The following is a 54,937-nucleotide window of genomic DNA, read 5'->3' on the forward strand; positions in this document are numbered from 1 at the left end:
TTTGGTGGTATCGGGGGGGGATCGTCTGGTACTTCAGAAGAGGCGTGGTGGGTCTGGTTTTATAAAAAAAACGAGTCTGGGACAAAACATTACCAAGGACAAAAAATCCGAACGATTTCTTCCATAAATCGTTCGGATTTTTGTGTATTGTTCTATCGCTGCGTCAAAATAGGTCGCTTTCCGCGGGCACGGCTCGAGCCTCCTCGGAAGAAAGCCACTTCCTGCGGGGTCTCGAGACTCGTGCTTTTCCCGCAGGAGTCGACCTATTTTGACTCCGCTGAATGGACGTTCTTGTTATATAAACCCTAAGATGTCCGTTTTACTAATTTTTCTTTCGTTTGGCCCAACCACCTTCTCTATTCAGCCGAGACCGGCCACGGAGACTCCAGATTCACTTGGTAATGCGATCTTCTTTACCAAGTGAGCTGAAGCCGTTCCCATGGAATGCGCAGGGACCGGGTGCAGCTTGTTTTGTTCGGGTTTTCGGCCAGCTCCTATCCTTCTGTCCCGGTCTCGCTGCTGTTATACGTCGACACCGAAAGTTGATTTGATTTTCGTTTTCATGGTTTTGGTGATTTCTTCGTCTCGAATATTTTCTCCGTGCCAGGCATAAAAGAAGCGTTCTATTAATTCGTCTTTCGGCATGATGAGAATAGCCTCGATTTCATCCTCAAGTTCTTCGTCATAGTTCCTCCTGGCTTCTTCTCTTGATTCGAACAGGTATTATTTGATCCCCTTCTGTCATCTGAGCCATGACATCCTCGGTTAGTTCGAACTCAAGGGTGACATACCCCTGTTTAGCGTAAGCAAACAGCCCGTTTTCTTTCTCGATGATATCCATGTCGACAATGAGCTCTTCGGGGTTATTGACGTTATAGGCACCACGGTCCAAAAAAAAAGATGGTGGATTTTTGTTTGATCGTTTCGATATCCATAGGAAAGGCCTCCTTTAATACTATTGTCTTTGTTTTATGTGCCGGCCCCGGAGCATAGCGACGGGGCATCATTGCAGTCACAATTAAACCTCCTTGTTCTGTTTCTGGTTTTTGAGAGGCACGGGGCGGGTCTGGTTTTATAAAAAAAAGAACCGACAGCTTTAGAAAAGCCGATCGGTTTAGGATTTTAAGGACGGTTTATTGGCAGCCGTCTCTCGATATAACTGGGGGATATCTTCTTTTGGAACACCCAATGCTCGAAAGATTTTTTCGTACGTCTGAACCCCCAGGTTGGAGGAGCCACCTTCGGCGCGATGGATCGTTTTCACGCCTACGCCAGCCATTGTTGCTAATTGTTTTTGGGTGAGATCACGATCCATTCGGTACGAAAAGATGGTGTTTCCATACGCAGCACTAATACCATAGAAAAACGATTCCGTTTCGGGTATCTCTTGGATGATATCATCGGTTCGAGTGAGGTCTCTCATGGTTTTCTCCTCCTTTATCGTTTTAACGTTATATTAGATAAAGCCTTGGATGCGCCCGTACTTTTTGAAAAACTCGGTACGTTTCATTTCTCATTGGGTTTGTGGGGTTAAATCTGGGTTGTCACTAAAGGCTTTGACAAAGCAGTAGTAAAGTTGATTATTGTAATGTATCGAGAAGAATGTGGCGCGAATCCATGAATGGTATTCCGGAAAGTCGAGACGCAGCTCGTAAATCGGTTGTTTACGAAGTTCTTTGTATAATGTGAACGTTTTGCTGTTTCTTTCCCATTATGAGAGATGGCGAGGGTCGTTTCGTGTTTATCTAACTGCACTTTTTTTATACTCTGGGTATAAATCAGCGCTCGTTCGAGAAATAATAATTTCACATAACCCGCGGAGCTGTGTTTTGCTTCTGATATTAAATCTTTGCGGAATTGTTCGACTTGTTCGTTTCCGTGTTCGTCTGCGATAGATACGACGTGTGCGATCTTTTCCATACAGTATATCATATATGGCGCAAATAGTGAAAAAATAAACGCTATATATGAAAGCCTCCCCCTTTATGCCTGATATTATACATACCCTGTTGATTGTACCAAAAAAGTCAAAAAAAGAACCGACAGCCTTTTAGAAAGACGGTCGGTTCAGGGTGTTAGACAGCCACGGTCTGTTGTTGTTTTGATTCTACACTCGGATTCGTTGTTCCAGGCCTTTTTTATTTATAGCGGACTTCCCATAAATACAGGGCGTGTCCGGGGGCTGTGTTACCGGCTGCCTGGCGCGACCGGGCCTGGATGATGCCGGGGACATCTTCGGCCTGCCGCAGCCCTTTTCCGACTTCCAGCAGGGTGCCTGTCATTATGCGAACCATGTTATAGAGAAAACCACTGCCTCTGAATGTGAAGTGAAGTTCATCCCCGTTTTCTTCCACTTTCACTTCGTGGACGGTCCTTACCATGTCCACAACATCCGTACGCGAGGCACAGAATGAAGAAAAATCATAGGTCCCCGTCATATAGGCGGCCGCTTTTTTTATTTCATTCCGGTCGATGGGATAAGGGTAAAAATAAACATAATTGCGTCGGAAAATATCTTTCTCCCTGGCAGCGTGCACCCGGTACCAATATGTTTTTTCCACAGCATCAAACCGGGCATGAAACGAAGAATCAGTATATACCGCCTGCTTCACCTGAACATCGGGAGCAAGAAGCTGATTGATTGCTTTTGGCCATTTTTCTTCTGGGACCGCAAGGGGTGTATCAAAATGAAGGACCTGCCCGATCGCGTGCACGGAAGAATCGGTTCTGCCGGAGGATACCACCGGCACATGGTCCCCTTTATGAATCTTTGTCAGCACTCGTTCCATTTCCTGCTGCACCGTTCGTTTTCCGGGCTGAACCTGCCATCCCGAAAAGTCCGTACCATCATAACTGATTATTGCTTTTACTCTCCGCATTGCCACCTCTCCTTATTTCCCGAAAAAAACCAATAGAGCACTCAGCGAGACAACAAGAAGACAGGCTGTGGTGTCCCGCCAGCCCCATATTAACTGTCTTAGTTTTGACCGTCCTTCCCCCCCATTGTATCCTCTCGCCTCCATCGCCAGGGCAAGGTCCTCTGCCCGTTTGAAGGCCCGCACAAACAAGGGCACCAGAAGTGCTGTGAAAGCCTGTGCACGCGTTTTGAAGGAGCCTTGATGAAAGGATGCTCCTCTCGCTGTCTGCGCCTTCACAATCTTCTCTGTTTCCTGCAGAAGGGTAGGGATAAACCGAATCGCAATCGACATCATTAAAGCAACCTCATGAGCCGGGATTCCAATACGTTTTAAAGGGGTAAGCAGCTGCTCCAGTGCATCCGTTAAATCAATCGGACTGGTGGTCAGTGTTAACAACGAGGTCACAAACACAAGCAGCAGAAGCCGCAGCCCAATGAAGGCCCCCTGTTCCACTCCGCCCGCGTATAAAGTGAAAACTCCCGCGGAAACAAGCGCTTCTCCCTCCTGTGTAAAAAGCGCATGCAGAAAAAATGTAAAAAGGATTAATAGAAATATCGGAACCATCCCTTTTCGCATATAACGAAATGACACGCCGGATAAAAAATAAGCGGACAGGGCCGCTGCCCAGAGCACTCCATATCCAAACCAGGTGTCCATCATAAAAATCGTGAAAACAAACACAAAAACGGTCCCCAGTTTGGCCCTGGCATCCATGTGGTGTAAAAAAGAACGGCCTGGAAGGTACTGTCCGATAATGACATGTTCAAACATCCACCTTCCTCCTTGTCCGTTGAAGTGTCCTGAACTGCCGGATTTCCTTCACAGCTTCTTCCGGAGATAAAGAATAAGACGAAAAAGAACAGCCTGTTTCCTCTTCGATTTGTTTTAATACGCGGACCCTCTCCGGAATATCTAAATCGAGAGCCTTCAGTTCTGATTCTCTTTCATATATTTCCTGCGGTCTTCCTTCCATGCTCACCTGTCCCTCTTCCATAACAATCACGTGTTCTGCGAGCCGCGCCGCTTCCTCCATCTGATGGGTAATCAGGATCACCGTGGTCCCATGCACATGATGCCATTCCTGAAATAGTGTCATCATATCTTCCTGTCCCTGAGGGTCGAGGCCTGCGGTCGGCTCATCCAATATGAGAAGCTCCGGTTCCATGGCCAGGACCCCTGCGATCGCTGTTCTTCTCATCTGGCCGCCGCTTAGATCAAAAGGAGAACGCGGCAGAAAAGATTCATCCAGGCCTACCTGTTCGAGCAGCTGAGGAAGCTTTTTCTTCATTTTTTCCATCGACAGACCAATATTTTTTGGGCCAAACAAAATATCTTTTTCTACCGTTTCTTCAAACAGTTGATGCTCTGGGTACTGAAAAACCATCCCAACTTTTCGCCGCAGGGTATTTAGTGTTTTTCGTTTTGTTTTAGGATGGATCACCTGTCCGCCAATTTCAAGTTTTCCTGCAGAAGGCTTCAGCAGTCCATTCATATGCTGCACCAAAGTTGATTTGCCAGAACCTGTTCGTCCGATAACCGCAGAAAAAGACCCTTCTGGAAAAGCAAGGGTCACCTCTTGAAGTGCTTTCGTTTCAAACGGTGTATTTGGCATGAAGACATGGCTTAACTGCTGGATGGTGACATTCATTTTCTTACCGCCTTTTGAATGATCTTCTCTATTCCCGGATTTGAAGGATTTATCTTTTTTAAGGCATGTATCAGACCAAGGGAATAAGGCAGCGGCATGTTCAACCGGGCAAGCTTTTCCGGGGCCTTCCATAGCTCTTCCGCAGGCCAGTCATGCACCAGTCTTCCTTCTTCCATATACCACACTCTATCTGCTTGTAAAGCTTCATGCAGATGATGAGTGACTGAAAGAATCGTCATTTCTTTTTCATCATGAAGATGACGGATCGTCTGCATGACGTCCTCTCTCCCCGTAGGATCCAGCATGGAAGTCGCCTCATCCAATACCAGGATATCAGGCTGCAACGCCAGCACGCCTGCCATCGCGGCCCTCTGCTTTTGCCCTCCAGATAACCGGTGGGGTTCGGAATCTAAAAGCTGGCTGATTCCGGTCTGACTCGCAGCATAGGCGATGCGCCTTTCCATTTCCAGACGTTCTATCCCCGCATTTTCCATGCCAAACGCGATATCATCCCGTACGGTGGGAGCAACAAATTGGTGGTCAGGGTTTTGAAAAACCATTCCTACCTGGCGTCGGATGAACGGAAGGGTTCCGCTTGCAGCGGTATTTTGTCCGTAAACAGCAACGGTTCCCTCGGATGGAAGCAGCAGTCCATTAACCAGGCGGGAGAGGGTTGATTTTCCGGAGCCATTCGCTCCAATGACCGCTGCCCATTCTCCTTGGTGAAGCGTAGCATGGACCCCTTTAATAACAGAGGGGGCCTTCTCCTCGTATTGATAGTATACATGATGAAAGGTTACTGCTTCCATGATTATCCCCCTACTGCTTCTAAATCATCAATGATTAAATGTTAACATATATTATAAAAGGTTAACAATTTAATTTTTAAAGGAGCATAAAAAAAGGGCACAGACGTCTGACCAACATAGGTACTGTCCTGCCCTTGCAATCATATTTATATAGGTAACTGTCCTCAAAAAGAAAGCATAAACGTCCTGCGTTTATACAAATTCAATGATAGCCAATTCGGCGGAGTCTCCACGGCGCGGACCTGCCTTCAATACGCGGGTATAACCGCCCTGACGCTCTTCATAGCGAGGTGCAATATCGTCAAACAGTTTTTGCACGGCATCCTGATTGTTTTCCTCATCCGCTATTTCTTTGCGGATCACCTGCGCCGCTTGTCGACGAGCATGCAGATCGCCGCGTTTTCCCAGTGTTACCATCTTCTCGATGATAGGACGGAGTTCCTTGGCTTTGGCTTCCGTCGTTTCAATGCGCTCATTAATAATGAGATCTGTTGCCAGATCACGGAAGAGTGCTTTACGGGCAGAACTGTCACGTCCTAGTTTTGCATATGCAGACATGTATATTTCCCTCCTTTTCCGGGACACTAAGGATACCTTGGATTAGTCTTCTTTGCGGAGACCGAGACCAAGTTCACCCAGTTTTTCCTGTACTTCTTCCAACGATTTACGTCCGAGATTACGGACTTTCATCATATCTTCTTCAGACTTTTGAGTAAGCTCCTGCACGGTATTAATACCGGCGCGTTTCAAACAGTTATAAGAACGGACAGATAGATCCAGTTCCTCAATGGTCATTTCCAGAACTTTTTCCTTCTGATCCTCTTCCTTCTCCACCATGATTTCCGCATTTTGAGCCTGATCTGTCAGTCCGATGAATATATTCAGGTGCTCGTTCATAATTTTAGCGCCCAGCGAAATCGCCTCTTCCGGGCGGATGCTTCCATCCGTCCATACATCAAGCGTTAGCTTATCATAGTTGGTGATCTGACCGACCCGGGTATTCTCCACTTGATAGTTGACACGATCCACCGGCGTATAGATGGAATCAACCGGGAGTACACCAATAGGCAGATCATCACTATTATTTCCATCAGCTGGAACATACCCGCGTCCCCGCTGTGCTGTAATACGCATATGGAAGTTAGCGCCTTTTGTCAGTGTTGCAATGTGCAAATCTGTATTAAGGATATCCACATCACTATCGTGTGTGATATCTTTAGCCGTCACTACACCTTCGCCCTGCGCGTCAATCTCAAGTACTTTCTCTTCATCGGAGTATATCTTCAGAGCCAGCTTTTTTAAGTTCAAGACGATCGTCGTAACGTCTTCCACGACACCCTCGATCGTCGAGAATTCATGAAGAACGCCGTCAATCTGAACTGTTGTCACAGCAGCCCCTGGAAGGGAGGATAAAAGGATTCGACGCAAGGAGTTTCCTAAAGTTGTGCCATAACCGCGCTCCAGCGGGTCCACGACAAATTTGCCGTACTTGGCATCTTCGCTTAATTCAACCGGCTCGATATTAGGCTTTTCGATTTCGATCATTCTAATTTATACCCTCCTTCAAAACGTCCACACCCCAGAGCTTTCCTTTCAGCCTCTCGGAATGTTGCAATAGGCAGTTCCCGACTATATGACCAGCCTTACTCGTCAACAATGCGTAAGGGGATCCGTCTTTTGCATAGCCTTACCCATTATTGACACTTCAGGAAAAACTATACTTCATTCGGGTTACACTCTGCGACGTTTCGGCGGACGGCAGCCATTATGAGGTACCGGAGTCACATCGCGAATGACACTTACATCAAGACCAGCTGCCTGCAGCGAACGGATGGCCGCTTCACGTCCTGCGCCCGGTCCTTTTACTGCAACTTCAACGGATTTTAGTCCATGCTCCATTCCTGTTTTAGCAGCCGATTCCGCTGCCATTTGAGCCGCAAAGGGGGTGGATTTCCGGGAACCTTTGAAACCAAGAGCTCCTGCGCTGGCCCAGGATAAAGCATTGCCCTGAACGTCTGTAATCGTCACAATCGTGTTGTTAAATGTGGAACGAATATGGGCGACGCCGGACTCTATATTCTTACGTTGACGGCGTTTACGGGTGTTTGTTTTTGCTTTAGCCATAATTCATGTACCTCCTTTGCTTTATTATTTCTTCTTATTTGCTACCGTGCGGCGCGGGCCTTTACGGGTACGGGAGTTGTTTTTGGTCTTCTGCCCTCTGGCAGGCAGCCCGCGGCGGTGGCGGATACCGCGATAACTTCCGATCTCAATCAAACGCTTGATATTAAGCGAATGCTCCCGGCGAAGGTCCCCTTCCACCGTAAAATTGTTATCCACAATTGTACGAATGCGGGCCAGTTCTTCTTCGGTCAGATCGCGGACGCGTGTACTTTCATCAATTCCTGCTTCCTGCACAATCTGCTGTCCTAATGACTTTCCAATGCCATACACATAGGTTAGGGAAATCGGAATTCTTTTGTCACGTGGAATGTCAACACCTGCTATACGTGCCATCTATATCAGCACCTCCTTTTTCTTATCCTTGTTTTTGCTTGTGCTTTGGATTTGAGCAGATAACCATTACCGTGCCTTTACGGCGAATGACTTTGCACTTTTCACATATTGGTTTGACGGATGGTCTCACCTTCATGTCTATTTACCTCCTTAACTGCGCGGAGTACATGCGAGAGTAAATACAATCAAACAAACTCAGTTTCCAGCCGGTCCGTCCGGCTGTATTTATTTATAGCGGTACGTAATTCGTCCGCGGGACAAATCATATGGCGAAATTTCAACAGTCACCTTATCTCCGGGAAGAATGCGGATAAAGTGCATCCGTATTTTACCAGAAACGTGCGCCAGGATCTTATGCCCGTTTTCCAGCTCTACCCGGAACATCGCATTCGGAAGTGGTTCAATTACGGTGCCTTCCATTTCGATTACGTCATCTTTGGCCATGCATTATTCTCCTTCCTTCAGTAATTCCGGCTGCTCTTGTGTAAAAAACATTAAAGCGAACCTTAATTTGGCGTTGGTAACACGGCCGGTTTCTTCAATACTCCGTTTGACTTCATTGGAAACATGCGAAAAGACTTCCACATGGGTGATGTTTTTCTTTTTAGCCCGGTCAAATTTTCGTTTTTCCCCGTCTGCCAACAAGAGAAAACGATCCTCTACCACTCCAATGACAACCGCAAAGTTGCCGGCTTCGCGTCCTTGTTTAATTCGAACGACCTGGCCGACTCCGGGCGGCGATTCAGCATCATTCATCCTGGCATCACCTTTTATTCAGGCTTTCGTTAAAATCTCATAGCCTGTATTGGTTATTGCAATGGTATGCTCAAAATGAGCACAGTTCTTGCCATCGGTCGTGACAACGGTCCAATTATCGGAAAGTGTATGAACATAACGCTCTCCGGCATTCACCATTGGTTCTACGGCCAATACCATTCCCGGTTTCAAACGCGGCCCTTTTCCCGGCGGGCCGAAATGCGGAATCTGCGGATCTTCGTGCAGATCCTGGCCTACTCCGTGCCCGACATATTCGCGAACGATGGAAAACCCATTTGGCTCCACATACGTTTGGACAGCATGAGAAATATTTGACAAGCGCTCTTTCGGCACAGCCTCTTTTAATCCTTTAAACAGAGAGGCTTCCGTAACATCCAGCAAGCGCTGATCTTCTGCTGAAATGGTACCAACCGGATACGTCCAGGCAGAATCTCCGTGATAACCATTATAATATGCCCCAATATCAATGGAAATGATGTCACCATCGTGCAGCTTTCGATCCCCCGGAATTCCATGTACCAACTCTTCGTTTACTGAAGCGCATATGCTGCCGGAAAAGCCGCCATAGCCTTTAAATGACGGGACTGCCCCATGTTCCCGAATTTTTTTATCAGCAATATCATTCAACTGCTGGGTCGTAACACCCGGTTGAATATGCTTTTTTAATTCCTGATGGGTCAGGGCTACAATTTTACCCGCTTCCCGCATTATATCGAGTTCGCGATCTGTTTTACAAATAATCATGCATGAAGTCCTTTCAATAGTTCTTCAATGTCCTGAAATACTTCATCTATATCCTGATCTCCATCGATATTGCGAAGATACCCTTTTTCTTCATAAAAATCAATCAAAGGCTGCTGTTGTTCAATATTTACGTCCAACCGTTTTTTCACGGTTTCCGGTTTATCATCGTCTCGTTGAATCAGTTCACTGCCGTCCACATCACAAATGCCCTCTTCTTTCGGGGGATTAAACTCAATATGGTACGTTTTTCCCGAGGTCGGGGACACCCGTCTTCCTGTAAGTCTTCTTTCCAGATTTTCTCGATCCACATCAATATTCAGGACGTAATCCAGAGATTTATTCATATCAGAAAGAATGTTCTCCAGGGCTTCCGCCTGAGGGACTGTCCGGGGAAAACCATCCAGAAGAAAGCCATGCTCGCAATCATCTTTGCCAAGTCGTTCCCGGACAATACCTACCGTGACTTCATCCGGCACCAATTCACCTGCATCCATGTAGGACTTTGCTTTTTTACCCAGCTCTGATTCCTCTTTGATCGCAGCGCGAAACATATCTCCTGTAGAAATATGAGGGATGCCGTACTTTTCTACAATGTTTTCGGCTTGAGTGCCCTTACCGGCACCGGGCAGCCCCATTAATATCAAATTCATGATATCTCCTCCATGCTCCGTAGTCAGCCGGGGACAAGGCAGCTTTAAAAAGACCCTTGTTCCCTGATTCTATCTTTATTTAATAAATCCTTTATAACTTCTTTTAATTAACTGGCTTTCTATCTGCTTCATCGTATCCAGGGCCACCCCGACCACGATAAGCAAACCAGTACCACCGATTTGGATGGTCTGCGGCAGATCCAGCTGCGTTATGAAAAACACAGGAATTATCGCAATAACAGCGAGGAACAAAGCCCCCACAAAGGTTAAACGATACAGGATTCTGCGTATATACATCTCTGTCGTTCGTCCCGGGCGGATGCCAGGGATGTAACCACCCTGCTTCTTCAGATTTTCGGCCATTTGTTCCGGATTAACCTGAACAAAGGTATAGAAATACGTGAAACCGATGATCAAAGCCGCGTAGATTACCATACCAACCGGCTGCGTATAGTCAAAGTTCTGGATAATCCAGCGTGACACCGCATTGTCTTCTCCAACAAAACCGGCAACGGTTGGAGGAAATATAAATAAAGATAGAGCAAAAATCACCGGAATAACGCCGGCTGAGTTAACTTTTAACGGAAGATGGGTGGACTGCCCACCTGCCTGACTCCGTCCTACCAAGCGTTTTGCATACTGAATCGGTACTTTACGGAGAGCTTGCTGGACATAAATCACACCAACAATAATAGCCAGTACTCCAATAGCAATAAAGAGCACCGTCACAATACCTGTGAAAAGCTGATCGGCCTCCTGAATCTGCGTCGCATAAAGCTGGTTAACCCCGCTGGGGATCCCCGCAGCGATACCGGCAAAGATCAGGATGGATATTCCGTTACCGACGCCTTTAGCTGTGATCTGTTCGCCAAGCCACATTAAAAAAGTGGTCCCAGCCGTCATAACAAGAGCAATGAATATATATTTTGGAATGCTCGGGTTGGGAATTAAGCCGCTGAAAATATTGTTAAATCCTATCGACATCCCCAGACCCTGCAAAAAAGCAAGAATCACGGTGAAATACCGCGTGAACTGCGCCAGTTTCTTCCGTCCGGCTTCTCCCTGCTTTGCCCATTCGGTAAATTTCGGCACCACGTCCATGCGCAGCAGCTGCACGACAATGGAAGCGGTGATATAGGGCATGACCCCCATGGCAAAAATGGAGAATTGAGAAAGGGCTCCTCCTCCAAACGTATTAAGAAACCCAAACGCATTGGCTTGATCCGCAAAATTTAATACGTCATTGTTAGATCCCGGTACCGGAATGAAGCTTCCGATCCGAAAAACAACTAACATCGTGAGCGTGAAAAAGATCTTGTTTCTTAAATCACTCACGCGAAATATATTGGAGATCGCGCGGAACATTAGATCACCTCTGTTTTTCCGCCGGCCGCTTCAATCGCTTGTGCTGCGGAAGCAGAGAACTTGTTCGCTTTAACGGTCAGTTCTTTATCCAAGCTGCCGTTACCCAGAATTTTAATGCCTTCTTTTCTTTTGCTGATGACGCCTTCCTGCAAAAGAAGCTCTGGTGTAACTTCCGTACCTGCTTCAAAACGGTTGAGTAATTCTACATTCACGATCGCGAACTCTTTGCGGGTCGGATTTGTGAAACCACGTTTAGGCAGTCGTTTATAAATAGGATTTTGACCGCCCTCAAAACCAGGCCGGACTCCGCCGCCGCTGCGGGCGTTTTGTCCTTTATGACCACGTCCTGACGTTTTGCCGTTACCAGACGCAGGTCCGCGCCCTACCCGGCTGCGGTCTTTATTGGATCCTTCTGCCGACTTCAACTCATGAAGTTTCATGATGACACCTCCCTATCACTTAAATGTAACGTTACGCGTCTAATTCTTTAACAGTCAACAGATGTGAGACTTTGTTAATCATTCCGCGAACCGCGGGATTATCTTCTTTCACAACTGTGTGATTCACCTTCCGGAGGCCAAGGGCACTGACTGTGTCACGCTGGTCTCCCGGCCGTCCGATTAAACTGCGGCTGAGGGTAATTTCCACTTTATTGGCCATCGTCTTTCCCTCCTTATCCTAACAATTCTTCAACGCTTTTACCACGTAGTCTGGCGACTTCTTCTGCTGTTTTCAATTCGGTCAGACCTGTAATCGTAGCGCGAACCATGTTAATAGGGTTATTGGAGCCAAGAGATTTGGAGAGAATATCGTTTACTCCTGCCAGTTCCAGTACAGCACGGACCGGTCCGCCCGCAATAATTCCTGTACCTTCCGAAGCCGGCTTAAGAAGCACATTTCCTGCTCCGAAATGACCTACAATCTCGTGTGGAATGGTTGTGCCGCTTCTTGGCACCTGGACCATATTCTTCTTCCCATTTTCCACTGCTTTACGTATCGCTTCCGGCACTTCAAGGGCTTTACCCATGCCAAATCCGACATGACCGTTACGATCTCCTACCACAACGATAGCTGCAAAACGAAAGCGGCGTCCACCCTTTACAACTTTGGCTACACGATTAATCGCGACTACTCTTTCTTCAACATCAAGTTTGCTGGCATCAATCTGCATTTATTTCCCTCCCATCATTTTAGAAATTCAGGCCGTTTTCGCGGGCTGCTTCAGCTAAAGCCTGCACACGTCCGTGGTATATAAACCCTCCGCGGTCAAATACAACGGTATCGCAGCCTTTTTCCGAGGCGCGCTTCGCCACGATTTCGCCAATTTTTTTAGCTGCTTCTTCATTGCCGCCGTTCTCCACATTAATATCATTTTCTAATGTAGAAGCAGATGTGAGTGTGATTCCTTTTACATCATCAATCACCTGCGCGTAAATGTGCTTGGAAGAACGGAATACGTTTAAACGCGGGCGTTCGGAAGTTCCTTTAATTTTCTGCCGGATGCTCACATGGCGCTTCTTCCGATTGGCGTACTTTTTCGATTTCGTTGTCATGCTGCGTTCCTCCTTTCGAAACGATTACCGGAAAACGTTACTTACCAGTCTTACCTACTTTTTGACGAACATATTCGTTCTCATAGCGGATTCCTTTTCCTTTATACGGCTCAGGAGTTCTCACGGAACGTATATTGGAAGCCGTTGCCCCAACACGTTCTTTATCAATGCCTTTTACAACTACTTTGGTATTGGATGGAACATCAAGTTCGATTCCTTCTTCCGGAGTAATTTCCACCGGGTGGGAATATCCTACGTTCAACACCAGTTTATTGCCGGATTTGCTGGCACGGTAACCTACCCCAACCAGCTCAAGGCTTTTTTCAAAACCATTTTTTACACCATCCACCATGTTGTTTACAATACTGCGGGTGGTACCGTGAAGGGAACGATGCTCTTTGTGATCGCTCGGGCGTTCAAAAGTAATCTGTTCTTCTCCGAGATTTACTTTGATCTCCGGATGAAGATCGCGGGAAAGCTCCCCTTTTGGACCCTTTACCGTGATCGTATTACCTTCCATCGATACAGAAACATCATTCGAAAGTTCAATAGGTTTTACACCAATACGGGACATTCATTACACCTCCGTTCTGACACTGAATTTATTACCAGACATAAGCAAGTACTTCGCCGCCGACCTGCTTTTTACGGGCTTCTTTATCACTCATCACTCCACTGGATGTAGAAATAACAGCAATGCCAAGGCCGCCAAGTACGCGCGGCAGTTCGTCAGCTTTTGCATACACACGGAGTCCTGGTTTACTGATTCTTTTTAGTCCAGTGATAACACGTTCATTCTCCGCACCATATTTCAAAAAGATACGGATGATTCCTTGTTTATTGTCTTCTACGGATTCTACATCACGAACGAAACCTTCCTGCTTCAAAATAGATGCAATTTCATTTTTAAGGTTCGACGCAGGCAGCTCCAATTTTTCGTGACGAACCGTATTCGCATTCCGGATGCGAGTCAGCATATCTGCTACTGGATCAGTCATGACCATATCGATTTACCTCCTTCCCTATCTCGGGCTTACCAGCTGGCTTTTTTCACGCCTGGAATTTGTCCTTTATACGCTAGTTCGCGGAAACAAATCCGGCAAAGTTTAAATTTACGAATGACGGAGTGAGGACGTCCGCAACGCTCGCACCGAGTATACTCACGCACTTTGAACTTTTGAGGACGTTGCTGTTTGGCGACCATAGATTTTTTAGCCAAGGTCCGTATTCCCTCCTTTAACGTTTTTCGTTTTATTTTTTAAACGGCATACCCATTTGATCGAGCAGTTCGTAAGCTTCTTCATCAGTTTCAGCCGTCGTAACAATTACAATATCCATACCGCGCACTTTGTCTACCTTATCATATTCAATTTCAGGAAAGATCAACTGTTCTTTGATTCCCATCGTGTAATTCCCGCGTCCGTCAAAAGCTTTATTGGAAACACCGCGGAAGTCACGTACACGAGGAAGGGAAACGTTAATTAACTTTTCCAGGAAATCATACATGCGCTCTCCGCGAAGGGTAACTTTCGCGCCGATAGGCATGCCTTCCCGGACTTTGAATCCCGCAATTGATTTTTTTGCTTTGGTAATAAGCGGTTTCTGTCCGGTGATCAAAGACAATTCTTCTACCGCTTTATCAAGGGCTTTCGGGTTTTGGACAGCGTCCCCTACCCCCATATTAATAACGATCTTTTCAATCTTTGGAACTCCCATAACGGAAGAGTATTCGTATTTGTTGTGCAAATGAGGCACAATATCATTTTTAAATCTTTCTTTCAGAGCGTTCATTGAAGTGACCTCCTTTCCTCAACTGACTTACTTATCAAGGGGTTCGCCGGATTTTTTGGCGATACGCACTTTTTTCCCATCTTCTACTTTAGAGCCGACACGTGTCGGTTCGTTCGTACTTGGATCGATCGGCATCACATTTGATACATGGATCGGCGCTTCCTGATTAAGAATACCGCCCTGTGGATTTTCCTGTGAAGGCTTTTCGTGTTTCTTAATCATATTAATTCCCTCTACCAAAACACGGGACTGGCTCGGGAACGCCTGAAGGATGACACCTTCTTTTCCTTTATCTTTTCCAGTAATTACTTTTACTTTGTCGCCTTTTTTTACGTGGAGTTTAGGTTGACTCATGATCGCACCTCCTTCGTCAGGCCATCTTAATTTAAATCTCGTGATTAAAGAACTTCCGGTGCCAGAGAAACAATCTTCATGTACTGGGAACTGCGCAGCTCTCTTGCTACCGGTCCGAAGATACGGGTTCCCCGCGGGCTTTTGTCGTCACGAATAACAACCGCTGCGTTCTCATCAAAACGGATATAGGAACCATCCGGGCGGCGGGCTCCACTTTTTGAACGTACGATCACAGCACGCACTACTTCGTTCTTCTTGACAACGCCTCCTGGTGTTGCTTCTTTCACAGAACAGACAATCATATCGCCGATGTTGGCAGATTTACGTCCTGATCCACCCAGCACTTTAATGCACTGCACTTCACGGGCGCCGGAATTGTCTGCTACTTTCAGCATGCTTTCCTCTTGAATCATAGACTTTCCAACCTCCCTTCTGCCAAGAAAGATAAATTAGATAATAACAGCTTCTTCTACTACTTCTACAAGGCGGAAGCGTTTATCTTTGGATAACGGACGGGTTTCCATGATTTTAACGATATCCCCTTGTTTTGCCTGGTTATTTTCGTCATGTGCCTTAAATTTCTTGGAATCTTTTACACGCTTGCCGTATAGCGAATCTTTTTTATACGTTTCAACATAAACCGAAATCGTTTTATCCATTTTATCGGAAACGACACGGCCGGTGTAGACTTTGCGCTGGTTACGTTCAGCCATTTTATGCGGAACCTCCCCTCTTGTTTATACTTTATTCAGACCAAGTTCACGTTCACGCAGTACTGTTTTAGCACGTGCGATATCCTTACGGACATTGCGAATGCGGGCAGGGTTATCAAGTTGACCGGTTGCCAGCTGAAATCGGAGGTTAAAGAGCTCTTCTTTAAGCGTCTTTGCCTGTTCTTCTATTTCAGTTGAGGTCAAGTCTCTGAATTCGTTAGCTTTCATTTGCCTCACCACCCACTTCTTCACGTTTTACAAACTTCGTTTTTACCGGAAGCTTGTGAGACGCAAGTCTAAGTGCTTCCCGAGCTACCTCTTCGGAAACACCTGCTATTTCAAACATAATCTTACCAGGTTTCACAACAGCCACCCAGCCTTCGGGGGAGCCTTTACCTGAACCCATCCGTACTTCAAGCGGCTTCTGAGTGTAAGGCTTATCTGGAAAAATCTTAATCCAAACCTTCCCTCCACGCTTCATATAACGGGTCATGGCAATACGGGCTGCTTCAATCTGGCGGTTGGAAATCCAAGTTGGTTCCAGGGCCTGCAGGCCGTATTCACCAAAAGAAACTTCCGTTCCACCTTTAGCACGGCCTTTCATTTTGCCGCGGTGTTCACGACGAAATTTCACACGCTTTGGCATCAACATAATTAGTTTCCTCCTTCCTCGTTATTCGAACCTTTCGATGGAAGGACTTCTCCACGATATATCCAGATCTTCACACCAAGCTTGCCGTAGGTAGTGTCAGCTTCTGCTGTACCATAGTCGATATCGGCACGCAATGTGTGGAGTGGAACAGTACCTTCATTATAACTTTCGTTACGTGCAATATCTGCACCGCCAAGACGACCGGATACTTCTGTTCTGATACCCTGGGCTCCGGCACGCAGTGTACGTTGAATCGATTGCTTCATCGCGCGGCGGAATGATACCCGGTTTTCCAATTGGCGTGCGATGTTATCAGCCACTAGTCTTGCGTCCAGATCTGCCTGTTTTACTTCAGCAATATTTATATGAACTCTTTTTCCCGTGATATCATTTAATGATTTACGGAGTGTTTCCACTTCAGAACCGCCTTTACCAATAACCATTCCCGGCTTGGCAGTGTGAATCGTGATATTTACACGGTTGGCCGCCCGTTCAATTTCCACCGTGGAAACCGCTGCATCTTTCAATCGACTTTCTATATACTCACGAATTTTAATGTCTTCGTGTAATAACGTCGCATAGTTATTTTCAGCGAACCATTTGGAATCCCAATCACGGATAACTCCAATTCTAAGACCTACTGGATTTACTTTTTGACCCACTCATTATCCCTCCTTCTTTTCTGATACCACAACTGTAATGTGGCTGGTGCGTTTGTTTATTCGCGTTGCACGTCCCATGGCACGCGGACGGAAGCGTTTCAGTGTAATGCCTTCATCTACAAAGATTTCACTGATATATAGATCTTCCGGTTCCATTTCATAGTTGTGCTCCGCATTAGCTACAGCGGAATTCAAAACCTTTTCGACAACAGGTGAAGCAGCTTTTGGCGTGTTTTTTAAAATCCCGACAGCTTCGCCGATGTCTTTGCCCCGAATGAGGTCAACGACTAACCGTGCTTTGCGAGGGGCAATGCGAATTTGTTTAGCAACTGCTTTGGCTTGCATTCTTAGAACCTCCCCTCTTTTTTACCGTTTCGTTTTCTTATCATCGTTTTTGTGGCCTTTAAACGTTCTTGTTGGTGCGAACTCACCAAGTTTGTGGCCAACCATGTCTTCAGAAACATATACCGGTACATGTTTTCTGCCGTCATAAACAGCGAAAGTGTGTCCTACGAACTCCGGGAATACTGTAGAACGGCGGGACCACGTTTTTATTACCTGCTTATCATTCTTTTCGTTAAGATTCTCGACCTTTTTCATCAGATGATCATCGACAAAAGGTCCCTTTTTTAAACTGCGACCCATAAGGAAACCTCCTTTCGCGAGTGACTCAGCGGTTCTGCCGAATCGCTGTGCTATTATTTTATTTCTTCTTCTTCTTGCGGCGACGGACAATATATTTATCGGTGTCTTTGTTTTTCTTACGTGTTTTATAACCAACAGTCGGCATACCCCAAGGGGATACAGGTGACTTCCGGCCGATTGGTGCGCGGCCTTCCCCGCCTCCGTGAGGATGGTCGCTCGGGTTCATAGCGGAACCGCGGACAACCGGACGTTTGTTGAGCCAGCGGCCACGGCCGGCTTTTCCGATAACAACCAGCTCATGTTCAATATTACCAACCTGCCCGACGGTAGCACGGCAAGTTGCGAGGATCAGTCTCGTTTCCCCTGAACGCAGGCGTACCAGCACATATTTTCCTTCTTTCCCGAGGATTTGTGCTTCTGCTCCGGCTGAACGAACTAATTGCGCTCCCCGTCCAGGTTTCAGTTCAATGTTATGAATGATGGTACCTACTGGAATATCGGCTAGGGGAAGGGCATTTCCGGTTTTAATATCTGCGTCCGATCCGGATACAATCTCTTGTCCTACCTTCAAACCTTTTGGCGCAAGAATGTAGCGCTTTTCCCCATCTTTATAATGAATCAGAGCGATATTAGCAGAACGGTTTGGATCGTATTCAATCGTTGCCACACGACCCGGCACATCATCCTTATCACGTTTAAAATCAATAACGCGGAACTGCCGTTTATGACCTCCGCCTTGATGACGCACCGTGATACGGCCCTGGTTATTCCGTCCGCCCTTTCTATGCTTCGGTTCAAGTAAAGTTCTTTCAGGTTTATCCGTAGTAACTTCACTATGCTGATTCACAGACATGAATCGCTGTCCATTCGTGGTTGGTTTTTGCTTTTTTATAGCCATGTTTATTTCCCTCCTTCACTCTCTGGTTTATACTCCTTCGAAGAATTCGATTTCTTCACTGTCTGGAGTAAGCGTTACAATTGCTTTTTTCCGCTTTGGTTTATAACCGGTATAACGGCCGAAACGACGGAATTTCCCTTTATAATTAAGCGTGTTGACTTTGTCTACTTTCACATCGAAAATTTCTTCGATCGCTTTTAGAATCTGTGTTTTGTTTGCTTTCACGTCAACTTCAAACGTATATTTTTTTTCATCCATTAAATCGGCGGAACGTTCCGTAATAACGGGGCGCTTAATCACATCACGTGCTTCCATTATGCCAGCACCTCCTCTACCTTCTCTACTGCGTCCTGGGTGATGACCAGTTTGTCATGCTTGAGCAATTCAAGCACATTTACATTATTAACAGCAGCAAAGGTCACTCCTTGAATATTCCGTGCAGAAAGAGCTACCTGCTCATTATAGTCAGCTGTCACGACGAGTGCCGTTTCTTCCACAGACAGACTTGATAAAATCTTCAACATATCCTTCGTCTTTGGTGCTTTAAGCTGAAGGTTATCAACAACAATAACCTCTCCCTCTTTCACCTTGCTGGAGTAGGCTGATTTAATAGCAAGTCTGCGTACTTTTTTCGGCAGTTTATAGCTATATTGCCTTGGGGTCGGACCAAAGACAATACCGCCTCCTACCCATTGAGGAGAGCGGATGGAGCCGTGACGTGCGCGTCCTGTGCCTTTTTGGCGCCATGGTTTGCGGCCGCCTCCTCTTCTTTCTGAACGGTTTTTCACTTTATGCGTCCCCTGACGCTGCGATGCCTGCTGCATCAACACCGCATCATGAAGAACGTGTTTATTTGGTTCAATCCCAAAAACAGTTTCAGAGAGTTCAATATCCCCTACTTTTGAGCCTGACTGGTTTAAAACATCTACTTTCGGCATGATGGAGCCTCCTTTCCTTCAGACGTTATTTTACCGCTTTAACTGCGGACTGGACCGTCACATAGCTTTTTCTAGCTCCAGGTACATTCCCTTTCACTAAAAGCAGGTTACGGTCTGTATCTACTTTTACAATCTCAAGATTTTGTACAGTAACATTGTTTCCACCCATACGTCCAGGAAGTTTCATCCCTTTAAGAACGTGGTTTGGGTCAATTGGACCCATCGTACCTGGGCTGCGGTGAAAACGGGAACCATGTGTCATCGGTCCGCGGGCCTGGTTATGACGTTTGATGGCGCCCTGAAAACCTTTCCCTTTGGACTTTCCGCTCACATCCACGATGTCCCCTTCTGCAAATGTATCAACTTTGACTTCCTGACCAACTTCGTATTCTCCTTCAACGTCGCGGAGTTCACGAGTGTAGCGCTTGGGTTCGGTGCCGGCCTTTTGAGCATGGCCTTTTTCCGGTTTATTTGCGCGGGATTCTTTCTTATCGGCAAACCCAAGTTGAATGGCTTCATATCCGTCTGATTCTGCAGTCTTCTTTTGAAGAACCACGTTAGGCTCCGCTTCAATAACAGTGACTGGAAGAAGTTCGCCATTATCATTAAACAACTGGGTCATGCCTATTTTCCTGCCCAAGATTCCTTTGGTCATTCGTCACACCTCCTATTTTTATCTGTAGATTTAGTTTCATGTTTTCCTATAATTTTATTTCGATATCGACACCAGATGGCAGATCTAAACGCATCAGCGCATCGACCGTCTGCGGCGTCGGATTGACAATATCGATAAGCCGTTTGTGGGTGCGCATCTCGAATTGTTCACGAGCATCCTTAAACTTATGTGTTGCCCGCAGGATGGTGTATACCGATTTTTCCGTCGGCAGCGGGATCGGTCCAGAAACACCCGCACCAGAACGCTTGGCTGTATCCACAATCTTTTCTGCGGACTGGTCCAGCACACGGTGATCATAAGCTTTCAAACGAATGCGTATCTTTTCATTTGCCATAATAAGCCCTCCTTTATCGCCCGATTTTTACAGACATACTCCGTGAAAATTTTCCGCCCACCCGTCATGGCAAAGGGGCCGGGTGTATCGGTAACCTTTCACATCATCGCCTGGACCACAGCTAATACCTGCTGCTACAGTGTTTATCAATGATGCTTCCAAATCAGCAGAATACATAGTCCATGGTCACACTTTATCTATTATAATGATTCTATAAGCTGAATGCAAGGAGTTTTTTAAAGAATTCCTTTTATTTTGCTGTTCTCTTTGCCAAATTGGAACACAGGTCCTGATATTTGCTCAGCCTTTTTTGTTTGGACGCCGTTATTACAGCAAAAAAACGAGTTGACGAGACGTTCTCGTTGTTCCCCTATGTATCCCAGCCAAAAGGGTATCGGTCACAGGACGTGACCGTTTCCAGCCAGAGCATAGCGGAATGCCCCGCCTACCACTCTATCGGCTTGATTTCTCTTTGTCATAGAAAAGGAGCTGTACCTTTTGATACAGCTCCCGTTTTATTCTATCCATTACTTTTCGATAACAGATACAACGCCGGCGCCAACCGTACGTCCACCTTCACGGATCGAGAACTTCGTACCTTCTTCGATCGCGATTGGCTGAATCAAGTCTACCGTCATTTCCACATTGTCTCCAGGCATAACCATTTCAACGCCTTCCGGCAGTTCGATAACGCCTGTAACGTCCGTGGTGCGGAAATAAAACTGCGGACGATAGTTCTGGAAAAATGGAGTATGACGTCCGCCTTCTTCTTTAGAAAGCACGTAAACTTCCGCCTGGAATTTAGTATGCGGAGTGATGGAGTTTGGCTTCGCCAGCACCTGACCGCGTTTAATGTCTTCACGATTAATCCCGCGGAGAAGTGCCCCAATGTTATCCCCTGCTTCTGCATAGTCAAGAAGCTTACGGAACATTTCTACTCCGGTAACGGTAGTCTTGCGCTTATCTTCATCGATACCGATAATTTCAACTTCATCACCGACGTTAAGCATTCCGCGCTCCACACGGCCGGTCGCAACAGTACCGCGTCCAGTGATAGAGAAGACGTCCTCTACCGGCATCATGAACGGCTTGTCTTTGTCACGGTCCGGAGTTGGAATGTAGCTGTCTACAGCTTCCATGAGGTCGAGAATAGCTTGCTCATGCTCTTCTGCACCTTCGATTGCCTGAAGGGCGGAGCCTTTAACAACCGGTGTTTCATCGCCGTCGAAGTCATATTCAGAAAGAAGGTCACGAACTTCCATTTCAACGAGTTCAAGCAGCTCTTCGTCATCCACCATGTCTGTTTTGTTCAGGAATACAACGATAGATGGTACGCCTACCTGACGGGAAAGCAGGATATGTTCACGAGTCTGCGGCATTGGGCCGTCAGCTGCGGAGACAACGAGGATAGCTCCGTCCATTTGCGCGGCACCTGTGATCATGTTCTTCACATAGTCCGCATGTCCCGGGCAGTCCACGTGTGCATAGTGCCGAGTTTCTGTCTCATACTCTACGTGTGCAGTAGAGATTGTAATGCCACGTTCGCGCTCTTCCGGAGCGTTGTCGATGGTATCGTAAGCTCTAGCTTCACCAGTACCGGACTGCTTGTTGAGTACCGTAGTGATAGCTGCTGTAAGTGTTGTTTTACCATGGTCTACGTGGCCGATAGTGCCAATGTTCGCATGCGTTTTGGAACGATCAAACTTTTCTTTTGCCATTGTAAGTTTCCTCCCTTAATACAGGTTAATTATATTGAAGCCGAAAAAGGTGTTTCGTACAAGGGAATCACCTTCCTCAGCTTACATTAAAACAATGTCCGAGACAATCTTTCAAGAAAAATTTATTCACCGCTGTTTTTCTTGATGATTTCTTCTGAAATGCTCTTCGGTACTTCTTCATAGTGGTCAAAGAACATGGTATAGTTGCCGCGTCCCTGAGTGATGGAACGAAGGTTTGTCGCATAGCCAAACATTTCAGCAAGCGGAACAAATGCCTTAATTGCCTGGGAGTTACCCCGTGCTTCCATTCCGTCTACACGTCCGCGCCGGGAGGTGACATCTCCCATAACGTCGCCCATATATTCTTCCGGCACGACGACTTCCACTTTCATCAATGGTTCCAGCAGAACCGGTTTACAATGGTTTTTCGCTTCTTTAAGAGCCATCGAAGCAGCTACTTTAAATGCCATTTCGTTCGAGTCTACATCGTGGTAGGAACCATCAAACAAAGTAGCCTTTACGTCAACCATTGGATATCCTGCCAGCAGACCGTTGTCCAGGGCTTCTTCTATACCCTGCTGTACGGAAGGTACATATTCGCGCGGAACAACACCACCGACGATTTTATTGACAAATTCAAAGCCGCCGCCTTCTTCGTTCGGTTCAAAGGTAACCCAGACGTGGCCGTATTGTCCGCGTCCACCGGACTGACGCACGAATTTACCTTCGCAGTTCGCAGATTCTCTGATCGTTTCACGATAGGAAACCTGCGGAGCACCGACCGTAGCATCGACTTTAAATTCTCTTTTCAGACGGTCCACGATGATGTCCAAATGAAGTTCACCCATCCCTTTGATAATGGTTTGGCCGGTTTCTTCATCTGTTTCCGTCTGGAATGTCGGATCTTCTTCAGCTAGCTTGCCGAGCGCAATCCCCATTTTGTCGTGGTCTGCCTTTGATTTTGGCTCCACCGACAAACGGATAACGGGATCCGGAAAGTCCATCGACTCCAGAATGACACGGCTTTTGTCATCACATAAAGTGTCTCCCGTACCGGTGTCTTTTAAACCAATGCCGGCAGCGATATCACCGGAATAAACGGTAGAAATCTCTTCCCGGGAGTTGGCGTGCATCTGCAGAATACGTCCAACTCTTTCTCTTTTTTCTTTCGTCGTATTCCGGACATAAGAACCTGCATCCAGTTTTCCGGAATACACACGGAAGAAAGTCAGCTTCCCGACATAAGGGTCGGTTGCCACTTTAAAAGCAAGGGCAGCAAACGGCCCCTCATCATCGGCTGTTCTTTCCACCTCTTCCTCACTGTCAGGAAGAATACCTTTAATCGCAGGTACATCGAGCGGGGAAGGCAGGTAGTCAATAACAGCGTCAATCATGAGCTGAACCCCTTTGTTTTTAAAAGCAGATCCGCATAGAACAGGATAAAATTCAACATTTAATGTGCCTTTACGGATGGCGGCTTTTAATTCGTCCGTGCTGATTTCTTCTCCCTCAAGATACTTCATCATGAGGTCTTCATCAAGTTCAGCAACAGCTTCTACAAGGGACTCGCGGTATTCGTTTGCCTGCTCCTTGTATTCATCCGGAATTTCGCGGGCTTCTGCCCGTGTGCCCAGGTCATCCATATAGTAGAATGCCTGCATGTTAATCAAGTCGATAATTCCTTCAAAGCTGTCCTCAGCCCCGATCGGGAGCTGTACAGGATGAGCATTCGCATCCAGACGATCCTTTAAGGTTGAGCATGAATATAGAAAATCAGCTCCGACCTTATCCATCTTATTAACGAAAACAATACGCGGAACATGGTACGTCGTAGCCTGGCGCCACACCGTTTCCGTCTGCGGCTCCACGCCGGACTGCGCATCCAGCACTGCCACTGATCCATCCAGCACACGCAGCGAACGTTCTACCTCTACGGTGAAGTCGACGTGCCCCGGAGTATCTATAATGTTGATTCTGTGACCTTTCCACTGCGCAGTAGTAGCAGCAGATGTGATCGTGATTCCCCGTTCCTGTTCCTGGGACATCCAGTCCATCTGGGAGGCGCCTTCATGCGTTTCCCCGATCTTATGGATACGTCCCGTATAATAAAGAACGCGTTCTGTAGCAGTGGTTTTACCGGCATCGATGTGAGCCATGATCCCGATATTACGAGTTTTTTCTAAGGAGAATTCTCGTGCCATGAACTTTCATTTTCTCCTTTCCATAACTATTTAGTTAATAGGGTATTTGGATTGAATAAAAACTACCAACGATAGTGGGCGAATGCTTTGTTCGCTTCAGCCATGCGGTGTGTATCTTCGCGTTTCTTCACGGCTGATCCTGTATTATTGGCAGCATCAAGGATTTCATTTGCCAGGCGTTCTTCCATGGATTTTTCTCCACGGAGACGAGCATAGCTTACAATCCAGCGAAGCCCGAGTGTCGTGCGGCGGTCGGGTTTCACTTCGATCGGCACCTGATAGTTCGCCCCGCCTACACGGCGTGCTTTTACTTCCAGGACGGGCATTACGTTCTTCAACGCTTGATCAAATACTTCCATAGGATCGTTTCCCGATCTCTCTTTCACAAGATTAAATGCTTTATATAGAATGTTCTGGGCCTTCCCCTTTTTTCCATCGATCATAATGCGATTAATCAATCGCGTTACCAGTTTGGAATTATAAAGCGGATCCGGCAGCACATCCCTGCGTGGTACTGGTCCCTTACGCGGCATCAGTTGATTCCTCCTTTCATTGATTCATGAACCTTTATTTTTTGGCACGTTTTGTACCGTATTTTGAACGGCTTTGCTTACGGTTCTGTACACCAGCAGTATCCAGAGCTCCACGTACGATATGATACCGCACACCCGGAAGGTCCTTCACACGGCCTCCACGGATCAGCACAACACTGTGTTCCTGAAGATTGTGTCCGATTCCGGGAATGTAAGCAGTAACTTCAATTTGGTTGGTCAAACGTACACGGGCGTATTTACGCAATGCGGAGTTCGGTTTTTTTGGTGTCATCGTTCCTACCCGGGTGCAGACCCCGCGTTTTTGAGGAGAATCCTGATCCGTTGGTACTTTTCTATAACTATTATATCCTTTATTCAAAGCTGGTGAATCAGATCCTTTGGTTTTTACCTGACGCCCTTTCCGTACCAATTGGTTAATGGTTGGCATCGTGTTTCCTCCTTTCTTTATGCTGTTTCTTAAGACCACCGTTCCAGGTGGTTCATTGTAAAGCAAAAGTAAAGTTTTTGCCAGCAGGAGGCCCTGCCAGCAAAAACATCATTGCTTTTTTAATGCGACTGCAGCTGCCCCAACATCAATGCCGCAGACTTTACCAAGTCTCCGCATGGAATCGACCGTATATACCGGGACTCCTTTTGATTCAGCTGCGAGAAGTACCTTGCTGACAACCCTGTTTTCAGCGTCGCCTGCTACAATTACTTCTTTAACGAAGTTTGCTTCCAGCGCTTTCAGCGTTTGCTTCGTTCCAATTAAAACCTCATCCGCCTGTGAAACTTTTTCATAAGACATTCTACATCCTCCAAAGCACAGGGTGTTAGGCGCACTTTGACAGCATATCACCGCGGCGGGAAGATGTCAACACTATTTTAATTTTGAGGAACTGTCTCTTCGTCCGTCTCCAAAATGTCCGCATCCTGCTCTTCCGGCTTCTCCATTTCCAGGGAACGATAACGCTGCATGCCGGTTCCGGCCGGAACCAGTTTCCCGATAATGACATTTTCCTTCAGGCCGAGCAGCTCGTCGCGCTTGCCTTTGATCGCAGCGTCGGTCAGCACGCGTGTTGTTTCTTGGAAAGAAGCCGCTGAGAGGAAGGAATCTGTCTCAAGCGAAGCCTTTGTGATTCCAAGGATAATTGGATGACCAACAGCGGGACGGCCGCCGTTTTGCAATACTTTTTCGTTTGCATTGTCGAAGTGATGGATTTCCACCATTGTTCCAGGAAGAACATCCGTGTCCCCGGCATCTGCTACTCTGATTTTATGAAGCATCTGGCGGACCATTACTTCTACGTGCTTATCGCCGATTTCAACCCCCTGCATGCTGTAAACTTTCTGCACTTCTTTCAGGAGATATCTTTGTACTTCCTGTACACCTGTAAACCTTAAAAGTTCTTTCGGATCAATTGAACCCTCGGTAAACGCTTCTCCGGATTTCACTTTATCGCCTACATCCACTCTTAGGCGGGCCCCGTATGATGTAGTATAACTCCGTGTCTCCAGATTGCCCTGAACGGTAATTTCTTTTTTCCCTTGGTGATCTTTAACATCAATTACTTCACCGTCAAGTTCTGAAATCACTGCCTGACCTTTTGGATTCCGGGCTTCAAACAGCTCTTGAATACGCGGGAGACCCTGAGTAATATCGTCTCCTGCTACACCGCCGGTATGGAAGGTGCGCATCGTAAGCTGTGTACCAGGCTCTCCAATGGATTGAGCAGCAATGATACCTACAGCTTCTCCTACTTCTACGTCTGCACCTGTTGCCAGGTTTTTTCCGTAACATTTTTTGCAGACGCCGTGGCGGGTATCACAGGTGAAGACGGAACGGATCGTCGCTTTCTCAACGCCGGCGTCTTCAATTTCTTTCGATTTTTCTTCATTCATTAATTCGCCTTTTCCAGCCAGGACTTCATTTGTTTCAGGATGCCGGATGGTCTTGAAAGCGACACGGCCGATGAGACGATCCTGAAGTTTCTCAATGACTTCATTGCCTTCCCGAAGCGCCGTCACTTCAAGTCCGCGGTCGGTACCGCAATCGTCTTCGCGGACGATAACATCCTGAGCAACGTCCACCAGCCGGCGTGTAAGATAACCGGAATCGGCTGTTTTCAGAGCAGTATCTGCCAGTCCTTTCCGGGCACCGTGGGTGGATATGAAGTATTCAAGAACCGTCAACCCTTCACGGAAGCTTGATTTAATCGGAAGCTCAATGATTTTTCCGGATGGATTGGCCATCAGGCCGCGCATACCAGCCAGCTGGGTGAAGTTAGAAGCATTACCACGGGCGCCGGAATCACTCATCATGAATATTGGGTTAAGGGTGTACAAGGACTTCAACAGTTTATCCTGGATAGTGTCCTTGGCTTCACTCCATACCGAGATTACTTTATTGTACCGTTCTTCATCTGTGATAAGACCGCGGCGGAATTGTTTCATAACACGTTCCACCTGACTTTCCGCATCATCCAGGATTTCCTTTTTGTCTTCCAGTACTACAATGTCCGAAATTCCGACAGTTATCCCGGCCTTCGTGGAATAATAGAAACCAAGGTCTTTCATCCGGTCGAGCATTTTCGAAGTCTCGATAATCTGAAACTTCTTAAATACTTCCGCGATGACATCTCCCAGGAATCCTTTCTTAAATGGCGGAACGAGTTCACGTTCCTTATAGGCTTCCGCCACATTCGTTGTTTTATCAACGATATAATTTTCAGGAACAGCTACCTCCAGGTTTGTGCCGGTAGGCTCATTTACATACGGGAAGGAAGTTGGAAGTATTTCATTAAAAATAATCTTCCCTACTGTCGTCAGCAGCAGTTTTTCACTCTGTTCTTTGGTGAAGTTTGTTTTTCCAAGGCTTGCAACCGGAAGAGCAATCCGTGTATGCAAATGAATGTAACCGCTCTGATAGGCCTGGAGAGCTTCGTTTGGGCCTTTGAAAACGGAACCTTCGCCGGTGGCGCCTTCCCGCTCCAATGTCAAATAGTAGTTTCCTAAAACCATGTCCTGAGAAGGTGTTACTACTGGTTTCCCGTCTTTTGGGTTCAGGATATTCTGCGCCGCCAACATCAACACCCGGGCTTCCGCCTGGGCTTCTGCGGACAATGGCACGTGTACTGCCATCTGGTCTCCGTCAAAGTCAGCGTTGTACGCTGTACATACCAGCGGATGCAGTTTCACGGCCCGGCCTTCCACAAGTGTCGGCTCAAATGCCTGAATACCGAGACGGTGAAGTGTCGGAGCACGGTTCAGAAGGACTGGATGCTCTTTAATTACTTCTTCCAGCACGTCCCATACTTCATCATGAACACGTTCTACTTTCCGTTTTGCACTTTTTATATTATGTGCCAGCCCTCTGCTGACCAGTTCTTTCATCACAAACGGCTTGAATAGTTCCAGAGCCATTTCTTTTGGCAATCCGCACTGATACATTTTCAAGCTTGGTCCTACAACGATCACGGAACGGCCGGAATAGTCCACACGTTTACCGAGAAGGTTCTGACGGAAACGTCCCTGTTTTCCTTTTAACATATGGGACAGAGATTTCAATGGACGGTTCCCTGGACCAGTTACAGGGCGGCCGCGGCGTCCGTTATCGATCAACGCATCTACCGCTTCCTGAAGCATCCGCTTTTCGTTTTGAACAATAATGTTCGGAGCCCCAAGATCAAGCAGACGTTTTAAACGATTATTCCGGTTAATAACCCGGCGGTATAAATCGTTCAAATCAGAAGTCGCAAAACGACCTCCATCCAGCTGAACCATCGGACGAATCTCTGGAGGTATAATAGGCAGCACATCCAGAATCATCCACGCAGGATGATTTCCGGAATGGCGGAAGGATTCCAGGACTTCAAGCCGTTTTATCGCACGGGTACGGCGCTGGCCCTGAGCCGTTTCCAGCTCATCTTTCAGCATTTTAACTTCTTTATCAAGATCAATATCCTGCAAAATCTTCCGTATCGCTTCAGCCCCCATTTTAGCAGTGAAGCTGCGGCCGTATTTATCATAATAGGAGCGGTATTCCCTTTCGGAAAGCAGCTGTTTATACTCAAGTGGTGTGTCACCTGAATCGGTCACCACATAAGAAGCAAAGTAAATCACTTCCTCAAGAGAGCGCGGAGACATGTCAAGAACAAGTCCCATGCGGCTTGGAATACCTTTAAAATACCAAATGTGGGAAACAGGGGCAGCCAGCTCAATATGCCCCATGCGTTCCCGTCTTACTTTCGAACGGGTCACTTCCACCCCGCAGCGGTCACAGACGACACCTTTGTAACGCACACGCTTGTATTTACCGCAGTGACATTCCCAGTCTTTGGTGGGGCCGAATATTCTTTCACAGAAAAGACCGTCTTTCTCCGGCTTCAGGGTACGATAGTTAATCGTTTCCGGCTTTTTCACTTCTCCGCGGGACCATGAGCGCATCTTATCAGATGATGCAAGACCAACTTTCATATATTCAAAATTATTAACATCTATCAAGGGGTCAACCTCCCTTTCGAAACTTTGGGATAGCGGTAAGAAACAGGTGCAGAAGAGGTGCTTTGCCAAAAGCACCTCTTTTATTTACGCCCTGCTGCTAAGACCTGCCTCAGGCGTTTTCACTGGACTCCAATTTTAGATTTAACGTGCCGCTGGATTCTTCTTCATCATCCAATTCTTTCATTTCAATTTCCTCTTCGGTACTGGATAACATCTTCACGTCCATGCCAAGACTTTGAAGTTCTTTAATCAGTACCTTGAATGATTCAGGAACTCCAGGTTCGGGTACATTTTCACCCTTGACAATCGCTTCGTACGTTTTCACCCGGCCGACCACATCATCTGACTTCACTGTCAAGATTTCCTGCAGGGTATAAGCCGCACCGTAAGCTTCCAACGCCCATACTTCCATTTCACCAAAACGCTGGCCGCCGAATTGAGCTTTACCGCCAAGCGGCTGCTGCGTAACAAGAGAATAAGGTCCGGTGGAACGGGCATGGAGCTTATCGTCTACCATATGAGCCAGCTTAATCATGTACATAACGCCCACGGATATGCGGTTGTCAAAAGGTTCACCTGTGCGTCCGTCATACAGAACAGTTTTTCCGTCCCTGGCGATACCGGCTTCCTGGATAGTTTCCCAGACGTCTTCTTCTCTGGCACCGTCAAATACCGGGGTGGCCATATGAAGATTCAGTTCTCTTGCTGCCATTCCAAGGTGCAGCTCCAGAACCTGGCCGATATTCATCCGCGAAGGAACCCCGAGCGGGTTTAACATAATTTCTATCGGAGTGCCGTCTGGAAGGAAAGGCATATCTTCTTCCGGGAGAATCCGGGAAATAACACCTTTGTTTCCGTGACGGCCGGCCATTTTATCCCCTTCATGAATCTTCCGTTTCTGTACCAGATATACCCGGACAAGCTGGTTCACACCCGGAGGCAGTTCATCGCCGTCATCACGGTTGAAGATCTTCACATCCAGAACAATTCCGTCCGCTCCGTGTGGTACCTTCAGCGAAGTATCCCGTACTTCTCTGGCTTTTTCACCAAAGATGGCGTGCAGCAGGCGTTCCTCTGCGCTCAACTCTGTCATGCCTTTCGGAGTTACTTTTCCTACCAGAATATCCCCGTCTTTCACTTCAGCACCGACCCGGATAATTCCACGGTCATCCAGATCTCTCAGTGCGTCTTCGCTGACGTTTGGAATATCTCTTGTGATCTCTTCCGGACCAAGCTTGGTGTCCCGTGCTTCTGACTCGTATTCTTCGATATGGACAGATGTATACACATCGTCTTTCACTAAACGCTCACTAAGAATGACCGCATCCTCATAGTTATAACCTTCCCAAGTCATAAATCCGACGAGAATATTCCGGCCAAGCGCCATTTCTCCATTTTCCATGGAAGGGCCGTCACCGAGAACTTCTCCTTTTTCTACACGATCGCCCTCTTTCGCGATTGGGCGCTGGTTATAACTGGTCCCCTGGTTGGAACGTATATATTTAGACATTTTATATTTATCCAGATCGGTCTCTACTTCTTTGCCGTCAACTTCTTCAATGCGGCGCACCCAGATTTCACGGGCGGTTACCCGCTCCACGATTCCCTTTGTTCTTGCGACGATCGCTGCTCCGGAGTCGCGGGCCGATACATATTCCATTCCCGTACCTACAAGCGGAGCTTCTGGTTCTAAGAGCGGTACAGCCTGACGCTGCATGTTTGCTCCCATTAATGCACGGTTGGAGTCATCGTTTTCCAGGAATGGGATGCAGGCTGTGGCTGCGGAAACGACCTGCTTTGGCGAAACGTCCATATAGTCAATTTTATCTTTAGGAACATGGGTGTTTTCCCCGCGGAAGCGGGCAATGATATTATCATCGGCAAACCGTCCGTCTTCTGTCAGCTTGGCGTTTGCCTGTGCCACCACATAATTGTCTTCCTCATCCGCCGTCAGATAGTCACATTCTTTTGTAACAATCCCGGTTTCATGGTCGACTCTCCGGTAAGCTGTTTCAATAAAACCGAATTCATTCACTCTTGCATAACTGGATAAAGAGTTTATCAAGCCGATGTTTGGTCCTTCCGGTGTTTCAATCGGGCACATGCGACCGTAGTGGGAGTAGTGCACGTCACGAACCTCAAAGCCGGCTCTTTCCCTTGTCAAGCCGCCTGGTCCCAGCGCAGACAGACGCCGTTTATGCGTCAGTTCCGCTAAGGGGTTGGTCTGGTCCATAAATTGAGAAAGCTGAGAGCTTCCGAAGAACTCTTTAATAGAAGCAATAACCGGACGGATATTAATCAACGCCTGCGGAGTAATGGAACTCGGATCCTGAATAGACATCCGCTCCCGGACGACCCTCTCCATGCGCGAAAGTCCGATTCTGAATTGATTCTGCAGAAGTTCACCGACAGAACGCAGCCGGCGGTTGCCAAGATGGTCGATGTCATCTGTCAGGCCGACCCCGTGCAGCAAATTGAAGAAGTAATTAACGGTGGAAACCATATCTTCCGGCGTAATGTTTTTTACATCACGATTGATATTTCCATTACTGATGACACGGATGGCTTTGTCTTCGTCCTGCTCTTCCGGCGGATAAATCTTGATCGACTGGACATCCAGATCCGCTTCTTCAATAACGCCGCCGGCGACAGAATACCGCTTAAATCCTAGATTATTCTCCAAGTAAGGCATTAACCGGTCCAGCGTGCGTCGGTCCAGTAAGTCACCGTCTGTTACAAGAATTTCCCCCGTCTCCGGGTCAGCAAGGGTTTCAGCGACACGCTGATTAAAAAGTCTATTTTTTATATGAAGTTTTTTATTCGCTTTATATCTGCCGACATTAGCAAAGTCATAACGTTTAGGATCGAAAAATCTGGTGTTCAACAGACTCTTCGCACTGTCAACAGTCGGGGGCTCTCCAGGACGCAGACGTTCATAAATCTCAAGCAGGGCCTTTTCACTGCCCTCTGTATTATCCTTTTCTAACGTATTGCGCAAATACTCATCTTCCCCGAGCAGATCAATGATTTCTTGATCAGACCCGAACCCTAGTGCGCGCAGCAGCACCGTTACCGGTATCTTTCTCGTACGATCGATCCGTACATACACAACGTCCTTAGCATCGGTTTCCAGTTCCAGCCAAGCACCACGGTTCGGAATAACGGTAGAAGTGTGCACTTTCTTACCATTCTTGTCCACTTTCTCATTAAAGTAGACGCTTGGAGAACGAACCAGCTGGGATACAATGACACGCTCTGCCCCATTGATGATAAACGTACCGGTGTCTGTCATAAGCGGGAAGTCGCCCATAAAGACTTCCTGTTCCTTGACTTCACCTGTTTCTTTATTCATCAGCCGCACTTTCACACGCAGTGGCGCCGAATATGTCACGTCCCTTTCTTTGGATTCATCCATTGAATATTTTGGTTCACCAAGACTGTAGTCTATGAACTCAAGAACCAGATTACCCGTGAAATCTTCAATAGGAGAAATATCCTGAAACATTTCGCGGATACCCTCATCAAGAAACCATTGATAAGAAGCTGTCTGAATTTCGATTAGATTGGGAAGATCCAATACCTCGTTGATGCGGGCATAAGTTCTTCTCTGGCGGTGGCGTCCAAACTGAATAAGTTGACCTGTCAACTGAGTCACCCCTTAAATATCACAATAATATCCACCTGTTAAAACAGGCTAAAATACCCCGCGGCGCTGCTAAAATTATAGAAACACAAAAGCCCTGGGAAGAGACGGATGTATGCCTCTGCCGTATAAACAGGAAACAGGCCTTTTATGTTATCATTGTCTTTCTGTGCCTAACCTTTTCCTACAAAGAAAAAAATGGTTTCTTCATCAATAAAGAACCACTATTTTCCATCTGTCAGACTGATTATATTATTTTTCCCTACCCTTGTTTGTTTTATACATGGTACAATAATGAAAAATGGACGATTACTGCATAGATGAACAAGGATACTTATACGCATTAAATAATATTAACACACCGCGATAGAACAGTCAATTCTTTTTTGCACAGAAAATATAATATCCCTTTTTTTTCGCAACTATATCAACTTCATCAAAAACGGACATTAGTTTATCTTTGGCAGAGGGAGCCCCCTGCTTTTTTTGTATGACCACCCATAACGTTCCTGCCGGCGCCAAGAATCGATAAGCCTGTTCAAACAAAGAATGAACCGTCATTTTTCCCGCTCTAATCGGCGGGTTGGTTAAAATAGAAGCAAAATCAGATTTTTCGATGGAAGAAAACAGATCGCTTTTGACCATCACCGTGTTCTCTAATTCCAAAGCAGCCGCATTTTTCTCGGCAAGTTCCAGGGCACGCTGATTCACATCTGCCATCCATACCATCCGGTTCGTCTCCCGGGCCAGCGACAGGCCGATGGGTCCATAGCCGCACCCCATGTCAAGCACCGGACCTTCCACCTCCGGCCACCAAAAACTGTCGGCAAGCATTCTGCTCCCAAAATCTACTTCATTTTTGGAAAAGACGCCGTGATCAATCCGCAAAGACATGCGGCGTCCCCGTAAAACAGCGGTAATGGTTCTTTCCTGACTTTCCCTTTCCGGATGTTCATCAAAATAATGACTTCCCATCTGCCTTGTTCACGTCCTTTTTATTGTGCTGTTATTTTAACAAATGGCTGAAGCGTTCCTCAAATCGCCTTCCCTTTCCGAACTAAAAAGAGCCTCCTCTATGAGAAGAGAAAGCTCTCTGTCACTTATCTATTACTTCAGTTCGACTGTCGCACCTGCTTCTTCAAGCTGTCCTTTCAGCTCTTCGGCTTCTTCTTTGTCTACGCCTTCTTTCAGCGTTTCCGGAGTGCCGTCAACAAGGGCTTTAGCTTCTTTCAAACCAAGGCCGGTGATTTCACGAACTACTTTGATAACATTGATCTTCGATGCACCTGGATCTTCAAGCACAATGTTGAATTCTGTCTGTTCTTCTTCTGCTTCAGCAGCACCGCCGCCGCCTACAGCAACCGGTGCAGCTGCAGTTACGCCAAATTCTTCTTCAATAGCTTTTACGAGATCGTTCAATTCAAGAACGGACATTTCTTTGATTTCTTCAATGATTTGTTCTTTACTCATTGTAAATCCTCCTTTTATTAATAGCTGTGCTATATGCGGCACAACAAAATATCATAGACCAATACCAGCTTTTTACGCGCCTTCTTCTTCTTTTTGATCGGCCACTGCTTTAGACGCCAATGCAAAGTTGCGGATCGGAGCCTGAAGGACGTTCAGAAGCATAGAAACAAGACCTTCATGGGATGGAAGACTTGCAAGCTCTTTAATTTCTTCAAGAGAAGCCACACGACCTTGAATAACTCCTGTTTTAATTTCGAGCGCTTCATGCTCTTTTGCGAAATTATTGATGATTTTCGCAGGGGCAACCACATCCTCTGAACTTGTTGCCACAGCAGTAGGTCCAAGCAAAAACTCATCCAGATCGGTCAAGTTCGTCTTCTCTGTCGCCCGGCGGACCATTGTATTTTTGTAGACTTTAAAATCCACACCCGCTTCACGCAGCTGTTTCCGCAGCTCCGTCGCTTCCTCTACATTCAAGCCCCGGTAATCCACGACAATGGTAGAAATACTGTTTTCCAGTTTATCCGCAATTTCCTGAACCACCTGCTGTTTTTGTTCAATCACTGCATTCATACTTTACACCTCCTGCTCTTATTCTCCATTCACCCCAGCTCAATAAAAAACCTTCATGTCCCCAGACATGAAGGCGGTCAGTCTTCACTCACACTTCAACAAACGTTTGAAGTATGCCTAAAAACTACCTCGGCAGGAAATTAAGCACTACGTGCACCTGCTGTCTGCGGTAAATCTTATTTATATTATTGTCAGTGTCCATATACCGCAACAAAGTATAACGGTTTTTCTGCTGACAGTCAATCCATTATTTTAAATTAAGAGTGGAAGTACTGATTCTTACACCCGGTCCCATGGTGGAAGCTACGGCTGTATTTTTCACATACGTTCCTTTAGCTGCTGCCGGCTTCGCTTTAACTAAAGCGTCAATCAGAGCTTTGAAGTTTTCTGCCAGCTTGTCTGTGTCGAACGAAATTTTTCCGATCGGTGCATGAATATTCCCGGATTTATCCACCCGGTATTCGACCTTACCAGCCTTCACTTCCTCAACAGCTTTCGTAACATCCATTGTTACCGTACCGGTTTTAGGGTTCGGCATAAGCCCTTTCGGTCCTAAGATCTTACCAAGCTTACCGACCTGAGCCATCATGTCCGGTGTCGCAATAACAACATCAAAGTCGAACCATCCCTGCTGGACCTTATTCACAAGATCTTCTTCTCCGATATAGTCAGCGCCGGCTTCTTCAGCTTCCTGGGCTTTTTCTCCTTTTGCAAAAACGAGAACGCGCTGTGTTTTACCAGTTCCATGTGGAAGTACGACAGCGCCTCGAAGCTGTTGATCGTTTTTACGCGGGTCCAGCCCAAGACGGACAGCGGCTTCTACTGTCTCATCGAAATTAGCGATAGATGTCTTTTTTACCAGCTCGATGGCTTCTTCGGTATTGTATTCTTGTTCTTTATCAATCAGCTGGACAGCGTCTTGATACTTCTTACCTCTATTAGCCAATGTTATTCCTCCTCGATTGTGGTTTTAGCGGTTAGACCTCCCACTTTTAAAGGTTGCGAACGGATATCCTTTCCAGGGTGGAAAGGAAGTCGCAACCTTAGGCAAGGCAATGTTTTACTATTCTACGTTAAGCCCCATACTCCGGGCTGTACCTTCTACCATGCGGATTGCCGCATCCAGATCAGCCGCATTCAGATCCGGCTGTTTTGTTTCAGCAATTTCACGCACTTGATCACTGGTAACCGTGCCTACTTTATTAGTATGCGGTTCACCAGAACCACTCTCAATACCGGCCGCTTTTTTCAACAATACCGCAGCGGGCGGGGTTTTTGTAATAAAAGTAAAAGAACGGTCTTCATATACAGATATTTCAACAGGAATAATCATACCTGCATCGTCTGCCGTGCGAGCATTGAACTCTTTGCAGAATCCCATGATATTTACGCCTGCCTGACCCAGCGCTGGACCAACGGGCGGTGCCGGGTTCGCTTTTCCGGCAGGGATCTGAAGCTTAACTACTTTTTCGACTTTTTTAGCCACGCACATACACCTCCTTAGTCCGTGATGTGGTTGATCGGACACCTACGTGCCCTCCCACTCTTCAAAAAAATGGAACGTCTGGTGCTTTCAAACCTTCCATTCTTTTTCCTTATGAATATCAAACATTAAAATCTTATCACTTCAGCAAATCAACCGCAAGGGTTTTTTAAATCTTTTCCACCTGAGTAAATTCCAGTTCGACCGGGGTCTCCCGCCCAAACATGTTTACGTGGACTTTTACTTTTTGCTTTTCGGCATTTATATCTTCTATTGTTCCGGTGAAATCAGCAAACGGGCCTTCTTTCACTTTTACAGATTCCTTTAGATCAAATTCCGTTTCTGCTTTCGGCTCTTGTTCTCCGGACTGACGCAGAATGTGTTCTACTTCTTCGGGGAGCAGCGGAGTCGGTTTCGACCCGGCACCGGTGGAACCTACAAAACCGGTCACTCCAGGTGTATTCCGGACGACATACCAGGAATCATCCGTCATCACCATTTCAACGATCACATATCCCGGAAATATCTTGCGCATGACCTCTTTTGTTTTTCCATTTTTCACTTCCGTTTCTTCTTCCACCGGCACGAGAACACGGAAGATTTTATCTGTCATTTCCATCGATTCCACACGCTTTTCCAGGTTTGTTTTTACTTTATTTTCATAACCAGAGTAGGTGTGAACAACATACCAATTCATTTCCATTATTCACTGGACGGTTGCGTCCTTCCCTCCTTTTACTCGAAGCCGTTTCTATTCAAGAATAATTCGTACAAGCTCCGACAATCCCAAATCTACGACGGCAAAGAAAATGACGAAAAATATTATCGTGATAATAACCACAATGGTGTATTTTGTCAGCTCTCTCCGCGTCGGCCACGTGACGCGTTTCATTTCCCTGCCCACTTCCCGCAGGAATTTTACCGGGCTTTTTGTTCCATCAGCCATACAGCCACCTCCAAACCAGTCACACCGCCCGAAAAGGCGGTCTCCATTCTCCTCAACCTTATGTTTATCCCGCTGCCAGGCGTCCGTAAAACTACCGCTCCCGTCAACGGGAGATCACGGGTGCTCAAGCCCCGGAAGTTTCACTTTATATTTTTCTCCTAAATAAAAAAACAACCGCTGTATTACCATTTTATCCTCTCAATGCGGTTCGATTATACCTGTTATTATCATTTTTTTCTAGACAGCCTTGTGCACCATTACTCTCCTCCGCATTGAGCATCGTTTATCAGGACAAGGTCCTTGCATACGCTAAACCACTTTATCATATAGAGAAAAACGTGTCAATTCACGTTGACACGTTTTCGGCTGGTTTTTGGAAACAATAATAAAAGTATGTTTGAAAACGCTTTCCTTGGCTTTTTAAAAATTAAGGTCTCTTAATTAAGAACTGACACCCTTTACTTCTACACACTTCTCTAATTTTCGTTTTACCCGCTGAAGGGCATTGTCAATGGATTTCACATGGCGCTTCAGCTCACCTGAAATCTCCTGGTAAGACCTCCCATCCAAATATAACATCAGCACCTTTTGTTCCAGATCACTGAGAATTTCTCCAATTCTGCCTTCGATATCACTGTATTCCTCCCGGTTGACAAGCAGCTCTTCCGGATCACTGACGTTCGATTCACACAGGACATCAAGCAGTGTCCTTTCCGACTCTTCTTCGTATAAAGGCTTGTCCAAAGAAACATAGGAATTCAAAGGCATATGTTTTTGCCGGGTTGCCGTCTTTATCGCAGTAATAATCTGCCTCGTAATACACAGTTCGGCAAAAGCTCTGAAAGAAGACAGCTTGTCTCCTTTATAATCCCGAATGGCTTTATAAAGACCAATCATACCTTCCTGTACAATGTCTTCATGATCACCGCCAATTAGAAAATAAGATCTGGCTTTTGCCCGGACAAAATTCTTGTACTTATTAATAAGAAACTCCAAAGCACTGCTGTCACCGGAATGAACCCTTCTAACCAGCATTTCATCTTCTGTTTTGCCAGAGTACTGATGTCCTGTTTCTTTGAGGTCAAGACCCAATACAATCCCTCCGCCCTCGACTGTTTGTAGATTGTATAAAGATATAGCAACATTATATAGCACTAGTTATAGAGGCGTCAACAGCTCAACGGTCGCCTCGACGCCATTTTTCAAAAATTTCAGCTATTTCGCGGGAAAGCGGAAAATTCGACATATTTTCCTGCTTCTGTTCCACAACTTCCCGGGAAATACTCTTTTCCACCATTTCCATCTCCACCCTCAGTTCACGGGCTGATTTCCGGAGAGCTCCGCTTCCAAACGTGAAAGACTGTTCAGCATAATCGGAGGTCGCCACATGAACACGTGTTTCGATGTTTTTTAATTGGCCGACGAGCTTTTCTATGCGCTCATCCGCTGTTTCATTTTCTCTGGTATAGATCACATCGACAAGAAAATCTTTATACCTTCCGCCGGCACCTTCTACCATATGAGCATCAAATATCACTTTTATCTCCCAGCCCTTATAGGCTTGATACTCAGCCATTTTGCGAACAAGCAGGTCTCTGGCTCCCTCTAAATCCTTCTCCCGCAATTCCTTTAATTCCGGCCAGTCCCCTATGATATTATATCCATCCACCAGCAGTATGTCTTTCATTTTCAATCGCTTCCTAACGGATGACGCTGTCGAAAAACTTCATACATTAAAAGGGAGGCAGCTACAGAAGCGTTCAGGGAGGAGACCTGCCCGGCCATTGGAATAGACAGCAAAAAATCACACTTGTCTTTTACCAGACGGCTCATCCCTTTTCCCTCACTGCCAATAACCAGTCCCAGCGGAAGATCTGCATCCCAGCCTCGATAATCCTGCGTGGCTTCTCCATCTGAACCAGCCAGCCACAATCCTTCTTTTTTTAATTCTTCCATCGTTCTTGCCATATTGGTGACTCTTACGACAGGGACATATTCAACCGCCCCGGTTGAAGATTTAGCTACTGCCTCCGTTAAGCCGGCAGACCTTCGCTTCGGAATGATAACTCCATGAGCCCCTGCAGCATCTGCTGTTCGAATAATAGAGCCAAGATTATGAGGATCTGCCATTTCATCAAGTAAAATGAAAAACGGTGCTTCCTTTTTAGCAGCTGCTGCGGCAAACAGATCCTCCATCTCCGCATAGTCAGAAGCCGCGATGGAGGCGAGCACTCCTTGATGATTGGAAGTTCCAGATAAGTCGTCCAGTTTTTTTCGTGGTACGGTCTGTACCACCATACTATTTTCTTTGGCCTGTTTCTGAATTTCTTTCATCGGCCCTTTCCCTGCTCCTTCGGCTATCCATATTTTATTCATCGGCCGTTTAGAGCGCAGCGCTTCAAGGACAGCGTTTTTGCCATAAATCCATTCTTCTGTCACCCGTTTTCACTCCTTTCCAGCATATTTACGGCGTAAGCCACTAATTCTTCCACTCTTTCTTCCTTTTGACTGAAATATAAATAGCCAATGAGGGCTTCGAAAGCTGTGCTGTACCGGTACGTGTTTTGGTCCGTATTTTTTGGAACTGTACCGGATTTAGCATTTCTTCCGCGCCTGGCCGCCGCTTCTTCTGAGTCAGACAGCATTCCTTCCTTTAATAAAGCATGCATGACAGCTGCCTGGGCGTTTGCTGAAACAAAGGAAACAGCGCTTCGGTGAAGCTGGTGCGGACGCATCCTTCCTGAAGCGATAAGGTAATGACGGATATGAAGGTCATAGACCGCATCCCCCATATAAGCCAGTGCCAATGCATTTAACTGCTTTGCCTCTACAGGATTCTCTTTATTATTCATATCTACTCTCTTTTCCAGCGGGTGCCCTGTGGTGTATCTTCTAAGATAATTCCCTGTTCTTTTAAATGGTCCCTGATCTCATCGGCCCTTGCAAAATTTCTATTTTTTCTTGCTTCCACCCGTTCTTCAATTAATCCCTCTATCTCTTCATCCAATATTTCCTCCGCTGTTTCCACCTTTATATCCAGCGCCTTTCCTATTTCCCGGATCGTATCTAAAAAGGCCTGCAGTATATCTTTAGACGTGTGGTTCTCCTGCAGATACCGATTAGCCAGCTTAACCAGATCAAACAATACACTAATGCCATTGGCACTGTTAAAGTCATCATCCATTTCTTGAATAAAGGTGTGTTTATGCTGCTGCACAGCTTCGGCCCACTGTCCCGCTTTTCCAAACCCGGCACTTTCTTTATGGCGGTGCTTCAGGTTATTTACCGTGGTCTGAATTCGTTCGAGACTGTTTTTTGCACTGTCTAACAGTTCTTCGCTGAAATTAAGCGGACTGCGGTAATGGGACTGCAGCATAAAGAAACGTATAACTTCCGGAGAATGCTTTTGAATAATGTCATGGACCAGCACAAAGTTACCGAGGGATTTGGACATTTTTTCATTATCAATCTGAATATAGCCGTTATGCATCCAATAATTGGCCATTTTCTGTTCGTTGAGTGCCTCTGATTGGGCGATCTCGTTTTCGTGATGCGGAAAGGCCAGATCCTGGCCTCCTGCATGAATATCAATCGTATCCCCTAAATATTTTTTAACCATAGCGGAGCATTCAATATGCCAGCCCGGCCGGCCGTAACCCCACGGGCTTTTCCAGGCGATTTCTCCTTCTTTGGCAGCCTTCCATAAGGCAAAGTCGAGTGCGTTTTTCTTCTTTTCTCCAACTTCAATTCTTGCCCCCAGCTGCAAATCATGGATGGACTGAGACGAGAGTTTCCCATAATCCTCAAAGGACTGTGTCGAGAAATACACATCGCCCTCTGCTTCATAAGCGTAGCCTTTATCAATAAGCGCTTCAATAAATGATATAATTTCCGGCATTGTTTCCGTGACACGCGGATGCAGATCTGCTGCCTCCACCCTTAACGCCCCAGTATCTTCAAAATACGCCTGGATAAAGCGCTCTGCCAGCACCGGCACTTCTTCGCCTAATTCTTTGGCTGCGTTTATAATTTTGTCGTCCACATCCGTGAAATTCGAAACATAAAAAACATTGTAGCCCCGGTACTCCAGATATTTGCGCACCATATCAAACACGATTGCCGGCCGTGCATTCCCAATGTGTATATAGTTGTAAACGGTCGGGCCGCACACATACATTTTCACTTCCCGGCCGGATAAAGGCTGAAAAGTTTCTTTTCTGCGGGTTAACGTGTTATACAATCTAATACCCATTATTCATCGGTCCCTTCATCCATTTTTTCTTTTATACTCCGCTACCTCTTTTTTTAATTCTGCTATTTCTTTCTCTAACTCTTTGAACTTATCAGAGACAGGATCAGGAAGCAGATGGTGATCCAATTCATTTTTCTCCACTTTCACACCATCCTGCACAACAACCTTGCCGGGAATACCAACCACGGTGGAATTCGGCGGTACTTCCTTCAGCACCACAGAACCGGCTCCTATTCTGGAGTGTTTTCCGATCGTCATGGAGCCTAAAATTTTTGCCCCTGTGGCAATCAGTACATTATCTTCAATGGTCGGATGACGCTTTCCTTTTTCCTTCCCGGTCCCCCCCAGGGTCACTCCCTGGTAGATCGTGACATTGTCTTTAATTTCACAGGTTTCCCCAATCACCACGCCCATGCCGTGGTCAATAAATAAACGTTGGCCGATCACCGCGCCCGGATGAATTTCAATCCCGGTAAAGAAACGGCTGATTTGGGACAGCAAACGACCTAAAAAGTACATTTTTTTCTTCCAGAGCCAGTGGGCGATCCGGTGGGTCCAAATAGCGTGAACCCCTGAATACGTTAACACTACTTCCAGCCGGCTTCGAGCAGCGGGGTCCTGGTCAAATACTACATCTATATCATTCTTAAACGTCTTCCACATGTTTACTCTCCCCTCCCCGGGTGTAGTAAAAAAAGCGCAAGTGCCCGCCTATCGGCGGGACAGGCCTTCGAGCCGATGGCGCCTGAAGCTGGATCTTAAAAACGCGAATTTTTATACTCTTTGATACTATAAAAAAGCGTCTCCGTGCATTTTCTGCACAGAGACGCCTGACTGCAAACGCGGTTCCACTCTGTTTAAAAGAAATATCGTTTCTGGAATATTTCTTTTCCCTTCCTGGATAACGGCTCTTGCGCCGCTTCTGCCTACTGTAACCTTCAGCAGAAGACTCAGGGATGCATTTTCAAAGGGCCCTTTCAAATCACTCTCAGCTCTGTGATTCTCTCTGTATGAAAGAGAAACCTCTTACTTTTTCCCGTCGATGTTTTAGCTGTTTATTGTTTTACGGCTTCACTCAACCGGGCCTGCACCGTGCTTTTTCCTAAAAGAGCAATCGCCTGAGGAAGCTCAGGTCCATGAGTCTGCCCCGTTACGGCTACACGGATCGGCATAAAGAGTTTTTTGCCTTTCTGTCCTGTTGCTTTCTGTGTTGCTTTGATGGCAGCTTTAATTTCCTCCGGTTCGAAAGCTGTTACGTCTTCAAGCTCTTGTGAGAAATGGTCCAGTACTTCCGGGACCTGTTCTCCGGATAATACTTCTTTCGCTTCTTCATTATACGTGATCTCCCGTTGAAAGAACAACTCTGTTAATGTGGTGATTTCTGCTGCATAATGCATTTGCTCCTGGTAAATGGATACGAGCTTTTTTGTCCACTCATACTGTTCATCATTCAGTGTTGCCGGGAGTTTATTTTCTTTCTGCAGATGAGGAATGGCAAGCTTGGTCAGCCTCTCCACATCAGCTTCTTTCACATACTGGTTATTCATCCACGCTAATTTGTCCGTATCAAAAACTGCTGGTGCTTTAGAGACCCGTTCCAGAGAAAATTGATGTTCGAGTTCTTCCAGAGAAAACAGCTCTTCCTCGCCAACCGGGGACCAGCCCAAAAGCGCCAGAAAGTTCACAATCGCTTCAGGCAGATAACCGAGCTCCTGATACTGCTCGACAAACTGCATGATCGATTCATCCCGTTTACTCATTTTCTGCCGGTCTGGGTTCAGGATGAGAGAGGCATGCGCAAACATCGGTTTTTCCCATCCAAAAGCTTCAAATACAAGAGCCTGCCTTGGGGCATTCGATAAATGTTCTTCGCCGCGGATGACATGACTGATTTCCATCAGGTGGTCATCTACTACTACGGCAAAATTGTACGTCGGGATACCGTCTTTACGAGCAATGACAAAATCGCCGATATCTTCGGTTTCAAAGGTCACATCTCCTCTTACCACATCCTGAACCAGGACACTCTGTCCTTCAGGGACGCGAAAACGAACGACCGGTTTTATTCCCTGATCCTCGTAAGCTTTCCGCTGTTCCGGTGTCAGATCACGGTCGCGGCCGCTGTATTTCGGCGCCTCGCCCCTGGCCAGCTGTTCTTCCCGCTCCTTCTGCAGTTCTTCTTCTGTCATATAGTCATAGTAAGCTTTCCCCTCATCAAGGAGCTGCTGTAAGTAGCTCTCATATATATCAAGCCGCTCCATACAGCGGTATGGGGCATGAGGCCCTCCGATATCCATGCTCTCATCCCAGTCTATTCCGAGCCACTTTAAACTGTCCATCAACTTTTCTGTGGCATCTTCTACGTTTCGGGCCTGGTCCGTATCTTCAATACGGACAATGAATTTACCGCCCTGACTCCGGGCAAATAGAAAATTAAACAAAGCAGACCGTGCCCCGCCTATGTGAAGATGTCCCGTTGGACTTGGCGCAAACCGGACTCTTACTTCCTTACTCATTTTTCTACCCCTTTCCTTTGCTGTTAGTTCAGCTCATACATTTATTCATCCTGCGCTTGATTATATCATTGACGTTTTGCTTATGTTATAGGTTCCAATAACACAACGGCGTGGGACGCAATCCCTTCTTCTCTGCCTGTGAAGCCCAGTTTTTCCGTCGTTGTTGCTTTTACATTCACCTGAGCTTCTCTGCACTCCAGGGCAGCGGCTATGTTTTCCCGCATTTCATCGATATAGGGGGCCATTTTAGGTTTTTCTGCCAGAATGGTTCCGTCCATATTCGCAATCTGGTACCCCTTCTGCCGTACCAGCTGATACACCTGTTTTAACAGGAAAGCAGAATCCGCATCTTTGTAGGCAGGGTCCGTATCCGGAAAGTGCTTGCCGATGTCACGTTCCCCGACAGCCCCCAGCAGAGCATCAGCGGCTGCATGTAACAATACATCCGCATCAGAATGACCGGCCAGTCCTTTGGAATGGGGAATAGGTACGCCTCCTATAATAAGGGGGCGTTCTTCCGTGAGTTGATGGACGTCAAAACCATGTCCGATTCTCAATGACGTCTCCCCCTTTTTCGTTTTTTCAATATAGCTTTTGCTACTACCATATCTTCCGGTGTGGTCAGTTTAATGTTATCATATCCACCTTCCACAATATGTACAGGAACATCCATACGTTCCACAAGGCTTGTGTCATCTGTGCCTCTAAACTTCTCTAAAGCAGCTTTCTGATAAGCCTCAAACACGACTGGAAATTGAAAAGCCTGCGGTGTTTGGACTGACCAAATGCTTGACCGTTCAATCGTTTCGGTCACTTTTCCTTCAGCCACTCGTTTTACCGTGTCTTTCATACGCAGTCCAATGACAGCCGCTCCTTCTTCCGCTGCTTTTTCCGCTAGCTCATGAATATGCTCCACCGTCACAAATGGACGGGCCCCGTCATGGATAAGCACAATGGTTGATTCGCTTCCTTCTGCCTTTTTCAGGCCTTCAAACACACTGTCCTGCCTCTCTTCTCCTCCTGTTACAATACTATCCACTTTGCTTATATGCCATTCCTGAAATAAGTCGGCCATTGGTCCGGTTTCATAATCATTAGCGACCACAATAATCTTCCCGCACCAGGGATCATTTTCAAAAATGGAAACAGTATGGATAATTAACGGGCGGTCCTCCAACATTAAAAACTGTTTATTGTGACCGGCTTTCATTCTTTTCCCCTGCCCCGCTGCCGGTATAACGACTGTGTATTTCATATTACCTCTCCAATATATCTCGCTCTAATATCAGGCTCTTTTATCATACACTTGAAAGCTATGTGGAGGCAACAGTAAGAAAACGGCGGTTGAGAAATTCGTTCCACCCCGCGCAGCGTAGAAGACAAGACGTGGCAGGGGAAGTCCATAAAGTCAGGATCTCCTGTCTAAGCCAACATGGGACGCCTTCCGTTCCTGCCCATGGTTGACCTCTCTTCGTCACACAGAAAAGGAGCTGTACCTTTTGATACAGCTCCCGGCAGAAATTAGGATTTACAATGCCTTTTCCATCAGCTTGGGTTTGGCAAATATCATACGGCCTGCACTGGTCTGCAATACACTAGTCACAATAACTTCTATTGTTTTACTGATGTAGTCACGCCCTCCTTCAACGACAATCATCGTGCCGTCATCCAGGTATGCTACACCTTGATTTTGTTCTTTACCGTCTTTTATGACCTGCACACTCATTTCCTCTCCAGGGAGAACCACTGGTTTTACCGCGTTAGCCAAATCATTGATATTTAATACATCCACGCCTTGAAGATCGCAGACTTTATTTAAGTTAAAGTCGTTGGTCACCACCATGCCTCCGCGTACTTTTGCAAGTTTTACGAGCTTGCTGTCGACCTCCTGAATATCTTCAAAGTCTCCTTCATAAATCTCCACTTCCACCGGAAGGTCTTTTTGAATACGGTTTAAGATATCCAGACCTCTCCGGCCGCGGTTTCGTTTCAATACATCGGAAGAATCCGCAATATGCTGCAGCTCCTCGAGCACAAATTCAGGAATGACAAGGGTTCCTTCAATAAAACCGGTTTGACAGACATCAGCAATACGTCCGTCTATAATGACGCTGGTATCTAATATCTTCACCTTTGAACTGTCCTCCCGGATCAGCAGTTCTTCTTCCCTTTTTTTGGTTACCGCAGTGCGGCTGGCAGGAAACAGACTCTTTAATTCATCCCGCTTTTTAAAACCAACCTGAAACCCAAAATATCCTAAAAAGAATGTAATAAAGATCGGCAGCACAGAATTAATCACAGGGATCTCAAGTGAATTCAGGGGCAGGCTGATTAAAAATGCCACGACCAGACCAAATACTAATCCCAGTGTTCCAAACAATACATCTGTAACCGGGGCTTTTACAATCATTTCTTCCAGAACCCGCATCCCGTTCACAATATAATCAGCCATCCAGAATGTAGCCACAAACAGCAGTACCGCTCCGATAACAGCTCCGATGTATGGGTTACCGAGCCAATCAGGCATGGAGCTATAATTCAATAAAGATATAAATTCCGGAATGAAAATAAAACCTAATGTTGCCCCGGCAAGAATAAAAAACAGTTGTACAATTCGTTTTAGCACGCCTGCTGTCACCTCCTTTTACTCATTATAGACAAAAATTTATATTTAAAACCTTTCATTTCCAGTTTAAATAAAAAACCATGAGTGAAGCAGGTTTTACTCTAAATGTAGCAAAATTTTACGTATTTGTCACAGATTTTAATAATTTTTCATTGTATCGTGAATAAATTGTAACGTCAATGTTATATTTTTCAATTATTTGACAAAATTCACCATCTAGGGGCCTGGTGCTCCAGCGCCATTTCCAGTGCTTCTTCCAACGTAGAAACGCCGATTACTTCTATAGTGTCAGGATAGGTCCATCCTTCTAAATTTTTAGCTGGAACAACCGCCCGTTCAAAGCCCAGTTTAGCAGCTTCATAAACTCTATCTTCAATCCGGGATACTCTTCGTATTTCCCCTGTCAAACCCACTTCTCCGATGACAACATCTTTTGGACTTGTGGCGTGATTTCGAAAACTGGAGGCAATACAGACAGCCAGCCCAAGATCTATTGCTGGTTCATCCAGCTTTACGCCGCCGGCAACATTCATATAAGCATCCTGGTTCTGCAGCAGCATCCCTAATCTTTTTTCCAGCACAGCCATCAACAAAGCAATTCGGTTATGATCCACGCCGGTAGCTGTTCTTTTCGGATTCGCAAAACTGGATGGCGCAATAAGCGCCTGAATTTCCACCAGCACCGGCCTTGTTCCTTCAAGCGAGGCCACGACAATAGATCCGGCACTTCCCTGGGTCCGTTCTTCGAGAAATATCTCCGACGGGTTTTTGACTTCCTTCAGCCCCATTTCCTTCATTTCAAAGATACCGATTTCATTGGTGGAGCCAAAGCGGTTTTTTACGGCTCTTAAAATCCGGTACGTATGGTGCTGTTCTCCTTCAAAATACAAGACAGAATCCACCATATGTTCCAGCATTTTCGGTCCTGCGATCGATCCCTGTTTTGTGACATGCCCTACAATGAATATGGCAATTCCTCTTGATTTAGCTATTTTCATAAATGAGGAGGTGGTTTCCCGGACCTGTGCCACACTGCCGGGGGCAGAGGTAATGTTTGTTTGATGTACCGTCTGAATCGAATCAATGACAACAAGGGTAGGATTTATCTGATGGATGGCATGTTCTATCAAATCCATATCTGTCTCTGCAAACACAAACAGAGAGTCTGCTTTCACACCCAGCCGGTCTGCCCGCAATTTCGTCTGTTTCACGGATTCTTCCCCGGATATATACAGCACTTTATGAGAGTGATCCGCCAGAATAGAGGTTACTTGTAATAGGAGAGTTGATTTCCCTATTCCCGGATCTCCTCCTACTAAAACAAGAGAGCCAGGCACAATCCCACCTCCAAGCACCCTGTTCAACTCTGGAAGGTCGGTATCGATTCTAGGTTCTTTTTCCCCGATCACCTTCGTAATAGGCTCAGGTTTTTGAGAAGCCCCCTCTCCATGCTGAAAGGCCCGTTTCGCTCCCGTGTTTTTGGCGCTCGTTTCTAATTCTTCGACCATAGTATTCCATTGGTTACAGCCTGGACAGCGTCCCATCCATTTGCTTGTTTCGTACCCGCATTCCTGACAGACAAACTTGGATTTTTGTTTTGCCACACGCGTCCCTCACTTTATTTCCTCACTTTTCCGATACAAAACAGCTGTTCGCAAAGTGCCTTGGCACTTTACAAACAGCGATTCTTTTAAAGTGTCTCTTATTGATTACGTGGTTGCTTCCGATTTGGTTTCAACAAAATATTCTCCGTCTTTCACATCGATATAAGCCGTATCCCCTTTTTGAATAGAACCACGCAGCAGTTCTTCGGAGAGACGGTCTTCAACCTGACGCTGGAGAGCACGGCGAAGCGGGCGGGCCCCATATTCTGGATCAAAACCTTCTTCTGAAATCTTATCTTTGGCTGCATCACTTAATTCAAAATTAATGCCTTGTTCTGCGAGACGCTCTTTCAGCTGCTCGGCCATGAGTACTACAATTTCTTTAATATGCTTTTTCTCAAGACTGTGGAACACAATAATCTCGTCGATCCGGTTCAGGAACTCAGGACGGAAGGTGTTCTTTAGTTCTCCCATCACTTTGTCGCGCATATCCTTAAAGTTTTCCGCGTCATCTGTATTGGTAGTGAAACCAACATAGTTATTCTTGCGGAGCAGGTTGGCTCCAACGTTGGAAGTCATAATGATGGCCGTATTCCGGAAATCGACACGGCGTCCTTTGGAATCGGTCAAAAATCCGTCTTCCAATACTTGCAGAAGAATGTTAAAGACTTCCGGATGGGCTTTTTCCACCTCATCCAGCAGAATAACGGAATAAGGATTACGGCGGACTTTTTCGGTCAGCTGACCGCCCTCTTCAAAGCCGACATATCCGGGCGGCGAACCTACCAGACGGCTGGTCGCGTGGCGTTCCATAAATTCGGACATGTCAATCCGGATAACCGATTCTTCATCCCCGAACAATGTCTCAGCCACAGCCCGTGCCAATTCTGTCTTACCGACACCGGTAGGTCCAAGGAAAATAAATGAACCAATCGGGCGTTTTGGATCTTTTAATCCGGCACGGGCACGGCGTACCGCCTGAGAAACGGATTTGACCGCTTCATCCTGGCCGATCACGCGGTTGTGAAGAATTTCTTCCATTTTAAGAAGGCGTTCGGTTTCTTCTTCCGCTATTTTGGAAACAGGAATTCCCGTCCAGCTTGCCACCACCTGGGCAATATCTTCCGGGGTGACCTCCGTATTTTCTTTCCCCTGCTTTTCTTTCCATTCATTTTTCATATTCTCTACTTCTTCACGGAGCCGCTGTTCACTGTCACGCAAAGAGGCTGCTTTTTCAAACTCCTGGCTCTGCACGGAAGCATCTTTTTCTTTCCGTGTTTCTTCCAGCTTTTGTTCCAGTTCCTTGAGATTCGGCGGAGCGGTATAGGAACGCAGACGTACCTTGGAACCCGCTTCATCAATCAGGTCGATTGCCTTATCCGGGAGGAATCGATCGGAAATATAACGGTCAGACAATTTCACCGCTTCCTCAATAGACTCATCTGTAATGGTTACACGATGATGAGCTTCGTAGCGGTCACGCAGGCCGGCAAGAATCTGGATGGATTCTTCCGTAGTCGGTTCATCCACCTGGATAGGCTGGAAACGGCGTTCCAATGCCGCATCTTTTTCAATATACTTTCTGTATTCATCAAGAGTCGTTGCGCCAATGCACTGCAATTCTCCGCGGGCAAGAGAGGGTTTCAGGATATTGGAAGCATCTATCGCCCCTTCTGCACCGCCTGCACCAATAAGGGTATGAAGCTCATCAATAAAGAGAATGACGTTGCCGGCTTGACGAATTTCTTCCATTACTTTTTTCAAACGGTCTTCAAATTCTCCTCGGTATTTCGTGCCGGCCACGACCGTTCCCATATCCAGAGTCATGACACGTTTACTGCGGAGGATTTCCGGTACTTCATTGGAAATAATCGATTGTGCCAGACCCTCAGCAACAGCCGTTTTCCCGACACCCGGTTCACCAATCAACACCGGATTGTTCTTTGTACGGCGGCTCAATACCTGAATGACCCGTTCAATTTCATTACTGCGGCCAATGACCGGATCCAGGCCTTCTTCCTTCGCTACTGCTGTTAAGTCTCGGGCCAGGCTATCCAAGGTTGGAGTGTTGGCGTTTGTTGCACCGGAGGCTGCTGCCTGCTGCTGATTCCCACCGGAAGATTCGTTATTTCCGAGCAGCTGAAGCACCTGCTGACGGGCTTTATTCAAGCTTACCCCGAGGTTATTCAATACCCGTGCTGCTACTCCTTCCCCTTCCCGGATCAGACCGAGTAAAATGTGTTCTGTACCTACATAGGAATGCCCCAGCTTTCTTGCCTCATCCATCGACAGCTCTATCACTTTCTTGGCTCTCGGGGTGTAATGAATCGTCTTAGACCCTTCCTGCCCTGTGCCGATCAGAGCCTCTACTTCCTTCTGGATCTGGTCCGAACCAAGATTCAGAGCCTGGAGGGCTTTGGCCGCTATTCCTTCTCCTTCCCGGATCAATCCCAGCAGAATGTGTTCCGTACCTATATTATTATGCCCAAGGCGGATTGCTTCTTCCTGCGCCAGAGCCAATACCTTCTGGGCTCTTTCTGTAAATCGTCCAAACATCATGTACGCGCACCTCCACTTTTTTATAGCTTACTCTTCGTTTTCTTTCTCTAGTTCCATTCTCTCACGAATAAGCGCAGCCCGTCTCACATCACGCTCATCCGCCGATAATTCTTTTCCCGCATATTGCTGAAGAAACGCAGGCTGTGTTAAAATCATCAATTCATTTAAAATATTACCCGATATTCCGTGTATTAAATCCAGATCAATACCAAGCCGGACATCAGAAAGGCGTTTCGTTGCTTCCTTCGACTCCATTACTCGGCTGTTTTTAAGCAGCCCGTATGAACGGAACACTTTATCCTCCATCTGGATTCTGGAAGAACGCATCAAAGTCCCCCTCGCAGAGCGTTCCTGTTGTATTACCTGGGTCACGACCCCTTTTAGGTCCTCCACAATATCTTCTTCTGATTTCCCAAGGGTCATTTGATTGGATATTTGAAAAAGATTACCCTGGGCCTCGCTTCCCTCTCCATATATTCCGCGGACCACCAGACCAAGCTGGTTAATGGCAGGCAAAATCCGGTTCAGCTGCTGGGTCATAACAAGAGCAGGTAAATGCATCATAACAGATGCCCTCATGCCTGTGCCAACGTTGGTGGGACAGCTCGTTAAGTACCCTCTTTTCTCATCAAACGCATAGGTGACTTTTTCCTCGGCACAATCATCCAACTTATTCGAAAAGTCTAATCCTTCGTCTAATTGGAACCCCCGGAAGAGAGACTGCATCCGTATATGGTCTTCTTCATTCAGCATAATGCTCACCGACTCATCGGGACTCAGCATTACCGCTCCATGCCGGGAATGTTCAGCCAGATGCGGGCTGATTAAATGCTTCTCCACCAGCACCCTTTTTTCATTGAAAGAGAAATCGTCCATTTTCAGTAGTTCCAAAGCTCCGTCCGCCCCTGCAGGGATTGTTGATAATTCTTCCGATACATGACGCAGCACTTGTTCAGAAACATCACTGGAAGCAAAAATGGGAAAAGGATAATTTTTCAGATTCCTGGCCAAGCGAATCCGGGTGCTTAATACGATATCACTATCAGGTCCCGGCCCGCTTTTCATCCACGGACTTATCGCTTGAGATATAAAACGCTGCAGTGACATTAAGCCTCCTCCTCCCCGTTCTGTATTTTTCCTTCGAGTTCCCGTATTTGATCACGCAAACGTGCGGCTTCTTCAAATTCTTCCTGTTCTATACTGGTGCGGAGGCTTTCCCGTAGTTTTTCAATTTCCCGTTGAACCTGCATGGTTCCTCCTGTCCTTTTCGGGACTTTCCCTGCGTGGCGGTCATTTCCACTATGCACCCGGTTAAGTATGGGATCCAGTTTCGCATCAAATGCTTTATAGCAGTGAGCGCAGCCAAATCTTCCTACTTTGGCAAATCTCTCATACGTCAACCCGCACTGATCACAAACCAATGGTTCCGGCTCGGCTCTGGACGTCTTAAATTCATTGTTGCCAGATATTTGATCCACATTCAGCAGTCCCGATAATAGTTCATGAATGGAGTAACTGTTTGAACCTGGAATTTGTTCACCTTTATCACGGGCACACTCATCACATAAGTGCATTTCCGCTTTTTTTCCATTGATAATCTTTGTGAAATGCAGAGTAGCCTGGCGTGTTTGACATTCTTGACAAATCACTTCCTTTTCCTCCCTCCGCCATGTCGTTCTATTTATATCGCAGGCTCAAAAGCATTGCTTTAAGCATTTTAGCCCGCAGCAAATCACGTTCTTCTGCGTATTTCAAGGATAAAATATTCCGGTCTGCCGCGGAAAGCATAATATTGGCTTCCCGTTTGGATATTGCTTCTTCTTCATACAGGCGCATAATGATGCTTTCGGCTGTAACCTGGTCTACTCCTCCCTCAATAAGCATTAACAATTGATCAATCAGTTCAGCATGATCATCCACTTTTACCTTGGTAATGCGAATGTACCCCCCGCCGCCCCTTTTGCTTTCCACGATATACCCCTTCTCATTGGTAAAACGGGTGCTGATGACGTAATTTATTTGGGAAGGAACACATTCAAAACGTTTTGCTAACTCACTTCGCTTTATTTCTATCAAATCCCTGTCGCTTTGGGTGAGAATCTGTTTTAAATATTTTTCGATCACATCCGAAATGTTTCGCAAAAGGGCCAACCTCCTTCCTGGCATCTAAACGTTTTCTCTTCCTCTGACCTTGACTATCTTTGACTTTAAATATAATACAAAGGAGGAGAAAATTCAAGAGAAGTGTCCTTCCACTTAAGAAGGAAGCGTCATTTCTACTTCAAGCACACCCTTCGTTTTTACCAGCTGGTCATAAAGGTGGGTGCGGTTCATCTGATTCGACCCTTCTATATGAAATACAAACGATAACTTTCGTTCCTGCTGTTCCGTATTATCCGCACTCCCGGTTACCTTTTTGACCAATACGTTCTCCTTCTCAAACATCTCCACAATCTCTGAGAGGGCGGCATATTGATTATCCAGCATGACTTCAATTTTTTCATCCCGGGGAGAAGAACGGAAAAACCGTTCTATATTGTTTAAGAAAAACAGGCTTAACAACACAACAACAGTAGTTAAAATAGCCGCAAAATACATGCCTGCTCCTGCAGCCAAACCTATAGCAGCCACAACCCAGATTGAAGCAGCGGTGGTCAATCCCTTAATGGAGACCCCCTGCACAATAATCGTTCCCGCTCCTAAAAATCCCACCCCGCTAATCACATAGGAAGCTAAACGGGAAGGATCATACGCCGAAACTCCCGGATTTTCTTCAAGATACGATTGAAACCCAAAAAGAGCCATGACCATAGCTAAACATGCTCCTGTGCCTACCAGCAGGTGGGTGCGGAAACCTGCCGGGTGTCTTTTGTATTCCCGTTCCGCTCCAATAAGACCAGCCAGGCATGCCGCTGATAAGATTCGTGCCATTATTATATAAGATTCCTGTGACATAAATGCATCCATAATACATCCCCTTTCTGCCTTCGCCTTTTTATCATGTAAATATTCATTCATTATAACTTATATGTTTCTTGCCGAGAATATTTGTTCTGCTGCGATTATCCCCTGTACCACCAAATCAAAAACCTGTTTTTTATATAATTTTTTGAGCTGCAGTACAAGGAAAGATCGCCCAAGGCCATCACTAAAGAAGCTTCCAGCACATTGCTTTGTTACGGTGACAAAGGGAGGGAGTTGGCGAAGCCCGTGCGGACATTCATTCCGTTAAATGGGATAATTCGCGGCCAGGGGCGGGTTTTTCGGACATTTGTTCCGCTATCCGGGCGTAGACCGCTTCTTTGCCATTCAAAAAGGGAAAATAACGGAATAGATGTCCGAATGCTCCTTCAAAAAAAGGGTCACGTCAATAATTTTGTGTAAGATGGCAGGGACCCTTTATGAACACTAGAATTATTTCTTTTATTCCTCCCACCTTCCCCTAGGGGAAGGTGGGAGGAATTTTTCATTTTAGCTCGTGGTTCCATATTTTTCCCAAAACTTTTGTTGAAGCTCTGCCTTCTTCTTCGCAAAGCCGTGAGCCGTTTGTTGTTTGTTCTCATTAAACCGAATGCATTGGAGATAAATCATTTTCTCCACCGCCCGTTCGGTAGGGAAGGTGACACTCTTTTTGCTTCGGCGTTTGATTTCCGACATGAAGCGTTC

At 46.4% G+C, this 54,937-nt stretch carries 69 protein-coding genes, 1 pseudogene and 2 other annotated features; all 70 genes and pseudogenes read right to left on the reverse strand.

Features of this window, described 5'->3' with window-relative positions:
* Window positions 1-522 precede the first annotated feature (522 nt).
* Window positions 523-645: a hypothetical protein gene (locus G475_RS27920; protein ID WP_267880112.1), complete on the reverse strand. Its 123-nt coding sequence runs from the start codon at window positions 643-645 to the stop codon at window positions 523-525.
* A gap of 37 nt (window positions 646-682) precedes the next feature.
* A complete protein-coding gene (locus G475_RS27350; protein ID WP_156911776.1) occupies window positions 683-841 on the reverse strand; it encodes a hypothetical protein in 159 nt (52 codons plus the stop codon).
* A gap of 273 nt (window positions 842-1,114) precedes the next feature.
* Complete coding sequence (locus tag G475_RS0117425) at window positions 1,115-1,423, reverse strand: helix-turn-helix transcriptional regulator (RefSeq protein WP_026702365.1); 309 nt, start codon at window positions 1,421-1,423, stop codon at window positions 1,115-1,117.
* A gap of 107 nt (window positions 1,424-1,530) precedes the next feature.
* Entirely contained in the window at window positions 1,531-1,920 is a 390-nt protein-coding gene (locus tag G475_RS0117430; RefSeq protein WP_026702366.1) for a hypothetical protein, read from the reverse strand.
* A 218-nt stretch (window positions 1,921-2,138) separates the two neighbouring features.
* A complete protein-coding gene (gene truA / locus G475_RS0117435; RefSeq protein WP_026702367.1) occupies window positions 2,139-2,879 on the reverse strand; it encodes a tRNA pseudouridine(38-40) synthase TruA in 741 nt (246 codons plus the stop codon).
* 12 nt (window positions 2,880-2,891) lie between these two features.
* Window positions 2,892-3,689, reverse strand: coding sequence for an energy-coupling factor transporter transmembrane component T family protein (locus G475_RS0117440; protein WP_026702368.1), 798 nt, complete (start codon window positions 3,687-3,689; stop codon window positions 2,892-2,894).
* Complete coding sequence (locus G475_RS0117445; RefSeq protein WP_026702369.1) at window positions 3,682-4,566, reverse strand: energy-coupling factor transporter ATPase; 885 nt, start codon at window positions 4,564-4,566, stop codon at window positions 3,682-3,684. The genes G475_RS0117440 and G475_RS0117445 overlap by 8 nt, the downstream gene beginning before the upstream one ends.
* Window positions 4,563-5,375, reverse strand: a complete 813-nt coding sequence (locus G475_RS25520) for an energy-coupling factor transporter ATPase (protein ID WP_051302663.1) — start codon at window positions 5,373-5,375, stop codon at window positions 4,563-4,565. Before G475_RS25520 ends, G475_RS0117445 begins: the two co-directional genes overlap by 4 nt.
* A 192-nt stretch (window positions 5,376-5,567) precedes the next feature.
* Window positions 5,568-5,933 carry a 50S ribosomal protein L17 gene (gene rplQ / locus G475_RS0117455; RefSeq protein WP_026702370.1) on the reverse strand — a complete coding sequence of 122 codons (366 nt, stop codon included), beginning with the start codon at window positions 5,931-5,933 and terminating at the stop codon, window positions 5,568-5,570.
* Between the two features lie 42 nt (window positions 5,934-5,975).
* Window positions 5,976-6,920 (reverse strand): DNA-directed RNA polymerase subunit alpha, encoded by a 945-nt coding sequence (locus G475_RS0117460; RefSeq protein ID WP_026702371.1) that lies wholly within the window; start codon window positions 6,918-6,920, stop codon window positions 5,976-5,978.
* Window positions 6,921-7,106: 186 nt separating this feature from the next.
* Window positions 7,107-7,499: a 30S ribosomal protein S11 gene (gene rpsK, locus G475_RS0117465; protein ID WP_026702372.1), complete on the reverse strand. Its 393-nt coding sequence runs from the start codon at window positions 7,497-7,499 to the stop codon at window positions 7,107-7,109.
* A gap of 24 nt (window positions 7,500-7,523) precedes the next feature.
* Complete coding sequence (gene rpsM / locus G475_RS0117470) at window positions 7,524-7,892, reverse strand: 30S ribosomal protein S13 (protein WP_026702373.1); 369 nt, start codon at window positions 7,890-7,892, stop codon at window positions 7,524-7,526.
* A 22-nt stretch (window positions 7,893-7,914) separates the two neighbouring features.
* Entirely contained in the window at window positions 7,915-8,028 is a 114-nt protein-coding gene (rpmJ, locus tag G475_RS0117475; protein ID WP_026702374.1) for a 50S ribosomal protein L36, read from the reverse strand.
* A gap of 89 nt (window positions 8,029-8,117) precedes the next feature.
* On the reverse strand, window positions 8,118-8,336 hold the full coding sequence (gene infA / locus G475_RS0117480; RefSeq protein WP_026702375.1) for a translation initiation factor IF-1: 219 nt from the start codon (window positions 8,334-8,336) through the stop codon (window positions 8,118-8,120).
* Between the two features lie 3 nt (window positions 8,337-8,339).
* Window positions 8,340-8,648, reverse strand: coding sequence for a KOW domain-containing RNA-binding protein (locus tag G475_RS0117485; RefSeq protein WP_026702376.1), 309 nt, complete (start codon window positions 8,646-8,648; stop codon window positions 8,340-8,342).
* Window positions 8,649-8,666: 18 nt separating this feature from the next.
* The gene (gene map / locus G475_RS0117490; RefSeq protein WP_026702377.1) at window positions 8,667-9,413 is read right to left on the reverse strand and encodes a type I methionyl aminopeptidase; all 747 of its coding nucleotides are present in this window, start codon (window positions 9,411-9,413) and stop codon (window positions 8,667-8,669) included.
* Window positions 9,410-10,063 (reverse strand): adenylate kinase, encoded by a 654-nt coding sequence (locus G475_RS0117495; protein ID WP_026702378.1) that lies wholly within the window; start codon window positions 10,061-10,063, stop codon window positions 9,410-9,412. The genes map and G475_RS0117495 overlap by 4 nt, the downstream gene beginning before the upstream one ends.
* A 75-nt stretch (window positions 10,064-10,138) precedes the next feature.
* Complete coding sequence (secY, locus tag G475_RS0117500; protein WP_026702379.1) at window positions 10,139-11,428, reverse strand: preprotein translocase subunit SecY; 1,290 nt, start codon at window positions 11,426-11,428, stop codon at window positions 10,139-10,141.
* Window positions 11,428-11,868, reverse strand: a complete 441-nt coding sequence (gene rplO / locus G475_RS0117505; RefSeq protein ID WP_026702380.1) for a 50S ribosomal protein L15 — start codon at window positions 11,866-11,868, stop codon at window positions 11,428-11,430. Before rplO ends, secY begins: the two co-directional genes overlap by 1 nt.
* 31 nt (window positions 11,869-11,899) lie before the next feature.
* Window positions 11,900-12,088 (reverse strand): 50S ribosomal protein L30, encoded by a 189-nt coding sequence (gene rpmD / locus G475_RS0117510; protein WP_026702381.1) that lies wholly within the window; start codon window positions 12,086-12,088, stop codon window positions 11,900-11,902.
* 13 nt (window positions 12,089-12,101) lie between these two features.
* A complete protein-coding gene (gene rpsE, locus G475_RS0117515) occupies window positions 12,102-12,599 on the reverse strand; it encodes a 30S ribosomal protein S5 (protein ID WP_026702382.1) in 498 nt (165 codons plus the stop codon).
* 19 nt (window positions 12,600-12,618) lie between these two features.
* Window positions 12,619-12,981, reverse strand: coding sequence for a 50S ribosomal protein L18 (gene rplR / locus G475_RS0117520; RefSeq protein WP_026702383.1), 363 nt, complete (start codon window positions 12,979-12,981; stop codon window positions 12,619-12,621).
* Between the two features lie 37 nt (window positions 12,982-13,018).
* Window positions 13,019-13,555, reverse strand: coding sequence for a 50S ribosomal protein L6 (gene rplF / locus G475_RS0117525; protein WP_026702384.1), 537 nt, complete (start codon window positions 13,553-13,555; stop codon window positions 13,019-13,021).
* A 31-nt stretch (window positions 13,556-13,586) separates the two neighbouring features.
* Entirely contained in the window at window positions 13,587-13,985 is a 399-nt protein-coding gene (gene rpsH, locus G475_RS0117530; RefSeq protein ID WP_026702385.1) for a 30S ribosomal protein S8, read from the reverse strand.
* Window positions 13,986-14,014: 29 nt separating this feature from the next.
* Window positions 14,015-14,200 carry a type Z 30S ribosomal protein S14 gene (locus tag G475_RS26900; RefSeq protein ID WP_018924659.1) on the reverse strand — a complete coding sequence of 62 codons (186 nt, stop codon included), beginning with the start codon at window positions 14,198-14,200 and terminating at the stop codon, window positions 14,015-14,017.
* Between the two features lie 32 nt (window positions 14,201-14,232).
* On the reverse strand, window positions 14,233-14,772 hold the full coding sequence (gene rplE / locus G475_RS0117535; protein ID WP_026702386.1) for a 50S ribosomal protein L5: 540 nt from the start codon (window positions 14,770-14,772) through the stop codon (window positions 14,233-14,235).
* Between the two features lie 27 nt (window positions 14,773-14,799).
* The gene (gene rplX / locus G475_RS0117540; protein ID WP_026702387.1) at window positions 14,800-15,126 is read right to left on the reverse strand and encodes a 50S ribosomal protein L24; all 327 of its coding nucleotides are present in this window, start codon (window positions 15,124-15,126) and stop codon (window positions 14,800-14,802) included.
* A 44-nt stretch (window positions 15,127-15,170) separates the two neighbouring features.
* A complete protein-coding gene (gene rplN, locus G475_RS0117545) occupies window positions 15,171-15,539 on the reverse strand; it encodes a 50S ribosomal protein L14 (RefSeq protein ID WP_026702388.1) in 369 nt (122 codons plus the stop codon).
* 36 nt (window positions 15,540-15,575) lie between these two features.
* A complete protein-coding gene (gene rpsQ, locus G475_RS0117550; RefSeq protein ID WP_026702389.1) occupies window positions 15,576-15,839 on the reverse strand; it encodes a 30S ribosomal protein S17 in 264 nt (87 codons plus the stop codon).
* Between the two features lie 24 nt (window positions 15,840-15,863).
* Window positions 15,864-16,067, reverse strand: coding sequence for a 50S ribosomal protein L29 (gene rpmC / locus G475_RS0117555; protein WP_026702390.1), 204 nt, complete (start codon window positions 16,065-16,067; stop codon window positions 15,864-15,866).
* On the reverse strand, window positions 16,057-16,491 hold the full coding sequence (gene rplP, locus G475_RS0117560; RefSeq protein WP_026702391.1) for a 50S ribosomal protein L16: 435 nt from the start codon (window positions 16,489-16,491) through the stop codon (window positions 16,057-16,059). The genes rpmC and rplP overlap by 11 nt, the downstream gene beginning before the upstream one ends.
* A 2-nt stretch (window positions 16,492-16,493) precedes the next feature.
* Window positions 16,494-17,153 (reverse strand): 30S ribosomal protein S3, encoded by a 660-nt coding sequence (gene rpsC, locus G475_RS0117565; protein WP_026702392.1) that lies wholly within the window; start codon window positions 17,151-17,153, stop codon window positions 16,494-16,496.
* 3 nt (window positions 17,154-17,156) lie between these two features.
* Entirely contained in the window at window positions 17,157-17,498 is a 342-nt protein-coding gene (gene rplV / locus G475_RS0117570) for a 50S ribosomal protein L22 (RefSeq protein ID WP_026702393.1), read from the reverse strand.
* Window positions 17,499-17,519: 21 nt separating this feature from the next.
* The gene (gene rpsS, locus G475_RS0117575) at window positions 17,520-17,798 is read right to left on the reverse strand and encodes a 30S ribosomal protein S19 (RefSeq protein ID WP_026702394.1); all 279 of its coding nucleotides are present in this window, start codon (window positions 17,796-17,798) and stop codon (window positions 17,520-17,522) included.
* Window positions 17,799-17,856: 58 nt separating this feature from the next.
* Window positions 17,857-18,696, reverse strand: a complete 840-nt coding sequence (gene rplB / locus G475_RS0117580) for a 50S ribosomal protein L2 (RefSeq protein ID WP_026702395.1) — start codon at window positions 18,694-18,696, stop codon at window positions 17,857-17,859.
* 27 nt (window positions 18,697-18,723) lie between these two features.
* On the reverse strand, window positions 18,724-19,011 hold the full coding sequence (gene rplW / locus G475_RS0117585) for a 50S ribosomal protein L23 (RefSeq protein ID WP_026702396.1): 288 nt from the start codon (window positions 19,009-19,011) through the stop codon (window positions 18,724-18,726).
* On the reverse strand, window positions 19,011-19,634 hold the full coding sequence (gene rplD / locus G475_RS0117590; RefSeq protein ID WP_026702397.1) for a 50S ribosomal protein L4: 624 nt from the start codon (window positions 19,632-19,634) through the stop codon (window positions 19,011-19,013). Before rplD ends, rplW begins: the two co-directional genes overlap by 1 nt.
* Window positions 19,635-19,659: 25 nt before the next feature.
* The gene (rplC, locus tag G475_RS0117595) at window positions 19,660-20,289 is read right to left on the reverse strand and encodes a 50S ribosomal protein L3 (protein ID WP_026702398.1); all 630 of its coding nucleotides are present in this window, start codon (window positions 20,287-20,289) and stop codon (window positions 19,660-19,662) included.
* Window positions 20,290-20,335: 46 nt separating this feature from the next.
* Complete coding sequence (gene rpsJ / locus G475_RS0117600; RefSeq protein ID WP_026702399.1) at window positions 20,336-20,644, reverse strand: 30S ribosomal protein S10; 309 nt, start codon at window positions 20,642-20,644, stop codon at window positions 20,336-20,338.
* 527 nt (window positions 20,645-21,171) lie between these two features.
* A complete protein-coding gene (gene tuf / locus G475_RS0117605) occupies window positions 21,172-22,362 on the reverse strand; it encodes an elongation factor Tu (RefSeq protein ID WP_026702400.1) in 1,191 nt (396 codons plus the stop codon).
* Between the two features lie 122 nt (window positions 22,363-22,484).
* Complete coding sequence (gene fusA, locus G475_RS0117610) at window positions 22,485-24,563, reverse strand: elongation factor G (protein WP_026702401.1); 2,079 nt, start codon at window positions 24,561-24,563, stop codon at window positions 22,485-22,487.
* 62 nt (window positions 24,564-24,625) lie between these two features.
* Entirely contained in the window at window positions 24,626-25,096 is a 471-nt protein-coding gene (rpsG, locus tag G475_RS0117615) for a 30S ribosomal protein S7 (RefSeq protein WP_026702402.1), read from the reverse strand.
* Between the two features lie 34 nt (window positions 25,097-25,130).
* Window positions 25,131-25,544 (reverse strand): 30S ribosomal protein S12, encoded by a 414-nt coding sequence (gene rpsL / locus G475_RS0117620; RefSeq protein ID WP_026702403.1) that lies wholly within the window; start codon window positions 25,542-25,544, stop codon window positions 25,131-25,133.
* A 108-nt stretch (window positions 25,545-25,652) separates the two neighbouring features.
* Window positions 25,653-25,904: a 50S ribosomal protein L7ae-like protein gene (locus G475_RS0117625; protein ID WP_026702404.1), complete on the reverse strand. Its 252-nt coding sequence runs from the start codon at window positions 25,902-25,904 to the stop codon at window positions 25,653-25,655.
* Between the two features lie 77 nt (window positions 25,905-25,981).
* Complete coding sequence (gene rpoC / locus G475_RS0117630; RefSeq protein WP_026702405.1) at window positions 25,982-29,599, reverse strand: DNA-directed RNA polymerase subunit beta'; 3,618 nt, start codon at window positions 29,597-29,599, stop codon at window positions 25,982-25,984.
* Between the two features lie 109 nt (window positions 29,600-29,708).
* Window positions 29,709-33,245 carry a DNA-directed RNA polymerase subunit beta gene (gene rpoB / locus G475_RS0117635; RefSeq protein WP_026702406.1) on the reverse strand — a complete coding sequence of 1,179 codons (3,537 nt, stop codon included), beginning with the start codon at window positions 33,243-33,245 and terminating at the stop codon, window positions 29,709-29,711.
* A 372-nt stretch (window positions 33,246-33,617) separates the two neighbouring features.
* Window positions 33,618-34,217: a class I SAM-dependent methyltransferase gene (locus G475_RS0117640; RefSeq protein ID WP_026702407.1), complete on the reverse strand. Its 600-nt coding sequence runs from the start codon at window positions 34,215-34,217 to the stop codon at window positions 33,618-33,620.
* A gap of 132 nt (window positions 34,218-34,349) precedes the next feature.
* The gene (rplL, locus tag G475_RS0117645) at window positions 34,350-34,712 is read right to left on the reverse strand and encodes a 50S ribosomal protein L7/L12 (RefSeq protein WP_026702408.1); all 363 of its coding nucleotides are present in this window, start codon (window positions 34,710-34,712) and stop codon (window positions 34,350-34,352) included.
* Window positions 34,713-34,784: 72 nt separating this feature from the next.
* Complete coding sequence (gene rplJ / locus G475_RS0117650; protein ID WP_026702409.1) at window positions 34,785-35,285, reverse strand: 50S ribosomal protein L10; 501 nt, start codon at window positions 35,283-35,285, stop codon at window positions 34,785-34,787.
* A 35-nt stretch (window positions 35,286-35,320) separates the two neighbouring features.
* Window positions 35,321-35,473: a sequence feature (ribosomal protein L10 leader region), on the reverse strand.
* Between the two features lie 59 nt (window positions 35,474-35,532).
* Window positions 35,533-36,231, reverse strand: a complete 699-nt coding sequence (gene rplA, locus G475_RS0117655; RefSeq protein ID WP_026702410.1) for a 50S ribosomal protein L1 — start codon at window positions 36,229-36,231, stop codon at window positions 35,533-35,535.
* Between the two features lie 117 nt (window positions 36,232-36,348).
* Window positions 36,349-36,771: a 50S ribosomal protein L11 gene (gene rplK / locus G475_RS0117660; protein ID WP_026702411.1), complete on the reverse strand. Its 423-nt coding sequence runs from the start codon at window positions 36,769-36,771 to the stop codon at window positions 36,349-36,351.
* Between the two features lie 166 nt (window positions 36,772-36,937).
* Complete coding sequence (gene nusG / locus G475_RS0117665) at window positions 36,938-37,471, reverse strand: transcription termination/antitermination protein NusG (RefSeq protein ID WP_026702412.1); 534 nt, start codon at window positions 37,469-37,471, stop codon at window positions 36,938-36,940.
* A 48-nt stretch (window positions 37,472-37,519) separates the two neighbouring features.
* Entirely contained in the window at window positions 37,520-37,714 is a 195-nt protein-coding gene (gene secE / locus G475_RS0117670; RefSeq protein ID WP_026702413.1) for a preprotein translocase subunit SecE, read from the reverse strand.
* Window positions 37,715-38,155: 441 nt separating this feature from the next.
* Window positions 38,156-38,812 (reverse strand): RNA polymerase sporulation sigma factor SigH, encoded by a 657-nt coding sequence (sigH, locus tag G475_RS0117675; protein ID WP_407636215.1) that lies wholly within the window; start codon window positions 38,810-38,812, stop codon window positions 38,156-38,158.
* Window positions 38,813-38,891: 79 nt separating this feature from the next.
* The gene (locus G475_RS0117680; protein ID WP_026702415.1) at window positions 38,892-39,401 is read right to left on the reverse strand and encodes an NYN domain-containing protein; all 510 of its coding nucleotides are present in this window, start codon (window positions 39,399-39,401) and stop codon (window positions 38,892-38,894) included.
* A 2-nt stretch (window positions 39,402-39,403) separates the two neighbouring features.
* Complete coding sequence (gene rlmB / locus G475_RS0117685; protein ID WP_026702416.1) at window positions 39,404-40,153, reverse strand: 23S rRNA (guanosine(2251)-2'-O)-methyltransferase RlmB; 750 nt, start codon at window positions 40,151-40,153, stop codon at window positions 39,404-39,406.
* Window positions 40,150-40,566: a Mini-ribonuclease 3 gene (locus G475_RS0117690; RefSeq protein ID WP_026702417.1), complete on the reverse strand. Its 417-nt coding sequence runs from the start codon at window positions 40,564-40,566 to the stop codon at window positions 40,150-40,152. Before G475_RS0117690 ends, rlmB begins: the two co-directional genes overlap by 4 nt.
* A 2-nt stretch (window positions 40,567-40,568) precedes the next feature.
* Window positions 40,569-41,966: a cysteine--tRNA ligase gene (gene cysS / locus G475_RS0117695; protein ID WP_026702418.1), complete on the reverse strand. Its 1,398-nt coding sequence runs from the start codon at window positions 41,964-41,966 to the stop codon at window positions 40,569-40,571.
* A 15-nt stretch (window positions 41,967-41,981) separates the two neighbouring features.
* Window positions 41,982-42,629 (reverse strand): serine O-acetyltransferase EpsC, encoded by a 648-nt coding sequence (gene epsC, locus G475_RS0117700; RefSeq protein ID WP_026702419.1) that lies wholly within the window; start codon window positions 42,627-42,629, stop codon window positions 41,982-41,984.
* 156 nt (window positions 42,630-42,785) lie between these two features.
* Window positions 42,786-43,018, reverse strand: a binding site (T-box leader).
* A 3-nt stretch (window positions 43,019-43,021) separates the two neighbouring features.
* Window positions 43,022-44,482 carry a glutamate--tRNA ligase gene (gltX, locus tag G475_RS0117710; protein WP_026702421.1) on the reverse strand — a complete coding sequence of 487 codons (1,461 nt, stop codon included), beginning with the start codon at window positions 44,480-44,482 and terminating at the stop codon, window positions 43,022-43,024.
* An 80-nt stretch (window positions 44,483-44,562) separates the two neighbouring features.
* Window positions 44,563-45,039: a 2-C-methyl-D-erythritol 2,4-cyclodiphosphate synthase gene (gene ispF / locus G475_RS0117715; RefSeq protein ID WP_026702422.1), complete on the reverse strand. Its 477-nt coding sequence runs from the start codon at window positions 45,037-45,039 to the stop codon at window positions 44,563-44,565.
* Window positions 45,036-45,737, reverse strand: coding sequence for a 2-C-methyl-D-erythritol 4-phosphate cytidylyltransferase (ispD, locus tag G475_RS0117720; protein ID WP_026702423.1), 702 nt, complete (start codon window positions 45,735-45,737; stop codon window positions 45,036-45,038). The genes ispF and ispD overlap by 4 nt, the downstream gene beginning before the upstream one ends.
* A 273-nt stretch (window positions 45,738-46,010) precedes the next feature.
* Window positions 46,011-47,108: a PIN/TRAM domain-containing protein gene (locus G475_RS0117725; RefSeq protein ID WP_026702424.1), complete on the reverse strand. Its 1,098-nt coding sequence runs from the start codon at window positions 47,106-47,108 to the stop codon at window positions 46,011-46,013.
* 209 nt (window positions 47,109-47,317) lie between these two features.
* A complete protein-coding gene (gene radA / locus G475_RS0117730) occupies window positions 47,318-48,712 on the reverse strand; it encodes a DNA repair protein RadA (RefSeq protein WP_026702425.1) in 1,395 nt (464 codons plus the stop codon).
* Between the two features lie 105 nt (window positions 48,713-48,817).
* Window positions 48,818-51,271, reverse strand: coding sequence for an ATP-dependent protease ATP-binding subunit ClpC (gene clpC / locus G475_RS0117735; protein WP_026702426.1), 2,454 nt, complete (start codon window positions 51,269-51,271; stop codon window positions 48,818-48,820).
* Window positions 51,272-51,298: 27 nt separating this feature from the next.
* The gene (locus G475_RS0117740; protein ID WP_026702427.1) at window positions 51,299-52,378 is read right to left on the reverse strand and encodes a protein arginine kinase; all 1,080 of its coding nucleotides are present in this window, start codon (window positions 52,376-52,378) and stop codon (window positions 51,299-51,301) included.
* Window positions 52,378-52,920, reverse strand: a complete 543-nt coding sequence (locus tag G475_RS0117745) for a UvrB/UvrC motif-containing protein (protein ID WP_026702428.1) — start codon at window positions 52,918-52,920, stop codon at window positions 52,378-52,380. The genes G475_RS0117740 and G475_RS0117745 overlap by 1 nt, the downstream gene beginning before the upstream one ends.
* A gap of 28 nt (window positions 52,921-52,948) precedes the next feature.
* Window positions 52,949-53,413 carry a CtsR family transcriptional regulator gene (locus tag G475_RS0117750; protein ID WP_026702429.1) on the reverse strand — a complete coding sequence of 155 codons (465 nt, stop codon included), beginning with the start codon at window positions 53,411-53,413 and terminating at the stop codon, window positions 52,949-52,951.
* Between the two features lie 114 nt (window positions 53,414-53,527).
* Window positions 53,528-54,238, reverse strand: a complete 711-nt coding sequence (locus tag G475_RS0117755; protein WP_035711730.1) for an MgtC/SapB family protein — start codon at window positions 54,236-54,238, stop codon at window positions 53,528-53,530.
* Window positions 54,239-54,742: 504 nt separating this feature from the next.
* A pseudogene (locus G475_RS27565) lies at window positions 54,743-54,937 on the reverse strand (IS256 family transposase); the annotation flags it as partial.

This window comes from Salibacterium aidingense DSM 18341, assembly GCF_000429685.1.
Classification (GTDB): domain Bacteria; phylum Bacillota; class Bacilli; order Bacillales; family Marinococcaceae; genus Salibacterium; species Salibacterium aidingense.

What these genes read in the sequence shown, in the direction of transcription:
- rpsL (WP_026702403.1), bottom strand. Translation starts at nt 25,544, where the DNA reads ATGCCAACCATTAACCAATTGGTACGGAAAGGGCGTCAGGTAAAAACC.
- nusG (WP_026702412.1), bottom strand. Translation starts at nt 37,471, where the DNA reads ATGGAAATGAATTGGTATGTTGTTCACACCTACTCTGGTTATGAAAAT.
- rpsS (WP_026702394.1), bottom strand. Translation starts at nt 17,798, where the DNA reads ATGGGTCGCAGTTTAAAAAAGGGACCTTTTGTCGATGATCATCTGATG.
- rplR (WP_026702383.1), bottom strand. Translation starts at nt 12,981, where the DNA reads ATGACAACGAAATCGAAAAAGTACGCCAATCGGAAGAAGCGCCATGTG.
- rpsG (WP_026702402.1), bottom strand. Translation starts at nt 25,096, where the DNA reads ATGCCGCGTAAGGGACCAGTACCACGCAGGGATGTGCTGCCGGATCCG.
- G475_RS0117740 (WP_026702427.1), bottom strand. Translation starts at nt 52,378, where the DNA reads ATGTCACTGCAGCGTTTTATATCTCAAGCGATAAGTCCGTGGATGAAA.
- ispD (WP_026702423.1), bottom strand. Translation starts at nt 45,737, where the DNA reads ATGAAATACACAGTCGTTATACCGGCAGCGGGGCAGGGGAAAAGAATG.
- clpC (WP_026702426.1), bottom strand. Translation starts at nt 51,271, where the DNA reads ATGATGTTTGGACGATTTACAGAAAGAGCCCAGAAGGTATTGGCTCTG.
- rplD (WP_026702397.1), bottom strand. Translation starts at nt 19,634, where the DNA reads ATGCCGAAAGTAGATGTTTTAAACCAGTCAGGCTCAAAAGTAGGGGAT.
- rpmD (WP_026702381.1), bottom strand. Translation starts at nt 12,088, where the DNA reads ATGGCCAATAAAGTGGAAATTACCCTCAGCCGCAGTTTAATCGGACGG.
- G475_RS0117495 (WP_026702378.1), bottom strand. Translation starts at nt 10,063, where the DNA reads ATGAATTTGATATTAATGGGGCTGCCCGGTGCCGGTAAGGGCACTCAA.
- G475_RS0117445 (WP_026702369.1), bottom strand. Translation starts at nt 4,566, where the DNA reads ATGAATGTCACCATCCAGCAGTTAAGCCATGTCTTCATGCCAAATACA.
- fusA (WP_026702401.1), bottom strand. Translation starts at nt 24,563, where the DNA reads ATGGCACGAGAATTCTCCTTAGAAAAAACTCGTAATATCGGGATCATG.
- rpsH (WP_026702385.1), bottom strand. Translation starts at nt 13,985, where the DNA reads ATGGTCATGACTGATCCAGTAGCAGATATGCTGACTCGCATCCGGAAT.
- secY (WP_026702379.1), bottom strand. Translation starts at nt 11,428, where the DNA reads ATGTTCCGCGCGATCTCCAATATATTTCGCGTGAGTGATTTAAGAAAC.
- rplC (WP_026702398.1), bottom strand. Translation starts at nt 20,289, where the DNA reads ATGACCAAAGGAATCTTGGGCAGGAAAATAGGCATGACCCAGTTGTTT.
- rplQ (WP_026702370.1), bottom strand. Translation starts at nt 5,933, where the DNA reads ATGTCTGCATATGCAAAACTAGGACGTGACAGTTCTGCCCGTAAAGCA.
- rpsK (WP_026702372.1), bottom strand. Translation starts at nt 7,499, where the DNA reads ATGGCTAAAGCAAAAACAAACACCCGTAAACGCCGTCAACGTAAGAAT.
- G475_RS27350 (WP_156911776.1), bottom strand. Translation starts at nt 841, where the DNA reads ATGGATATCATCGAGAAAGAAAACGGGCTGTTTGCTTACGCTAAACAG.
- infA (WP_026702375.1), bottom strand. Translation starts at nt 8,336, where the DNA reads ATGGCCAAAGATGACGTAATCGAAATGGAAGGCACCGTAATTGAACCA.
- rpsJ (WP_026702399.1), bottom strand. Translation starts at nt 20,644, where the DNA reads ATGGCAAATGAAAAGATACGCATTCGTTTGAAAGCTTATGATCACCGT.
- G475_RS0117625 (WP_026702404.1), bottom strand. Translation starts at nt 25,904, where the DNA reads ATGTCTTATGAAAAAGTTTCACAGGCGGATGAGGTTTTAATTGGAACG.
- G475_RS0117485 (WP_026702376.1), bottom strand. Translation starts at nt 8,648, where the DNA reads ATGAATGATGCTGAATCGCCGCCCGGAGTCGGCCAGGTCGTTCGAATT.
- rplF (WP_026702384.1), bottom strand. Translation starts at nt 13,555, where the DNA reads ATGTCCCGTATTGGTGTAAAACCTATTGAACTTTCGAATGATGTTTCT.
- G475_RS0117640 (WP_026702407.1), bottom strand. Translation starts at nt 34,217, where the DNA reads ATGGGAAGTCATTATTTTGATGAACATCCGGAAAGGGAAAGTCAGGAA.
- G475_RS0117680 (WP_026702415.1), bottom strand. Translation starts at nt 39,401, where the DNA reads ATGAAAGACATACTGCTGGTGGATGGATATAATATCATAGGGGACTGG.
- rpsE (WP_026702382.1), bottom strand. Translation starts at nt 12,599, where the DNA reads ATGCAGATTGATGCCAGCAAACTTGATGTTGAAGAAAGAGTAGTCGCG.
- map (WP_026702377.1), bottom strand. Translation starts at nt 9,413, where the DNA reads ATGATTATTTGTAAAACAGATCGCGAACTCGATATAATGCGGGAAGCG.
- G475_RS27920 (WP_267880112.1), bottom strand. Translation starts at nt 645, where the DNA reads ATGCCGAAAGACGAATTAATAGAACGCTTCTTTTATGCCTGGCACGGA.
- rplO (WP_026702380.1), bottom strand. Translation starts at nt 11,868, where the DNA reads ATGAAACTTCATGAGTTGAAGTCGGCAGAAGGATCCAATAAAGACCGC.
- rplN (WP_026702388.1), bottom strand. Translation starts at nt 15,539, where the DNA reads ATGATTCAAGAGGAAAGCATGCTGAAAGTAGCAGACAATTCCGGCGCC.
- G475_RS0117460 (WP_026702371.1), bottom strand. Translation starts at nt 6,920, where the DNA reads ATGATCGAAATCGAAAAGCCTAATATCGAGCCGGTTGAATTAAGCGAA.
- rplX (WP_026702387.1), bottom strand. Translation starts at nt 15,126, where the DNA reads ATGAGTCAACCTAAACTCCACGTAAAAAAAGGCGACAAAGTAAAAGTA.
- cysS (WP_026702418.1), bottom strand. Translation starts at nt 41,966, where the DNA reads ATGGGTATTAGATTGTATAACACGTTAACCCGCAGAAAAGAAACTTTT.
- rpsQ (WP_026702389.1), bottom strand. Translation starts at nt 15,839, where the DNA reads ATGGCTGAACGTAACCAGCGCAAAGTCTACACCGGCCGTGTCGTTTCC.
- rplB (WP_026702395.1), bottom strand. Translation starts at nt 18,696, where the DNA reads ATGGCTATAAAAAAGCAAAAACCAACCACGAATGGACAGCGATTCATG.
- rplE (WP_026702386.1), bottom strand. Translation starts at nt 14,772, where the DNA reads ATGAACGCTCTGAAAGAAAGATTTAAAAATGATATTGTGCCTCATTTG.
- epsC (WP_026702419.1), bottom strand. Translation starts at nt 42,629, where the DNA reads ATGTGGAAGACGTTTAAGAATGATATAGATGTAGTATTTGACCAGGAC.
- gltX (WP_026702421.1), bottom strand. Translation starts at nt 44,482, where the DNA reads ATGAGTAAGGAAGTAAGAGTCCGGTTTGCGCCAAGTCCAACGGGACAT.
- G475_RS0117690 (WP_026702417.1), bottom strand. Translation starts at nt 40,566, where the DNA reads ATGAATAATAAAGAGAATCCTGTAGAGGCAAAGCAGTTAAATGCATTG.
- rplL (WP_026702408.1), bottom strand. Translation starts at nt 34,712, where the DNA reads ATGAGTAAAGAACAAATCATTGAAGAAATCAAAGAAATGTCCGTTCTT.
- G475_RS0117440 (WP_026702368.1), bottom strand. Translation starts at nt 3,689, where the DNA reads ATGTTTGAACATGTCATTATCGGACAGTACCTTCCAGGCCGTTCTTTT.
- rpmJ (WP_026702374.1), bottom strand. Translation starts at nt 8,028, where the DNA reads ATGAAGGTGAGACCATCCGTCAAACCAATATGTGAAAAGTGCAAAGTC.
- rplJ (WP_026702409.1), bottom strand. Translation starts at nt 35,285, where the DNA reads ATGAATGCAGTGATTGAACAAAAACAGCAGGTGGTTCAGGAAATTGCG.
- rpsM (WP_026702373.1), bottom strand. Translation starts at nt 7,892, where the DNA reads ATGGCACGTATAGCAGGTGTTGACATTCCACGTGACAAAAGAATTCCG.
- rplV (WP_026702393.1), bottom strand. Translation starts at nt 17,498, where the DNA reads ATGCAAGCCAAAGCAGTTGCTAAACAAATTCGCATTGCCCCTCGCAAA.
- G475_RS0117430 (WP_026702366.1), bottom strand. Translation starts at nt 1,920, where the DNA reads ATGGAAAAGATCGCACACGTCGTATCTATCGCAGACGAACACGGAAAC.
- rplW (WP_026702396.1), bottom strand. Translation starts at nt 19,011, where the DNA reads ATGGAAGCACGTGATGTGATTAAGCGCCCCGTTATTACGGAACGTTCC.
- tuf (WP_026702400.1), bottom strand. Translation starts at nt 22,362, where the DNA reads ATGGCAAAAGAAAAGTTTGATCGTTCCAAAACGCATGCGAACATTGGC.
- rpmC (WP_026702390.1), bottom strand. Translation starts at nt 16,067, where the DNA reads ATGAAAGCTAACGAATTCAGAGACTTGACCTCAACTGAAATAGAAGAA.
- rplP (WP_026702391.1), bottom strand. Translation starts at nt 16,491, where the DNA reads ATGTTGATGCCAAAGCGTGTGAAATTTCGTCGTGAACACCGCGGCAAA.
- G475_RS0117755 (WP_035711730.1), bottom strand. Translation starts at nt 54,238, where the DNA reads ATGGATGCATTTATGTCACAGGAATCTTATATAATAATGGCACGAATC.
- G475_RS0117425 (WP_026702365.1), bottom strand. Translation starts at nt 1,423, where the DNA reads ATGAGAGACCTCACTCGAACCGATGATATCATCCAAGAGATACCCGAA.
- secE (WP_026702413.1), bottom strand. Translation starts at nt 37,714, where the DNA reads ATGGCTGATGGAACAAAAAGCCCGGTAAAATTCCTGCGGGAAGTGGGC.
- G475_RS25520 (WP_051302663.1), bottom strand. Translation starts at nt 5,375, where the DNA reads ATGGAAGCAGTAACCTTTCATCATGTATACTATCAATACGAGGAGAAG.
- truA (WP_026702367.1), bottom strand. Translation starts at nt 2,879, where the DNA reads ATGCGGAGAGTAAAAGCAATAATCAGTTATGATGGTACGGACTTTTCG.